56 protein-coding genes and 1 riboswitch (2 of these 57 only partly in view) are annotated in these 55,944 nt (G+C 64.0%); of the genes, 29 read left to right on the forward strand and 27 right to left on the reverse strand.

The genetic code is table 11. From position 1 onward, the window contains the following. A protein-coding gene (locus tag N805_RS09255; RefSeq protein WP_013972506.1) for a hypothetical protein crosses the window boundary here: on the forward strand, positions 1-253 show its 3' portion. 14 nt of this gene lie to the left of the window's left edge; 253 of the gene's 267 nt are visible here — the last part of the coding sequence; the start codon falls outside the window, past its left edge; its stop codon occupies positions 251-253. Positions 254-359: 106 nt separating this feature from the next. Here N805_RS09255 and N805_RS09260 read toward each other — a convergent pair whose 3' ends face one another. The 4 genes from N805_RS09260 to cobW form a co-directional block, all read right to left on the reverse strand. After that, a complete protein-coding gene (locus tag N805_RS09260) occupies positions 360-926 on the reverse strand; it encodes a vWA domain-containing protein (RefSeq protein ID WP_028613833.1) in 567 nt (188 codons plus the stop codon). A 101-nt stretch (positions 927-1,027) separates the two neighbouring features. Continuing rightward, positions 1,028-2,050, reverse strand: a complete 1,023-nt coding sequence (locus N805_RS09265; protein ID WP_028613832.1) for an ATP-binding protein — start codon at positions 2,048-2,050, stop codon at positions 1,028-1,030. Position 2,051: 1 nt separating this feature from the next. Further along, on the reverse strand, positions 2,052-5,813 hold the full coding sequence (gene cobN, locus N805_RS09270) for a cobaltochelatase subunit CobN (RefSeq protein ID WP_028613831.1): 3,762 nt from the start codon (positions 5,811-5,813) through the stop codon (positions 2,052-2,054). A 3-nt stretch (positions 5,814-5,816) separates the two neighbouring features. After that, entirely contained in the window at positions 5,817-6,884 is a 1,068-nt protein-coding gene (cobW, locus tag N805_RS09275) for a cobalamin biosynthesis protein CobW (RefSeq protein WP_028613830.1), read from the reverse strand. Between the two features lie 99 nt (positions 6,885-6,983). After that, a riboswitch (cobalamin riboswitch) is annotated at positions 6,984-7,201 on the reverse strand. A 101-nt stretch (positions 7,202-7,302) separates the two neighbouring features. Between cobW and N805_RS09280 the strand changes: the two genes are divergently transcribed. The 4 genes from N805_RS09280 (at position 7,303) to N805_RS09295 (ending at position 11,216) form a co-directional block, all read left to right on the forward strand. Further along, a complete protein-coding gene (locus N805_RS09280) occupies positions 7,303-7,680 on the forward strand; it encodes a glyoxalase superfamily protein (protein ID WP_028613829.1) in 378 nt (125 codons plus the stop codon). Then, on the forward strand, positions 7,677-8,036 hold the full coding sequence (locus N805_RS09285) for a hypothetical protein (RefSeq protein WP_028613828.1): 360 nt from the start codon (positions 7,677-7,679) through the stop codon (positions 8,034-8,036). Before N805_RS09280 ends, N805_RS09285 begins: the two co-directional genes overlap by 4 nt. 446 nt (positions 8,037-8,482) lie before the next feature. Further along, complete coding sequence (locus N805_RS09290) at positions 8,483-10,060, forward strand: ATP-binding cassette domain-containing protein (protein WP_019473780.1); 1,578 nt, start codon at positions 8,483-8,485, stop codon at positions 10,058-10,060. A 136-nt stretch (positions 10,061-10,196) separates the two neighbouring features. After that, positions 10,197-11,216, forward strand: a complete 1,020-nt coding sequence (locus N805_RS09295) for a branched-chain amino acid aminotransferase (protein ID WP_019473779.1) — start codon at positions 10,197-10,199, stop codon at positions 11,214-11,216. 196 nt (positions 11,217-11,412) lie between these two features. Here N805_RS09295 and N805_RS09300 read toward each other — a convergent pair whose 3' ends face one another. Continuing rightward, positions 11,413-11,841, reverse strand: a complete 429-nt coding sequence (locus N805_RS09300) for a multidrug/biocide efflux PACE transporter (protein ID WP_028613827.1) — start codon at positions 11,839-11,841, stop codon at positions 11,413-11,415. A 92-nt stretch (positions 11,842-11,933) separates the two neighbouring features. Here N805_RS09300 and N805_RS09305 point away from each other — a divergent pair, with 92 nt between their 5' ends. The 4 genes from N805_RS09305 to N805_RS09320 all read left to right on the forward strand — a co-directional run bounded on the left by N805_RS09305 (position 11,934) and on the right by N805_RS09320 (position 17,961). Next, a complete protein-coding gene (locus N805_RS09305) occupies positions 11,934-12,788 on the forward strand; it encodes a LysR family transcriptional regulator (RefSeq protein ID WP_028613826.1) in 855 nt (284 codons plus the stop codon). A 291-nt stretch (positions 12,789-13,079) separates the two neighbouring features. Further along, positions 13,080-14,759, forward strand: a complete 1,680-nt coding sequence (locus N805_RS09310; RefSeq protein ID WP_230685730.1) for a hydantoinase B/oxoprolinase family protein — start codon at positions 13,080-13,082, stop codon at positions 14,757-14,759. Between the two features lie 13 nt (positions 14,760-14,772). After that, entirely contained in the window at positions 14,773-16,857 is a 2,085-nt protein-coding gene (locus N805_RS09315; protein WP_028613824.1) for a hydantoinase/oxoprolinase family protein, read from the forward strand. Positions 16,858-17,004: 147 nt separating this feature from the next. Beyond that, positions 17,005-17,961 carry a helix-turn-helix domain-containing protein gene (locus N805_RS09320; protein ID WP_028613823.1) on the forward strand — a complete coding sequence of 319 codons (957 nt, stop codon included), beginning with the start codon at positions 17,005-17,007 and terminating at the stop codon, positions 17,959-17,961. A gap of 9 nt (positions 17,962-17,970) precedes the next feature. On the opposite strand, the gene N805_RS09325 is transcribed toward N805_RS09320, so the two are convergent. After that, positions 17,971-18,864, reverse strand: a complete 894-nt coding sequence (locus N805_RS09325; RefSeq protein ID WP_028613822.1) for a DUF2950 domain-containing protein — start codon at positions 18,862-18,864, stop codon at positions 17,971-17,973. Further along, a complete protein-coding gene (locus N805_RS09330; protein WP_028613821.1) occupies positions 18,861-20,240 on the reverse strand; it encodes a DUF3300 domain-containing protein in 1,380 nt (459 codons plus the stop codon). The genes N805_RS09325 and N805_RS09330 overlap by 4 nt, the downstream gene beginning before the upstream one ends. A 205-nt stretch (positions 20,241-20,445) precedes the next feature. On the opposite strand from N805_RS09330, the gene N805_RS09335 reads away from it, so the two are divergent. Together N805_RS09335 and N805_RS09340 are read left to right on the forward strand one after the other, a co-directional pair. Then, positions 20,446-20,697 carry a hypothetical protein gene (locus N805_RS09335; RefSeq protein WP_028613820.1) on the forward strand — a complete coding sequence of 84 codons (252 nt, stop codon included), beginning with the start codon at positions 20,446-20,448 and terminating at the stop codon, positions 20,695-20,697. A gap of 81 nt (positions 20,698-20,778) precedes the next feature. Next, the gene (locus N805_RS09340) at positions 20,779-21,498 is read left to right on the forward strand and encodes a TorF family putative porin (protein WP_028613819.1); all 720 of its coding nucleotides are present in this window, start codon (positions 20,779-20,781) and stop codon (positions 21,496-21,498) included. On the opposite strand, the gene N805_RS09345 is transcribed toward N805_RS09340, so the two are convergent. The 5 genes from N805_RS09345 to N805_RS09365 form a co-directional block, all read right to left on the reverse strand. Continuing rightward, positions 21,495-22,367, reverse strand: a complete 873-nt coding sequence (locus tag N805_RS09345; RefSeq protein ID WP_028613818.1) for a DMT family transporter — start codon at positions 22,365-22,367, stop codon at positions 21,495-21,497. The genes N805_RS09340 and N805_RS09345 overlap by 4 nt on opposite strands. Positions 22,368-22,467: 100 nt before the next feature. After that, positions 22,468-22,878, reverse strand: coding sequence for a RidA family protein (locus N805_RS09350; protein WP_028613817.1), 411 nt, complete (start codon positions 22,876-22,878; stop codon positions 22,468-22,470). Positions 22,879-22,977: 99 nt separating this feature from the next. Then, on the reverse strand, positions 22,978-23,190 hold the full coding sequence (locus N805_RS09355) for a PLDc N-terminal domain-containing protein (RefSeq protein WP_028613816.1): 213 nt from the start codon (positions 23,188-23,190) through the stop codon (positions 22,978-22,980). A gap of 121 nt (positions 23,191-23,311) precedes the next feature. Further along, positions 23,312-24,694, reverse strand: a complete 1,383-nt coding sequence (gene cysS / locus N805_RS09360; RefSeq protein WP_028613815.1) for a cysteine--tRNA ligase — start codon at positions 24,692-24,694, stop codon at positions 23,312-23,314. A gap of 9 nt (positions 24,695-24,703) precedes the next feature. Beyond that, a complete protein-coding gene (locus tag N805_RS09365) occupies positions 24,704-26,407 on the reverse strand; it encodes a glutamine--tRNA ligase/YqeY domain fusion protein (protein WP_028613814.1) in 1,704 nt (567 codons plus the stop codon). 248 nt (positions 26,408-26,655) lie between these two features. Between N805_RS09365 and N805_RS09370 the strand changes: the two genes are divergently transcribed. Both N805_RS09370 and N805_RS09375 read left to right on the forward strand, forming a co-directional pair. Next, positions 26,656-27,159: a peptidylprolyl isomerase gene (locus N805_RS09370; protein WP_028613813.1), complete on the forward strand. Its 504-nt coding sequence runs from the start codon at positions 26,656-26,658 to the stop codon at positions 27,157-27,159. Further along, positions 27,156-27,878 carry a UDP-2,3-diacylglucosamine diphosphatase gene (locus tag N805_RS09375; RefSeq protein WP_028613812.1) on the forward strand — a complete coding sequence of 241 codons (723 nt, stop codon included), beginning with the start codon at positions 27,156-27,158 and terminating at the stop codon, positions 27,876-27,878. Before N805_RS09370 ends, N805_RS09375 begins: the two co-directional genes overlap by 4 nt. 157 nt (positions 27,879-28,035) lie before the next feature. Here N805_RS09375 and N805_RS09380 read toward each other — a convergent pair whose 3' ends face one another. After that, complete coding sequence (locus N805_RS09380; RefSeq protein WP_028613811.1) at positions 28,036-30,342, reverse strand: acylase; 2,307 nt, start codon at positions 30,340-30,342, stop codon at positions 28,036-28,038. Positions 30,343-30,539: 197 nt separating this feature from the next. Here N805_RS09380 and N805_RS09385 point away from each other — a divergent pair, with 197 nt between their 5' ends. Further along, the gene (locus N805_RS09385) at positions 30,540-30,914 is read left to right on the forward strand and encodes a fe2+ zn2+ uptake regulation protein (RefSeq protein WP_028613810.1); all 375 of its coding nucleotides are present in this window, start codon (positions 30,540-30,542) and stop codon (positions 30,912-30,914) included. Between the two features lie 36 nt (positions 30,915-30,950). On the opposite strand, the gene N805_RS09390 is transcribed toward N805_RS09385, so the two are convergent. Further along, positions 30,951-31,139, reverse strand: a complete 189-nt coding sequence (locus tag N805_RS09390; protein ID WP_003248064.1) for a hypothetical protein — start codon at positions 31,137-31,139, stop codon at positions 30,951-30,953. Positions 31,140-31,289: 150 nt separating this feature from the next. Here N805_RS09390 and N805_RS09395 point away from each other — a divergent pair, with 150 nt between their 5' ends. The 4 genes from N805_RS09395 to N805_RS09410 all read left to right on the forward strand — a co-directional run bounded on the left by N805_RS09395 (position 31,290) and on the right by N805_RS09410 (position 33,716). Beyond that, positions 31,290-31,748: a hypothetical protein gene (locus tag N805_RS09395; protein WP_028613809.1), complete on the forward strand. Its 459-nt coding sequence runs from the start codon at positions 31,290-31,292 to the stop codon at positions 31,746-31,748. Between the two features lie 249 nt (positions 31,749-31,997). Beyond that, positions 31,998-32,378 carry a Mor transcription activator family protein gene (locus N805_RS09400; RefSeq protein ID WP_028613808.1) on the forward strand — a complete coding sequence of 127 codons (381 nt, stop codon included), beginning with the start codon at positions 31,998-32,000 and terminating at the stop codon, positions 32,376-32,378. Between the two features lie 62 nt (positions 32,379-32,440). Beyond that, positions 32,441-33,088, forward strand: coding sequence for a DUF2589 domain-containing protein (locus tag N805_RS09405; protein ID WP_028613807.1), 648 nt, complete (start codon positions 32,441-32,443; stop codon positions 33,086-33,088). 73 nt (positions 33,089-33,161) lie between these two features. Next, complete coding sequence (locus N805_RS09410) at positions 33,162-33,716, forward strand: DUF2589 domain-containing protein (protein ID WP_155412682.1); 555 nt, start codon at positions 33,162-33,164, stop codon at positions 33,714-33,716. A 19-nt stretch (positions 33,717-33,735) separates the two neighbouring features. On the opposite strand, the gene N805_RS09415 is transcribed toward N805_RS09410, so the two are convergent. The 3 genes from N805_RS09415 to N805_RS09425 are packed head-to-tail and all read right to left on the reverse strand — an operon-like array spanning position 33,736 to position 39,852. Continuing rightward, a complete protein-coding gene (locus N805_RS09415; RefSeq protein WP_028613805.1) occupies positions 33,736-37,410 on the reverse strand; it encodes a translocation/assembly module TamB domain-containing protein in 3,675 nt (1,224 codons plus the stop codon). Beyond that, on the reverse strand, positions 37,407-39,149 hold the full coding sequence (locus N805_RS09420; protein ID WP_028613804.1) for an autotransporter assembly complex protein TamA: 1,743 nt from the start codon (positions 39,147-39,149) through the stop codon (positions 37,407-37,409). The genes N805_RS09415 and N805_RS09420 overlap by 4 nt, the downstream gene beginning before the upstream one ends. A gap of 52 nt (positions 39,150-39,201) precedes the next feature. After that, on the reverse strand, positions 39,202-39,852 hold the full coding sequence (locus N805_RS09425; protein ID WP_028613803.1) for a GNAT family N-acetyltransferase: 651 nt from the start codon (positions 39,850-39,852) through the stop codon (positions 39,202-39,204). A gap of 162 nt (positions 39,853-40,014) precedes the next feature. Here N805_RS09425 and xthA point away from each other — a divergent pair, with 162 nt between their 5' ends. Next, the gene (xthA, locus tag N805_RS09430) at positions 40,015-40,827 is read left to right on the forward strand and encodes an exodeoxyribonuclease III (RefSeq protein WP_028613802.1); all 813 of its coding nucleotides are present in this window, start codon (positions 40,015-40,017) and stop codon (positions 40,825-40,827) included. A gap of 391 nt (positions 40,828-41,218) precedes the next feature. Here the strand turns inward: xthA and N805_RS09435 are convergent, their stop codons facing one another. Continuing rightward, a complete protein-coding gene (locus N805_RS09435) occupies positions 41,219-41,971 on the reverse strand; it encodes an anti-sigma factor family protein (RefSeq protein WP_028613801.1) in 753 nt (250 codons plus the stop codon). Beyond that, complete coding sequence (locus N805_RS09440; RefSeq protein ID WP_028613800.1) at positions 41,968-42,489, reverse strand: sigma-70 family RNA polymerase sigma factor; 522 nt, start codon at positions 42,487-42,489, stop codon at positions 41,968-41,970. Before N805_RS09440 ends, N805_RS09435 begins: the two co-directional genes overlap by 4 nt. 123 nt (positions 42,490-42,612) lie before the next feature. Here N805_RS09440 and N805_RS09445 point away from each other — a divergent pair, with 123 nt between their 5' ends. From N805_RS09445 to N805_RS09465, 5 genes are all read left to right on the forward strand, one after another. Further along, entirely contained in the window at positions 42,613-43,665 is a 1,053-nt protein-coding gene (locus N805_RS09445; RefSeq protein ID WP_028613799.1) for a catalase family peroxidase, read from the forward strand. Further along, a complete protein-coding gene (locus N805_RS09450; protein ID WP_028613798.1) occupies positions 43,662-44,195 on the forward strand; it encodes a cytochrome b in 534 nt (177 codons plus the stop codon). The genes N805_RS09445 and N805_RS09450 overlap by 4 nt, the downstream gene beginning before the upstream one ends. Before the next feature lie 86 nt (positions 44,196-44,281). Next, a complete protein-coding gene (locus N805_RS09455; RefSeq protein ID WP_028613797.1) occupies positions 44,282-45,487 on the forward strand; it encodes an MFS transporter in 1,206 nt (401 codons plus the stop codon). Between the two features lie 81 nt (positions 45,488-45,568). After that, on the forward strand, positions 45,569-46,114 hold the full coding sequence (locus tag N805_RS09460) for a cupin domain-containing protein (protein WP_028613796.1): 546 nt from the start codon (positions 45,569-45,571) through the stop codon (positions 46,112-46,114). 2 nt (positions 46,115-46,116) lie between these two features. Beyond that, positions 46,117-46,416 carry a DUF7693 family protein gene (locus tag N805_RS09465; protein ID WP_028613795.1) on the forward strand — a complete coding sequence of 100 codons (300 nt, stop codon included), beginning with the start codon at positions 46,117-46,119 and terminating at the stop codon, positions 46,414-46,416. Here the strand turns inward: N805_RS09465 and N805_RS09470 are convergent. Both N805_RS09470 and N805_RS09475 read right to left on the reverse strand, forming a co-directional pair. After that, positions 46,389-47,003, reverse strand: a complete 615-nt coding sequence (locus tag N805_RS09470; RefSeq protein ID WP_028613794.1) for a 2-hydroxychromene-2-carboxylate isomerase — start codon at positions 47,001-47,003, stop codon at positions 46,389-46,391. The genes N805_RS09465 and N805_RS09470 overlap by 28 nt on opposite strands. A 30-nt stretch (positions 47,004-47,033) precedes the next feature. Further along, positions 47,034-47,765 (reverse strand): SDR family oxidoreductase, encoded by a 732-nt coding sequence (locus N805_RS09475; RefSeq protein ID WP_028613793.1) that lies wholly within the window; start codon positions 47,763-47,765, stop codon positions 47,034-47,036. An 89-nt stretch (positions 47,766-47,854) separates the two neighbouring features. Here N805_RS09475 and N805_RS09480 point away from each other — a divergent pair, with 89 nt between their 5' ends. Further along, on the forward strand, positions 47,855-48,418 hold the full coding sequence (locus tag N805_RS09480; RefSeq protein ID WP_028613792.1) for a TetR/AcrR family transcriptional regulator: 564 nt from the start codon (positions 47,855-47,857) through the stop codon (positions 48,416-48,418). Beyond that, complete coding sequence (locus N805_RS09485) at positions 48,405-48,998, forward strand: DUF4157 domain-containing protein (RefSeq protein ID WP_028613791.1); 594 nt, start codon at positions 48,405-48,407, stop codon at positions 48,996-48,998. The genes N805_RS09480 and N805_RS09485 overlap by 14 nt, the downstream gene beginning before the upstream one ends. 40 nt (positions 48,999-49,038) lie before the next feature. Here the strand turns inward: N805_RS09485 and N805_RS09490 are convergent, their stop codons facing one another. Beyond that, a complete protein-coding gene (locus tag N805_RS09490) occupies positions 49,039-50,031 on the reverse strand; it encodes a bile acid:sodium symporter family protein (protein ID WP_028613790.1) in 993 nt (330 codons plus the stop codon). A gap of 119 nt (positions 50,032-50,150) precedes the next feature. On the opposite strand from N805_RS09490, the gene ampC reads away from it, so the two are divergent. Continuing rightward, positions 50,151-51,293, forward strand: coding sequence for a class C beta-lactamase (ampC, locus tag N805_RS09495; protein ID WP_028613789.1), 1,143 nt, complete (start codon positions 50,151-50,153; stop codon positions 51,291-51,293). Between the two features lie 300 nt (positions 51,294-51,593). Next, the gene (locus N805_RS09500; RefSeq protein ID WP_016486521.1) at positions 51,594-51,926 is read left to right on the forward strand and encodes a hypothetical protein; all 333 of its coding nucleotides are present in this window, start codon (positions 51,594-51,596) and stop codon (positions 51,924-51,926) included. A gap of 46 nt (positions 51,927-51,972) precedes the next feature. Here N805_RS09500 and N805_RS09505 read toward each other — a convergent pair whose 3' ends face one another. The 5 genes from N805_RS09505 to N805_RS09525 all read right to left on the reverse strand — a co-directional run bounded on the left by N805_RS09505 (position 51,973) and on the right by N805_RS09525 (position 55,253). Then, positions 51,973-52,284: a hypothetical protein gene (locus N805_RS09505; RefSeq protein WP_028613788.1), complete on the reverse strand. Its 312-nt coding sequence runs from the start codon at positions 52,282-52,284 to the stop codon at positions 51,973-51,975. A 142-nt stretch (positions 52,285-52,426) separates the two neighbouring features. After that, entirely contained in the window at positions 52,427-52,615 is a 189-nt protein-coding gene (locus tag N805_RS09510) for a hypothetical protein (protein WP_003253897.1), read from the reverse strand. Between the two features lie 138 nt (positions 52,616-52,753). After that, the gene (locus tag N805_RS09515; protein WP_016500011.1) at positions 52,754-53,074 is read right to left on the reverse strand and encodes a YbjQ family protein; all 321 of its coding nucleotides are present in this window, start codon (positions 53,072-53,074) and stop codon (positions 52,754-52,756) included. A gap of 69 nt (positions 53,075-53,143) precedes the next feature. Continuing rightward, entirely contained in the window at positions 53,144-54,028 is an 885-nt protein-coding gene (locus N805_RS09520) for an EamA family transporter (protein WP_028613787.1), read from the reverse strand. Between the two features lie 181 nt (positions 54,029-54,209). Then, on the reverse strand, positions 54,210-55,253 hold the full coding sequence (locus N805_RS09525) for an ABC transporter substrate-binding protein (RefSeq protein WP_028613786.1): 1,044 nt from the start codon (positions 55,251-55,253) through the stop codon (positions 54,210-54,212). Between the two features lie 177 nt (positions 55,254-55,430). Between N805_RS09525 and N805_RS09530 the strand changes: the two genes are divergently transcribed. Beyond that, a protein-coding gene (locus N805_RS09530) for an FAD-dependent oxidoreductase (RefSeq protein ID WP_028613785.1) crosses the window boundary here: on the forward strand, positions 55,431-55,944 show its beginning. 1,439 nt of this gene lie beyond the right edge of the window; the window shows 514 of its 1,953 coding nt (coding positions 1-514); it begins with the start codon at positions 55,431-55,433; its stop codon lies beyond the right edge, outside the window.

Here is a 55,944-nt window from a genome sequence, read left to right on the forward strand (position 1 = left end):
CCGTGTCAACGAAGCACTGCTGATTGCCGACCACGCCTTCGAACCTTTCCAGTGCGTAGCCTGGGATGCACCCAATGGCACTGGTGAGTTGAGCCTGGCAGTGATCGACCGGACCAGCACCCGCATCGGCAGCAAGCAAGTGTCTTCGCGCATCTACTCCGACCCCGCCCAGTGGGCCAGCCTGATCGAAGAGGTGCGCGCCGAACTGTGCGAAAAAGGTTACGACCTGCAACCGTGGTCGATGCCAAAGTAATATCGCCCGGCAAATCAAGTGCGTGCAGCGCCACGCACTTGTTCAACTGCAAAGTTGCTGTTCTGGCAACTTTCACGGTTGCGACACAGTGTCGCATCAATGCTGTTCAGTCCACGACTTTGAACTGTTGCAGGTGCTGGTAATCGGCTTGCAATTGTTCGGCCAGACGTTGCGCACGCCCAACCCGCACCGGTGCCAATTCCATGTCCACCAGCAACGTTGGACAGGGCATAGGCTGTACGGCGTCCCATTTCTGAAGGCGACCATCGGTAAACACCAGGCAGCGTATCTCTTCTTCCGGGTGGGCGCGTTGACGCACCTGTAGCCAATGCCGAGCCTGTTCCAGTGCTGCGATCAGCGGCGTACCGCCACCGGCGCCCAAGGCCTGTAGCCATGGCTGCAATGCAGCGGAAGCCTTCAGGCCATGGCGCTGCCACTGCGGTGTGCGCCCGCTGGCGGTCAGCAAGGCCAGGCGGGCGCGCTGGCGGTAGGCCTGGTCGAACAATGCCGCCAGCAGCCCTTTGGTTTGGGTCAGCGCCTGGTGGCGCCGGGTCGAGGCCGAGGCATCGACTATCACCAGCCACAACGCTGCCGGTTTGCCCATGCGGTGTTGCCAGCACAAGTCCTGGCGCTGCTGTGGCCGCCCTTTGAGCAAGGTCGGCAGCCAGGCCACGCGGCCGCTTGCCGCACTGCGCGCGCGACCACGGCTGGCACCGTTCTGCTTGCCTGCGCCCGCTTTGGCATCCGCCCCTTTTGCAGGTGACCGGGGGATGCTCAGGGCTTTTTTGCCCAGTTCGGTACCTCGCGGCGTGCACCGCTAGCCACCGGCTGCGCCGGCAATGCCCCCCAGTCGCCCTGCCCGCCCTGTTCACCAGCGTTGCCAGCGCTTTGCTGGCCGGGCTGCTGGTCAGGCGGCTGCGGCGCCGACGGCGGGTTGGCCTGGGGCGCAACGCGGCGGCGATGGCGCAAGGCAAACTCGGCCACCGCTTCGACATCCACTTCTTCGATGGCCGCAGCACCGCGCCAGGCGCAGTGGGCGCGTGCCGCACGCAACCACACCAGGTCGGCGCGCAACCCGTCGACGCCGGCGGCGTAGCAACGCTCGGTAATCCAGGCCAGCGCGTGGTCATCCAGGGCAATACCGGCCAGGGCATGGCGCGCTGCCTGGCAGCGCTCGCGCAACTGCGCCTGGGCCGCTGCCCATTGCGTGCAGAAAGCCTGCGGGTCGCTGTCGAAGGCCAGGCGCCGGCGAATGATCTGCTGACGGGCCTCAGGCTCAGGCAGGCCTTCCAGGGCCACGTTCAGGCCAAAACGGTCGAGCAGCTGCGGGCGCAGCTCGCCCTCTTCCGGGTTCATGGTGCCAATCAGCACGAAGCGGGCGCTGTGCCGGTGCGAGATGCCGTCGCGCTCGATGCGGTTGGTGCCACTGGCAGCCACGTCGAGCAACAGGTCGACCAGCGTGTCGGGCAGCAGGTTGACCTCATCGACATACAGCACGCCACCGTCGGCCTGGGCCAGCACGCCCGGGGAAAACTGCGCCTTGCCCTGCCCCAGCGCGGCATCCAGGTCGAGGGTGCCGACCAGCCGTTCTTCACTGGCGCCCAGTGGCAAGGTGACAAACGGGCCCTCGCCAAGCAGGTCGGCCAGGCCACGCGCCAGGGTGCTCTTGGCCATGCCACGCGGCCCTTCGATCAGCACGCCGCCAATTTTCGGGTCGATGGCGGTCAGGCACAGCGCCAGCTTCAGGTCGTCGGCACCCACAACGGCGGCCAGCGGAAATTGCACGGGTTCACTCATTTCAAGCCTGTTCCTCGCCGTCGAGCAGTTGCGCCTCAAGGGCTTCGCGGTACTCGCCAGGCGCCTGCCACAGCCCGCGCTGCTGGGCCTCCAGCAGGCGCTCGGTAAGGTCGCGCAGGGCCTCGGGGTTGTGCTCGCGCATGAAATCGCGGGTAGCCGGGTCGAGCACGTAGGCATCGGCCAGCCCCTGGTAATGATGGTCGTCGATCAGGTGCGTGGTGGCATCGAAGGCGAACAGGTTGTCGACCGTCGCCGCCATCTCGAAGGCACCCTTGTAGCCGTGGCGCTTTACCCCGTCGATCCACTTGGGGTTGAGCGCGCGGGCGCGGATCACCCGGTTCAGCTCTTCCTTGAGGGTACGGATGCGCGGTCGGTCTACCTGGCTGTGGTCGCCGTGGTAGCTGGCTACCGCCGCCCCGGACAAGGTTTCCGACGCTGCCAGCATGCCCCCCTGGAACTGGTAGTAATCGTTGGAATCGAGCAGGTCGTGCTCGTGGTTGTCCTGGTTCTGCAGCACCGCCTGCACCTTGGCCAGGCGCTGGGCGAACTGGGCGCGGGCCGGAGTGCCGTCGTCGCTGGCGCCGTAGGCGTAGCCGCCGTGGTTGAGGTAGACCTCGGCCAGGTCGTCGCGGCTGTGCCACAGCCGCCCGTCGATAGCGTTCTGCACCCCGGCACCATAAGCACCGGGTTTGGCACCGAACACCCGCCAGCCGGCCTGGCGCGTGGCCTGCTCGGCGGCAACGCCTTGCCCCAGCAGCGTGGCACGCTCGCTGCGTACCCGGGCGGCCAAGGGGTTGAGGTCGTCGGGCTCGTCCAGCGCGGCCACCGCCTGCACGGCGGCATCGAACAGACGGATAAGGTTGCCGAAGGCATCGCGGAAGAAGCCGGAAACGCGCAAGGTCACATCCACCCGCGGGCGGTCGAGCAAGCTCAGCGGCAGTATTTCAAAATCGTCAACGCGCTGGCTGCCGGTGGCCCACACCGGGCGCACGCCCATCAGCGCCATGGCCTGGGCGATGTCGTCGCCGCCAGTACGCATGGTAGCCGTGCCCCACACCGACAGGCCGAGCTGGCGCAGGTGATCGCCGTGGTCCTGCAGGTGGCGCTCGAGGATCAGGCTGGCCGAGGCGAAGCCCAGGCGCCAGGCCGTGGTGGTGGGCAGGTTGCGCACGTCCACGGTATAGAAGTTGCGGCCGGTGGGCAGCACGTCGAGGCGCCCACGGCTGGGCGCACCGCTGGGGCCGGCAGGCACGAATCGCCCGGCCAGCGCCGCCAGCAGGCCATTCATTTCAGCAGCGCCGCAGGCATCCAGGCTGGGCGCCACCGCTTCGCGCAAGGCCTGCACCACATCATGCACCGGCTGCCATTCACCCATACCGGGAAGCTGCAGGGTGCCGCCCAGCGCCTGCTCGATCACCTGCTGCGCCAGAAGCTCCAGGCGTTCGCGGGTATCGCCACAGGTGCGCCAGGGTTCACTGCTCATGGCCTGAAGCTGCTCAGGGCGTACGCCCTGCCAGGGCAGCCCAAGCTCACAATCGAGCGGGTCAAAGCCTGGCACCAATGCCTTGGCCAAGGCCCGCAACAGGCTGGCATTACCGCCACGACCGTCGCCACGCTCAACCCGCACCAGTGCCAGCAGCGTATCCAGGCGCAGCCGGCCTGCTGGCGACTGGCCAAACACATGCAGGCCATCGCGAATCTGCGATTCCTTCAGGTCGCACAGGTAGGTGTCCAGGCGCGGTAGCCAGACGGCGGCATCGTCCAACTGCCCTTCCAGCTGCAGCTCACGGTCGATGTGGTTGACCTTGACCAGCTCGAGGATGTCGCGCTGCAACTCGCGGGCACGCCGCGGGTCGAGTAGCTGCGCTTCGTAGAACTCGTCGGCCAGTTGCTCCAGGTGGCGCAACGGGCCGTAGGTTTCGGCACGGGTCAGTGGCGGCATCAGGTGATCGATGATCACCGCCTGGGTACGGCGCTTGGCTTGGGCACCCTCGCCCGGGTCGTTGACAATGAACGGGTAGATGTTCGGCAGTGGGCCAAGCAGCGCGTCCGGCCAGCACTGCGCCGACAAGCCGACGCCCTTGCCGGGCAGCCACTCAAGGTTGCCGTGCTTGCCGACATGGATCACCGCGTCGGCGGCGAACGCGTGGCGCAGCCAGAAGTGAAACGCCAGATAGCCGTGCGGCGGCACCAGGTCGGGGTCGTGATATACCGCGCTAGGGTCCACCTGGTAGCCCCGGGCGGGCTGAATACCGACGAAGGTCAGGCCAAAGCGCAAGCCGGCCACCATCAGCCGGCCGCTGCGGTACATCGGGTCCTGCTCGGGCGGCCCCCAGCGCTCCAGCACTGCCTGGCGATTGGCCTCGGGCAGGCGCTCGAAGGCGGCCTGGTAGTCGGCCAGGCTCAGGCTCTGGGCGCAAGGGCGCTGGTCAAGGTGGTCAAGGTCGTTGGTCACGCCGCCGAGCAACTGGTGAACCAGTTGCGTGCCACTGCCCGGCAAATCGGCCAGCGGATAACCTTCGGCCTGCAGCGCCTGGAGAATGTTAAGTGCGGCAGCGGGCGTGTCCAGGCCGACGCCGTTGCCAATGCGGCCATCGCGGGTCGGGTAGTTGGCCAGCACCAGGGCGACGCGTTTCTGGGCATTGGGCAGGCGCGCCAGTTCGACCCAGCGGCGGGCCAGCTCGGCGACAAAGTCCATGCGCTCGGGGTGGGCGCGGTAGCACACCACGTCGGACTGGCTGCGCTCGCTGCGCCAGGCCATGTCCTTGAAACTGACCGGGCGGGTAATGATGCGCCCGTCCAGTTCGGGCAAGGCGATGTGCATGGCCAGGTCGCGCGCGCCCAGTCCCTGTTCGCTGGCCTCCCAGCCGGGCTGGTTGTCCTGCGCGCAGATGGCCTGCAGCACCGGAATGTCGCGGCGGAACGGGCGCAGGTTAGGCCGTTCGGGACTGGACAGGGCAAACCCGGTGGTATTGACCAGCACTTCGGCACCGACCTCGTCCAGCCAGGCTTCGACCTGCTCCAGGCAGGTGCTTTCCTTGAGGCTGGCCACGGCGATCGGCAACGGGTTCAAGCCAGCGGCCTGCAGGCGCTGGCAGAACACGTCGATGAATGCGGTATTGGCCGCCTGCAAGTGCGAGCGGTAGAACAACAGCGGCGCTACCGGGTAATCCGGGTGCCAGTGCGGGTACCAGTCTTCCAGTGCCACACTACCCTTGGCCGGGTGATACACAGCGGTGCGCGGCAAGGGTTGCGGCTCGTCCCAGGCATAATCGCGGCCCAGCCACTGGTTGGCCAGGCACTTGTACAGGTTGATGGCATTGGCCTTGCCGCCTTGGCGCAAGTAGTGCCAGAGGCGCTCGGCCTGGTCGCCCGTGACGGTGCCCAGGCGAGTCAGTTCCGGGTCCGGGCGATCATCGCCCGGCACCAGAATCAGCTGCACGCCACGCGCAGCCAGCTCGACCAGTTGCTCGACGCCATAGCGCCAGTAACCGACGCCCCCGTGCAGCGACACCAGGATGACCTTGGCATGGCGCAGCACCTGGTCGACATACAGGTCGACCGAAGCGTGGTTCTGCACCTGCATCGGGTTGGCCAGGCGCAGGCTGGGGAAATCCTCAGGCAGTTGCTCGGCGGTATCGGCGAGCAACGCCAGGTGCGAATCGCCGCTGCAGAGAATCACCAGTTCGGCGGGTGTCTGGCCGAGGTCGGCAATACTGTCATCCGGCACGAAGCCGCCGGGCTGGGTCCGCAGCAGGTGCACGGGTCAGGCGCCCAAGGCCTGGCGCAGGCGCGCTTCCAGCTGGACAGCGTCGAGGTCCTGGCCGATCAGCACCAAGCGGGTGATGCGCGGCTCGTCGGCACGCCAGGCGCGGTCGAAGTGCTTGTCGAAACGCGTACCCACGCCTTGCACCAGCAGGCGCATCGGCTTGCCCGGGATGGCAGCGAAGCCTTTGGCGCGCAGGATGCCGAACTCCACCACCAGCTGGGTCAAGGCGTCGAGCAGCAGGCTTTCGTCAGCCTCTGGCAGGTCGATGGAAATGGAATCGAAAGCGTCGTGGTCATGGTCGTCATGATCATCGCCATCGTGGTGCAAATCGTGGTGGGTGCGGCGGCCATCAATGTGTGCCTCGGACTCGGCGCCCACGCCCAGCAGCACCTCCAGTGGCAGCTTGCCGCTGCTGGCCTCGACCACCTTGACTGCCGGCGGCAGTTCTTCGGCCACTTCGGCGCGGACCTTGGCCAGGCCTTCGGCGTCTATCAAGTCGGCCTTGTTCAGTACCACCAGATCGGCGCTGGCCAGCTGATCGGCGAACAGTTCGTGCAGCGGCGATTCGTGGTCCAGGTTAGGGTCGAGCTTGCGCTGGGCATCCACCTGGTCCGGGTAGGCGGCGAAGGTGCCGGCAGCCACGGCCGGGCTATCGACCACGGTGATGACCGCGTCGACGGTGCAGGCGTTGCGGATTTCTGGCCACTGGAAGGCTTGCACCAGCGGTTTGGGCAGGGCCAGGCCGCTGGTTTCGATCAGGATGTGGTCCAGGTCGCCACGGCGTGCCACCAGCTCGCGCATGACCGGGAAGAACTCTTCCTGCACGGTGCAGCACAGGCAGCCGTTGGCCAGCTCATAAACGCGGCCGCTGGCTTCTTCTTCGGTGCAACCGATGCTGCACTGCTTGAGGATTTCACCGTCGATGCCCAGTTCGCCGAATTCGTTGACGATGACCGCAATGCGGCGGCCCTGGGCGTTGTCGAGCATGTGGCGCAGCAAGGTGGTCTTGCCCGAGCCGAGGAAGCCGGTGACGATGGTAACGGGGAGCTTGGCCAGTGTTTTCATGTCGCATTGCCCTTGGCAGAGTGGCGCGGGCATGCAGGACGAGAGCCGCGGGCCAGGTTGGCCGGGCTTGTTCGCCACCGGATCACCCCGCCCGGTTGAAAGTCGAAAATGTTGCGAGGCAGGTCTCCTGGCTTGCACCGTTCCAGTTCGCCGTTCAGTTGAACAGCGGGCTGGCGGGATGACGCCTTCCCGCACGTTGGCGCAGTGGCTGTGTCGATCCGTTGTCGGTGCTTACAGTTGCGGGGGCAGCCGCGGCTTGTACCGCGTTCCCGTCTTAGCTTCGGCCTGGCCGAAGAACCTCGAAGTGGCAAGGCTACGCAGTGGCTGGCGGGTGGTCAACCATTGCTGCGGGGCTTGCCGACAACTCTTGACACCACTGCGGTACAGTGGCGACTTTGCCCACTGTCAAGGACGCCCCATGCCCCTCGCCCCCGCCATCCCGGTACTGCGCATCTTCTCGGTCGACAAGGCCAGGGAGTTCTACATGGATTTCCTCGGTTTCAGCCTGGACTGGGAGCACCGCTTCAGCCCGGACCTGCCGTTGTACATGCAGATTCACCGCGATGGCCTGATCCTGCACCTTACCGAGCACCATGGCGATGCCTGCCCCGGCTCTACAGTGTTCGCCCGCCTCGACGACTTGCGAGCGCTGGAGCATGAACTGCAAGGCAAACAGTACGGTTACGCCCGGCCCGAAGCCGAGCGCCTGGACTGGGGCCTGCAGATGCAGGTATGCGACCCGTTCGGCAACCGCCTGCGCTTCTGCCAGCAGATCGATGACGAGGCCAGCCTGTGAAGGCGCTGGGCAAACGCGAAATGGCCCGCCTGGAGCGGGAGTTGGTAGCGTGCCTGACGGACGCCTGTGAAACCGCCAAGGCAGAAATCGTCGGGTTCACCTGGCTTACCCATTGTCTCGATCCCGAGCATTTTCCGGCCAGCCTGCGTATTACTTGGGTGTTTGAACAAGAGGCCGACAAAGTCGCTGCTGTGGCGGGTGAAGCAAAGGCACGCATGCTTGCGCTGACCCGTCAGGCGTTGGACCACGCCGGCATACAACTGGATCACCCGGCCTGGCATGTACGGTTTGACAGCGAAGAGGCCTGCGAAAAGAGCCACGGGGGCGACTGGGCCAAGCGCTTGACGGGGCGCTGAGCCCAGGGCCAGACAAGCTCGGGCGCCGCTCGCGCGGCGCATCGCCGGCAAGCCAGCTCCCACCCTGACCGCGCCGGCCTGACGCCATGCGCAGTACCTGTAGCTCCACCCTGACCACGCCGACCTGACGCCATGCGCAGTACCTGTAGCTCCACCCTGACCACGCCGACCTGACGCCATGCGCAGTACCTGTAGCTCCACCCTGACCACGCCGACCTGCCGCCATGCGCAGTACCTGTGGGAGCTGGCTTGCCGGCGATGAGGCCAGTGCAGGAAACCCATACACGGCGGGCGGTACTTTACCCGCCCCCGACGGGCCGTTAGGCTACGCACTCCCCCATTACGAGGTGTTCGTCCAATGCGCCATTGATGCCGCCGTCCGTTCGACGGCCAGTCTTCAGCCTCCGGTTTGCTCCGGAGATGTCGCGGCATTTGTGGAGTTGTGCATGACGAACACGTCGATCCTGACGCTGGACAGCGTCTCCTTGGCCTTGCCTGATGGCCGGCTACTGTTTACCGACCTCAACGAAACCTTCGACCAACGGCGTACCGGCCTGGTCGGGCGCAATGGCGTGGGCAAGAGCCTGTTAGGGCAGGTTCTTGCCGGCCAGCGTGCACCGAGCAGCGGCCAGTGCAGGCGCCGGGGGCCTGTCCACCTGCTGAACCAGCAGGTAATCGAGCGCAGCACCACGCTTGCCGACCTGGCCCAGGTGGGGTCGGTGGTTGCGGCGCTGGAGCGCATCGAGCAAGGCAGCATCAACCCCCAGGATTTCGACACCGTTGGCGAGCGCTGGGATATCCGCGAGCAATTGCAGATGCACCTGCAGCGCAACGGCCTGGGTCACCTTGACTGGCGCCAGCCCGCACGCAGCCTAAGCGGCGGCCAGGCCATGCGCGTGGCGCTGGCAGGCGCATGGCTCAGCGGTGCCGACTACCTGATACTCGACGAACCGAGCAACCACCTGGACAGCAACGCCCGTGCCCAGCTGCTGAGCATGATCGAGGCCTGGGACCGAGGTTTGCTGGTAATCAGCCACGATCGCAGCCTGCTGGCGCACATGGCGCGCATTGTCGAACTGTCCAGCCTGGGGTTGCAGGCCTATGGCGGCAACTACAGCTTCTATGCAGCACAAAAAGCCAGCCAGGTGGCGCAGGCCCAGCAGCAACTTGCCCGGCTCAAGCAGCAGCAACAACGCCAAGCCCGTGAACTGCAGCGCCAGCGCGAAGACCTGGAACGCCATCAGGCCCGGGCCGGGCGTCAAGCCAGGCATGCCAACCAGGCCAAGATCCTGGTCGACCGCCAGCAGGAGCGCAGCCAGGCCACGGCGGGCAAGCAGCACCGCGACCATCGCGACGCCCGGCAAGCATTGCTGGGCAAAGTGCATGACGCCGCCCGCGAGGTCGAGCAAGCCACTGCGATTACCTTGCATGCCCCCACCCCCCAGCGTCATGCGGGCCGCGAAGTGTTGGCGTTGCAGGCACTTCGCTTGCCCCATGGCACCCGCAAACCGCTTGACCTGCGCTTGTGCCTGGGCCAGCGGCTGGGCCTGATCGGCGCCAATGGCAGTGGCAAGTCCACGCTGCTAAGGCTGCTGAACGGGGAATTACCGGCGTCGCCCGACACGTTGCGCCGCAGTGGCGAAACCGCCCTGCTCGACCAGCACTGCAGCACGCTGGCAGGCCACAGCAGCGTGCTTGAACACCTGCGCCAAGCCAACCCGGTGCTGGCCCAGGGCGAGTTGCGCAGCCGCCTGGCACAACTGGGCCTGGATGCGGCCCGTATCGAGCTGCCCAGCAGCCTGCTCAGCGGCGGCGAGCGGATGAAGGCAGCGCTGGCCGCCGTGCTGTACCGCGAGCGGCCACTCGACCTGTTGCTGCTGGACGAACCCGGCAACCACCTGGACCTGCCGTCACTGGCAGCCCTGGAGCGCATGCTCGGGCAGTTTCGCGGGGCGCTGATAGTGGGGTCCCATGATGCGGATTTGCTGGAAAACCTGGCACTGGATGAGTACCTGCGGTTGTAGGAACCGAAAAAAAAGCATCGCAGGCTATCAATTCGTGACTGGCCGTTCCCGATCCGCGACGGATGTATTATGGTGACGTGGTGCGCATATAACAGCAGCCCGAGCGATCGGGCACTTGCAAGACAATGAGGGTGTCATGAGCAACGAAAGCATTAACTGGGACAAGCTGGGTTTCGACTACATCAAAACCGACAAACGCTACCTGTCCGTATGGCGCAATGGCGAGTGGGACAAGGGCACCCTGACCGACGACAACGTGCTGCACATCAGTGAAGGCTCCACGGCCCTGCACTACGGCCAGCAATGCTTCGAAGGCCTCAAGGCCTACCGTTGCAAGGACGGCTCGATCAACCTGTTCCGCCCGGACCAGAACGCCGCCCGCATGCAGCGCAGCTGCGCGCGGCTGCTGATGCCGCATGTGCCAACCGATGTGTTCATCGAAGCGTGCAAACAAGTGGTCAAGGCCAACGAAAAGTTCGTGCCACCGCACGGCAAAGGCGCCCTTTACCTGCGCCCGTTCGTGATCGGCACCGGTGACAACATTGGCGTGCGCACCGCCCCCGAGTTCATCTTCTCGGTCTTCGCCATCCCGGTGGGCTCGTACTTCAAGGGCGGCATGAAGCCGCACAACTTCCAGATCTCCAGCTTCGACCGCGCCGCCCCACAAGGCACCGGCGCAGCCAAGGTCGGTGGCAACTACGCCGCCAGCCTGCAGCCAGGCGCTGAAGCCAAGAAGGCCAACTTCGCCGACGCCATCTACCTCGATCCGCTGACCCATACCAAGATCGAGGAAGTCGGTTCGGCCAACTTCTTCGGCATCACCGGCAACAACGAGTTCGTTACCCCGAAATCGGCCTCGGTGCTGCCAGGCATCACCCGTCTGTCGCTGATGGAACTGGCGCAATCGCGCCTGGGCCTGACCGTGATCGAAGGCGATGTCGAAATCAGCAAGCTGGACCGCTTCATCGAAGCCGGCGCTTGCGGTACCGCTGCGGTCATTACCCCGATCGGCGGTATCGAGTACAACGGCAAACTGCACGTGTTCCACGACCTGGTAAAAGTCGGCCCGGTTACCCAGAAGCTCTACAACGAGCTGACCGGCATCCAGAGCGGTGATGTTGAAGCACCGGCAGGCTGGATCGTCAAGGTCGCCTGAGGCGCATCAGCTGTATGAAAACGGGGCATGCCAGCGATGGGATGCCCCGTTTTTTGTTGGATGACTCACGGTCCCTGTGGGAGCGGGTTTACCCGCGAAGCAGGCGCCGCGGTGGTTGGCACCGGCTACGCCGGTGTTCGCGGCTAAAGCCGCTCCCACAGGGGACGCGTGAGCTTTCGGAATTGGCGCCGGCAACTTATGCCACGCGACGCTGCATCAGCAGATGCCGGGCTTTGTCGAACGCCCAGTTGTACAGCACGGTGTAAGGCAGGATGATCACGAAGAAACCCAGCTCCACCATGAACGCCTGCAGCAGCGAAATATCCAGCATCCACGCCGCCACCGGCAGGCACCACACCACCAGCCCGGCCTCGAAGCCCAGGCCGTGCACAAAGCGCGCACTGGCCTTCCAGTTGATGCGTTCAGTCTGCACCCAGCGATCAACCAGCGCGTTATAAACCATGTTCCACAGCATGGCGATCATCGACAGGGTTACCGCCAAGGCACCCGCAGTCGCCAGCGATTTGCCCATCACCCAGGACAACAGCGGTGCGCACAGCAGCACAGCGAATACTTCGTAGCCTACGGCGTGTACCAGGCGTTCGGTGAAAGAGACCGTTTTCATTGCAAATTCCATCCATTGCGTGAGTCGTGCTTCCTATTTTCTTTGATAGAACTGATACTCGCGACATAGCTACCATCGGTTTTATCAATACCATGCGCTACTCACCCGAGGCTCTGGTCGCCTTTGTCGAAGCCGCATCGCTGGGTTCGTTTTCTGCGGCGGCACGCAAATTGCGCAAAAGCCAGTCCACGATCAGCATCGCCATCGCCAATTTCGAGGCCGATATCGGCTGCTCGCTGTTTGATCGCGGTGGCCGCCACCCCACGCTGAATGAAGCGGGGCGACAGGTACTAAGCCATGTCGAAGCGATCCTGGACGCCAGCGCCCAGCTCGATGCCCTGGCGGTAAGGCTGGCGCAAAACGTCGAGGCGCTGGTCTCAGTGGTGATGTCGGACAGCTATAGCGTCACCTTCCAGGGCGCGGTGATGGCTCGCTTTGCACAGCACTACCCGCACACCGAATTGCGCTGCGGTCCGGCGGAAGACGCCGATGTGATCGAAATGGTCCAACAGGGCCTGGCCCAGGTCGGCATCCTTGCCACACAGCCCAGCTACCCCGCCGACGTTGCTGTGGCGCGCCTGCCAGAGCAGGCGGAGTTCGGTGTGTATGTGGCCAGCGAGCACCCGTTGGCGGGGCTGAAAACGGTGCAAACGCAGCACCTTGAAAACGCACGGCAGCTGTACATCAAGACCTATGCTCCCAGCCTGCACCACGGCCGCGGCCAGGCCTGGTCGGCACCGGATTACCTCACCTTGCTGGAGTTTGCCGTGCGGGGGTTTGGCTGGGCCGAACTGCCCAGGGCGCTGGTGGCGCGGTTTGGCAACGAGCTGGTGGAGTTGCAGATAGCGGGTTACCCGCGCCGGGTGGATATGGATGTGGCCTGGTCGAGCCGGCGGGCGCTTGGGCCGGCGGGGCAATGGCTGGTGCGGCAGATGCTGGGGCAGTAGGTCTCAACCTGCCAGAATTTGGGGCTGCTGCGCAGCCCATCGCGACACAAGGCCGCTCCTACACGGGGGCACGTTCTCTTGTGTGAGCGCCCCGGTAGTGCGCCATAACACAACAACCAGTACACCCAGCGACAAGCCTTCCCCCCGCCCTGCCCCGTAGCCTGTCACCACGCGCCGCCCTGCCGCGGCACGCACCCAAAGCACAAGAACAAACGTTGGTGACCTATGCAGACAGTAGATCCGATCACCCTTGCGGTTGTCCGGGGTGCGCTGGAGACAGCGCAACGCGAAATGACCCTGACCCTGGAAAAGACCGGGCGCTCCAGTGTGTTCAACCTGGCCCACGACTATTCCAACTCGCTGTTCGACCACCTGCCGGAAATGATCCTGCAAGGCCAGGACATACCCATCCATCTGGGCTCACTTATCCCGGCCATGAAATGCGTGGCCGAATTCTTTGGCGACGACATTGCCGAAGGCGACGTGATCTACCACAACGACCCCGCCTACAAGGGCAGCCATATCCTCGACTGCTGCATGTACAAGCCGGTGTACTACCAGGGCGAACTGGTGTTCTGGACGGTGTGCAAAGGCCACCTGACCGACATCGGCGGCCCGGTACCGGCCGGCTACAACCCCGATGCCAAGGAGATCTACGCCGAAGGCCTGCGCATTCCGCCGGTCAAGCTGTGGGAAAAGGGCAAGCGCCGCGAAGACGTGATCAACTTCATGCTCACCAACATGCGCGCACGCCCCTATCAGGAAGGCGACCTCAATGCCCAGTACGGCGCCTGCAAGGTCGGCGAGCGGCACTTGCTGGAGCTGCTGGACAAGTACGGCGTGGCCCAGGTGCGGGCGTGCATTGCCGAGCTGAAGCACATGGCCGACCGGCACATGCGCGCGCTGTTGCGCGACGTGCCGGACGGTGACTACAGCGGCACCGCCGTGCTCGAAGATGCAGGCCACGGCCTGGGCGAGCTGGCCATCACCGCCCATGTGCAGATCCGTGGTGACCAGGCCCACGTGCGCATCGACAGCCCGCCGCAAGTGCCCTACTTCATCAACTCTTACGAAGGCAACTCGGTCTCGGGCGTATACCTGGGGCTGATGATGTTCGCCCAGGTGGCGCCGCCCTACAACGAAGGCCTGTACCGCTGCGTCACGGTCGATGTCGGGCCCAGGGGTACCTTGTGCAACGCTGAAGAACCGGCGCCCCACGTCAACTGCACCACCACGCCAATGGAAACCTTGGCCGATGCTGTGCGCACCGCGCTGGAACAGGCCTCACCCCAGCGGGTAACGGCCTCCTGGGGGCACACCAGCGGCATCAACATCGCCGGCCACGACCCGCGCAACGGCGACAGCGAGTACGTGACGATGGTACTGGCCTCGATCATTTCCGGCGCCGGTGCCAACCAGGTGATGGATGGCTGGCACGCCTGCGGCCCGCTGTGCTGCTTCGGGGCGCTGATGAGCGGTGATATCGAGCTGCTCGAACACGCCTACCCGGTGCTGATCCACCGCTACAGCCTGATGGCCGACAGTGGTGGCGCCGGTGAATTGCGCGGTGGTTCGGGCACCCGCCTGGAGATCGAGCCGCTGGACCACGCCATGACCGTGGTCGGTTTCGGCGAGGGCCGCCAGTTGCCCACTGCCGGCGCGGCCGGGGCACGCAACGCCCTGCTCGATCCCAAACTGGGCCGGCTGATCCATCGCCACGCCGACGGTAGCGAAGACCACTACACGCAGAACCCGATGCTTACCCTGCAACCCGGCGAACGCATCATCAACATCAACCCCGGTGGTGGTGGCTACGGTGACCCGCTGCGCCGTCCGGTCGCAGCAGTGCTGGAGGATGTGCGCAACGGCCTGGTCTCGCCACAAGGGGCAGCCCTGGAATACGGCGTCGTCGTCAATGACGATGGCCGCCTCGACGAAACCGCAACCCGCCTTGCCCGCGCCCAGCGCTGACCGGAGAACCATCATGCGTAATCAATATCGCCTGGGCATCGATGCCGGCGGCACCTTCACCGATTTCATCCTGGCCGACCGCGACGGCGGCGTGCAGCTGTTCAAGGCCCCGTCCACGCCGCAGGACGGCACCTTGGCCATCCGCGCCGGCCTGGCGCAGATCGCCGACGCCACCGGGCGCAGCCCAGCCGAGCTGATCGCCAACTGCGACTTGTGCATCAACGGCACCACAGTGGCCCTCAATGCGCTGATCGAGCGCACCGGGGTCAAGGTGGGCCTGCTGTGCACCGAAGGCCATGAGGACAGCCTGGAAATCCGCCTCGGCCACAAGGAAGAAGGCCACCGCTACGACGCCCATTACCCGCCGGCGCACATGCTTGCCCCACGCCATCTGCGCCGCCCAGTAGGTGGGCGCATCCTCGGCGATGGCCGTGAGCACAGCCCGCTGGACGAGCGCGCCATTCACGACGCCATCGACTACTTCCGGGCCGAAGGCGTGCAGGCCGTGGCCATTTCCTTCCTGTGGTCGGTACGCAACCCCAGCCATGAGCAACGGGCCGCCGAGCTGGTACGGGCCGCCCTGCCCGGGGTGTTCGTCTGCACCGGCTGCGAGGTGTTTCCACAGATTCGCGAGTACACCCGCACCTCCACCACCGTGGTCAACGCCTACCTAAGCCCCGTGATGGCGCGCTATGTGGCGCGCATCGACAGCCTGTTCCAGGAGCTTGGCGCGCAGCAGCCAGTGCGCTATTTCCAGTCCAACGGTGGCCTGGCGCCCGGGCACCTGATGCGCGAGCGCGCCGTCAATGCGATCAACTCCGGCCCCGCCTCGGCGCCACAGGCGGGGCTGGCGGTGGCGAGGCCGTTCGGTATCGATAACGTCATCACCGTAGACATGGGCGGCACCTCGTTCGACATCACCCTGACCAACGCCGGCCGTACCAACTTCAGCAAGGACGTCGACTTTCTGCGCCAGCGCATCGGCGTGCCGATGATCCAGGTGGAAACCCTGGGTGCTGGCGGCGGGTCTATCGCCCACCTGGACGAGTTGGGCATGCTTCAGGTGGGCCCACGCAGCGCCGGTGCCATGCCTGGCCCGGTGTGCTATGGCAAAGGCGGTAGCGAACCCACGGTAACCGACGCCAACCTGGCCCTGGGCTACCTGCCCGACGGCGCACTACTGGGCGGCAGCATCCGCCTGAACCGCCAAGCCGCACTGGACGCTATCCGCAGCAAGATCGCCGAACCGTTAGGTATCAGCGTGGAACGCGCAGCATTCGGCATCACCACCCTGGTCAACCTGAACATGGTCAACGGCATTCGACGCGTGTCCATCGAACGCGGCCACGACCCGCGCGACTTCGCCCTGATCGGCGCTGGGGGTGCGGCGGGCATGCACGTGGTGCGCCTAGCCGAGGAAATCGGCATGCAGACCGTGTTGATCCCCAAGGTGGCCTCAGGCCTGTGCGCGTTCGGCCAGATCCTGTCCGACGTCCGCTACGACCAGCTCACCAGCCTGTCCATGCGACTGGACGGCGGGCACGTCAACCTGGCGCAGCTCAACCAGGCCCTTGCCGAGCTGCGTCAACAAGGCCTGGCAAACTTGCGTGAAGACGGCTTTGGCGACCAGGCCAGCAGCTGCCACTACACCCTGGAAATGCGCTATCTGGGGCAGATCCATGAATGCAGCGTGGAGCTGCAGCAGCATGCACTGGATGACGCGGGCCTGGCCGCACTGATCAGCCGCTTCCACAGCCGCCACCAGACCCTGTACTCGTACAGCGAGCCTGACAGCCCGGTGGAGCTGGTGAACCTGGAGTGTTCGGTGATTGGTCACCTGCCGCGTCCGCCACAGCCCGAGTTGCAGGGCCCGGCCCAACCACCTGCGCCTGCCCCGGAAGGTGTCCGCCCGATGCTGTTCAGTGCCGAGGGCGAATGGCAACCCACACCGGTGTTCAACGGCAACCGCCTGTTACCTGGGCAGACCGTGCATGGCCCCTGCGTGATCGAGGAAGACACCACCAACATCGTCCTGCCACCCGGCTGGCAGGCGCGCCTGGAGCCTTCGGCCACCTACAGGGTGACACGCGGGGCTTGATCAAAGGGTCGGCGTGCGCCGATCATGGGCCTGAAGCCGCCCGGCAACCTTGCGCTGCCGGGCGGCTTGCACAATAACAAGAGCTGCTTGAGTAGCTTGCCTGCAGTTCCTTTTTTCAATGCTGCCCTCTTTGAAAAAGGACCCACCATGCCCACAGAAATCTCGACCCACGGCTGGGCACAGCCGGAGCGCCAGGCGCGCTGGGCCGAAGCCATCAGTGACACCTATTTCCCGTTGAGCCTGGAGTTTGCCAGCGAGCAGCCATTCGATGGCCACCTGCAGCGCTGGAGCACGCCCAGCACGCCACTCAGCCTTTCACGCCTGCGCTCCAGCCCGCTGGGCTACTCGCGCAGCAAGGCGCACGTTGGCCAGGACCATGAGGCGTTCTACCTGGTCACGGTGCCGCGCAGCAGCGAAGTACACTTCGAACAGGACGGCCATCCGCTCAGTTGCAGCCCGGGCGGGTTCATCGTCGAGCGCGGCGATGCGCCTTACCGCTTCCATTACGGCACGCAGAACGACCTGTGGGTGCTCAAGCTGCCCGAGCGGGCACTCAAGGCCAACCTGCTCGGGCACAAGCGCTATACCCGGCATTGCTTCGATGCCAGCCAGGGCCTGGGGCGCATCTTTGTAGAGCAACTGGACCTGTGCGCCCGCCATTTCGACGCCAGCCCGGCCGCTGCCCGGCACCTACTGCTGGAACAGGCTTCGGCCACGCTGCTGCTGGCCCTGCAACAGGATGAGCGAGTACTGGGCAGCGAAGGCAATAACCTCAGCACCCTTCACCTGACACGGGTCGAGCAGTATGTGCAGCAACATCTGGGCGACCCCGAACTGTCGCCACAAACCATCGCCAGCGCCTGCGGGCTGTCATTGCGCTACCTGCACAAGCTGTTCGCGATCACGCCCTATACCCTTGGCGAGTGGGTACGCCAACAGCGCCTGGAAGCCGTGCACCGACAACTGCGCGACCCGCATTGCCACCTGGCCATCGGCGAGTTGGCGTTCCGTTGGGGTTTTACCGACCAGGCGCAATTCACCCGGGCGTTTCGCCAGCACTACGGGTGCACGGCGCGAGAAGTCAGGGCGGCGCGATTGCAGTGATTGTCGGGCTCAATCCCCTGCCGCCACATCCACTACCTTCCAGCTGTCATCCGGATCAAAGCGTTTCATCTCCTTGGCCAGCCTGTCGCCATGTGGCCCGAGGTCTTTCTCGAACACCTGGCCGTCATGGCTGATCATGAAACTCATCACACCGGTGTCGTTGTACCTGGCCGGCCAGGCGACCATGGCGAAACCACGGCTCATCTGGCTGCCGATCAGGTAGCTGTAGGCGCCACCGGGGGCGGATGGGCCTTGTCCGTCAAGGATGCGGAAATGGTAGCCATACCAGTCATCGCCAACCACATCTTGGCCGAACAGCGGCCCCAGCGGGCTGACCTGGCCATCGCCGTCGTCATCCCAATACAGCCCGTCATGCTTGCCGGGCTCGCTGAAAATCTTCTGCGCGTACTCCAGCGCACCGTTGCCGTTGTGGTCCTGGGTGGCGTATTCCATTTGCGCATCGTGATAGGCCAGTAGCGACTGCAGCACGCCCAGCTCGTTGCGCCCGATGCGCCGGGCGCGGATTTCGGCGCTGCCGGCCTTGAGGTCGAAGCGCCAGCCCTGGCTGCTTTGGGTCAACGGTATGGGCAAGGTCCAGTGGGCGTTGCCCACCGCCAGGATAGCCTTGCCCTCGCCTGCCCTGTCGATACTGTGCTGCGCGTGATACTGCTGCAAAAAGGTGTCCACGTCGCTGCGTTGCACACCGCCACGCGGTATGTAGGTGCGCCAGTCATCACCCAGCAACTGGGCCAGGCGGGTTTCATCGGCCTTTTCCGTGCCCAGCGCCGCAATGAAGGACTCCACGGCCTTCTCCGGCGTCGGGAATGCCTCCTGTGCAGCCGCCAGGGAAGCCCATGCCAAGCCTGTAGCAAGCAGCATTGCTGCAAATACTGGACGTTTCATCGACGGCCTCCTCCGCCACGGCGCACTGGCGCACTGGGCCGGGAGATCGGGTGGCCGGCGGCACGTGATGCATTGGGCCGCTGGGCAAACGACTGGCTGGTACGACCGCGGTTGGCCTGCAGGTTGGTGCGTGACGGCGAACGTACGCCATCAAAGGCATTGTTACGCGCCCGGCCGGCGCTGTTGGCCGGCCGGTTCTGTGCCACCTGCCGGCCTTGGGTATTGCGTGTTTCCTGGCGACGGTCGGTTGCTCTGGCAGTGTCGCCACGGGATTGCATGCGGTTGCCCACCGAATTACCCGCCTGCGCCTCGCGCATTTGCTGGCGTGCCTGGCGGTTGTCGGTGGCCGGCCGTTCCATACCCGCGCGGTCCATCGAGGCCCGGGCCTTGTCCCGAGCCTGCGCCCGCTGGGCGTCGTCGCCACGGAAAGCAGTGCGTTGGGTGGCGCCGTCCAGTTGGCGGCCATACTGCTGGCGGCTGCGGGCATCGCGGTAAGGCACCCCTTCGCGGTTGGCGGCATTGTGCTGCCATTTGTTCTGGTTGTTGGTGATGCGGTTGTTGGCGTTGATGTTGTTGTATCGGTTGACGTCGATGTCGATGTCGTTGTGGCCCCAGTCGCAGTCGCCCCACAACGAGGCGACGACCGCCACGCCGGTACCGAAGGCCAGGCCGGCCACCAGCGCGGAACCGGCGTAGTACATCGGCGGCGGTGGGTAGTAAACGGGCGGCGAGGCCGGGTAGGCCCAAGTACCATAGGTGGTGGTGGGGTTGTAACTGGGCACGTACACCACTTGCGGCTCGGCAGGCTGGATGATGATGGTGGATGGGGCACTGCTGGAAGCCTGTGTTGCCGGGGCGGCCTGCACGGTCACGTTCTGGTACTGGTTGCTTTGCAGGTTGCCGGCAGCCTGTGCCTGGTGACGCAAGCGCTGTACCGCGCCCATGACATCGTCGGGCTGCGCCAGGAACGCATCACCCAGGCGCTGCACCCACGCCGGGTCCTGGCCCAAGGTCGCCAGCAGCTGTGGGAAGGCTACCAGCGCTTGTACGCTCGGGTCCCACGGCTGCTTCGCGACCTGTTTGACTGCATCATCGCCCGACGCCTTGGGGTTGGCCTTGGACCAGGTGACAGCTTCGCTCACCTGTCCCGGGTAAGTGGCGGCCATCAATACCTGAGCCAGCAGCGGGTCGGGGTACAAGGCAACCGGCGCCAGCATCTGGTCCAGCTGCTCTTGCGTGAACACCGGGGTCTTGGCCGCGACCGTGTCGGCTTGCGGGGCTGGGTCGGGGGCTGGTACGTCTTGCGCCAGCGCCAGGCCGGGCGCCGCGTTCAGGCACATCAGCGCCGACAGCAAAGCAAACAATGGCATGCGCATCGGTTATCCCCAACAGGTCAGATGGCGTGGGTTAAGGGTAGCAATGGCGATGCGTTTGGCCAGATGCGGGAGCGCAAACTCTTAGCACTGATGCTTGCGTCAATAGTGACTATCGAACAAGGCAATTTCTACTGATCGCGCAGGCTTAATAACCTAGCTCCATCGATTCGAACCTGGCGAATCCCCTGCATTCCGGAGCTGCTCGATGAACACCAAGGCCCGCCTTTTCCTCACTGCCCTGGCCGCTACCAGCATTGCCGTACTGGCTGGCTGTGCCAACCACCCTGAACTGCGCACCTACAGCGCTGAAGAAACCCGCCAACTGCAACTGGAAGCGTTGCAGCGCCGCGGCCTGTCGCTGGACGACTACGAGCAGCAACGCCGGGTGATACAACGGGCCGGCAACCTGCCCGTGGTGACCGAAACCGCCGACGCAGACCGTTCCACCAAAGGCTGAGTGGGGCAGGTAACGGTTCCCTCCTTGCACCTGCGCAGGTATGCTCTACCGCTCAACCGCAAGCCTTCCAGGACGGAGACCATGACCAGGCCCCTTCTGTTGCTGAGTGCTGCATTGCTATTCAGCCCGGTGCTGCTGGCCCAGCAGATAAAACGCGAACTGGGCGACTTCGACTTCACCCTCGGCACCACACCCTCGCGCAGCATGGCCCAAGGCCTTATCTCACCCAGTGCCGTCGGCGCATTCCACGGTGGCCTCGACTTCAGCCACCCCAGCGGCTGGTACCTGGGCCAGTACGCCCCAAGCATGGGCGTCACCCCCAACTCGACCCTGCGCCTGGACAGCTACCTGGGCTACAAGCACCAATTCGACCGCAGCCTGGGCTATGAAGTGGGGTTGATCCATTACAGCCAGCCGACTATCGCAGGCCCCGACAGCTATGCCCTGTACGGTGGCATCTCGCTGTTGGGCAACCGCTTCGGCGGCGCGCTGCGCGACAACCCCGGCAACCGCACCGGCACCCTGTTCGCCGACTTTGGCCAATTGCCCCTGTTCGATGTCGACCTCACCGTCAAGCTTGCCCACCATCGCCTGGGCACGCCGTTCACCATTGGCGACGGCAGCCAGGTGAATGCCTTTTCCGACTGGTCGCTGGAGCTGTCACGGCCCTGGCTTGGCATCGACTTGAACCTGATCTACAGCAACTCCAGCCTCGCTGGCGGCGGTTGCGATGCGTATTCGGGGATCAACACCTATTGCGACAGCGTGGTCACGCTAAAGGCGCAGCGCAGTTTCTTCTAGCGCCGTGGCGCCAGTGCCAGTGCAATACCGCCCAGCACCACTACGCACGCGATCAGCAAGCGCAACGACAATGGCTCGCCAATCAGGACAACGCCGCCCAGTGCGGCGATTACCGGCACACTTAGCTGCAGGGTTGCTGCCTGTTGCGCACTTACCTGCCTGACCACGCCATACCACACGGCGTAGCCCGCGCCAGAGGCCAGCACGCCGGAGCCCAAGGCATATAGCAAGCCCAGCGGTGTGAGGTGCGGGCCAGCGCCCAGCAACAGAATCGGTAGCAGCAGCGCCAGGCAAGGCAGGCTACGGGCAAAATTGCCGGCAGTATCGGCCAGCGGCCTGGGCGAGCCTCTGCCCAGCAACGTGTACACGCCCCAGGCCACACCAGACAGGGCCATCAGCAAGGCACTGGCCAAGGGTGGCGCCGCTGCACCCGGCAACAACAGTACCAGCAGGCCGGCAAAGGCGATCAACATGCCCAGCAGCGTGCGTGCAGTGATGCGTTCACCTTTGTACCAGGCAAACCCGAACATGGTGATCTGCACTGCACCGAACAGCAGCAATGCTCCCGCACCTGCGCCCAGCTGCAGGTATGCAGCAGAGAACAAAAAGGCGTAGAGGAACAGGGCCAGGCCGCCACGCCAACTGCCACCCATGGCCAGCACCGGTTTGCGCAGGCGGATCAACAACAGCAGAAATAAAGCACCACTGGCCAGGCGCACCACAGTGAACGAAGCCGGGTCGATGGCCCCGTCCTTCAGCGCCAGCCGACAGAACACCGAGTTGGCGGCGAAGGCTATCAGGCTGAAGAGTGCAGGCCAGACCCAGGCCTTGGCATTGCGGTCGGCAAGCGTGGTGGTGCCGGTGCTCATGGTGTGGTCACCTCTGAGGGAATATTGTTGTTATCGCGGCCATGCCGGTACCGATATACAACAAAGTGCTTCCAAGACGCCACCACAGCATCATCAAGCGCTAAAGCGCTGCCACAGCATCGATTTCCACCAGCATGCCATCCAGCGCCAGGCGGGGTACCGGGATCAGCGTGCAAGTAGGTTTCATGTGCGGGCCCCATGCCCTGTCGGCTTCGGCCACCCATTGGCGCAGCCGCGCTTCGGAATGCTCCACAATCAGCAGGGTCAGCTTGAACACCTGGGCCAGGCTGGCGCCTTTGGACGCCAGCGCCAGCTCAAGGTTTGCCAGTGCCTGACGGGCCTGTTCGGCAAATAATGGCGACAACTGCCCGGTGCTGTCCTCCCCGCCCTGGCCAGCGATGAACAGCAGGCGGCTGCCCGCGCGCACTTCGGCGATATGAGAATAGGCATTGCCGCTGGGGTCGTACAGGCCCTCAGGGTTGCCAAGCTGGAATGCGGTTGATTGGGTCATGACAAGCCCTCGCTCGGTTGGAAGAGCGGGGCAGTATCAGACCTGAAGTTAACTCGAGGTCAAGCGCAGGGGCGCGCCCCACGCCTGACGCTGGCGCGGTCATTTCTCCTGCAGTACTGCCCTGCCCTTCACCGCCCGCGGCCCGCGCCAGGCCCAGAACAACAACCCCGGGAATGGTGCGTAGACGACGAATACGACCCACAGCATCTTGCGCTCGGCGCGCCGATCGCTGCCGATGATGTGCCAGATGGCCCAGATTTCCAGCAGGATGACCAAGGCTGCGATGATGATCCAGATCGTTCCGATTTCCATGAGCGCTCTCCCATTTGGCATGTAATGGGTTGGGTCACGAATGGCGCTAAGGGTTCAGATTGATTTGATTGCGACCACCGTTTGCTGCGAATGGGCTGCAAAGCAGCCCAATTTGCACTGATTAGTCAGCCAGACGCCAGGTAGTCGCGCCCTTGCTGTCTTCCAGCACCACACCCATTGCAGTCAACTGGTCGCGAATGCGGTCCGACTCGGCCCAGTTCTTGTCCGCACGCGCCTGCAGGCGTGCCTGAATCAGGCCTTCCACCTCGGCAGCATCGACCTTGCCTTCGGCACCGGCACGCAGGAACTCATCGGCCTCCAGCTGCAGTACACCCAGCACCTCACCCAGCTCACGCAGGCGGCCAGCCAGGCCGGCAGCAGCTTGCGGGTCGCTGTCGCGCAGGCGGTTGATCTCACGCACCAGGTCAAACAATACGGCGCAGGCTTCGGGGGTACCGAAGTCGTCGTTCATCGCCACGCTGAACCGCTCGACAAACGCTTCGCCGCCCTTGGCCGCCACCCGTGGCAAGCCGCGCAGGGCATGGTAGAAGCGCTCAAGCGCGCCCTTGGCGTCGCGCAGGCTGTCTTCGGAGTAGTTGATCGCGCTGCGGTAGTGGCTGGCCACCAGCAGGTAGCGCACCACTTCTGGGTGGTACTTCTCGAGCACATCGCGGATGGTGAAGAAGTTGTTCAACGACTTCGACATCTTCTCGCCGTTGATCCGGATCATGCCGCAGTGCATCCAGGCGTTGGCGTACTGCTTGCCAGTGGCAGCCTCGCTCTGGGCAATCTCGTTCTCGTGGTGCGGGAACTCCAGGTCGCTGCCGCCGCCGTGAATATCGAAGCTCTCACCCAGGCAGCAGGTGGACATCACCGAGCACTCGATGTGCCAGCCCGGACGGCCCGGGCCCCATGGCGATTCCCAGCTCGGCTCGCCCGGCTTGACGCCTTTCCACAGCACGAAGTCCAGCGGATCCTGCTTGGCTTCATCGACCTCGATGCGCGCACCGATGCGCAAGTCTTCGATCTTCTTGCGCGACAGCTTGCCGTAGCCGACGAACTTGCCGACGCGGTAGTACACGTCGCCATTGCCCGGGGCGTAGGCGTACCCCTTGTCGATCAGCGTCTGGATCATCGCGTGCATGCCGGCGATATGGTCGGTGGCACGCGGCTCCTGGTCTGGCGGCAGGATGTTCAGGCGGCGCTCGTCTTCGTGCATCGCGTCGATCATGCGGGCGGTCAAGGCCTCGAAGCTTTCGCCGTTCTCGTTGGCCCGGTTGATGATCTTGTCATCGATGTCGGTGATGTTGCGCACATACGTCAGCTCGTAGCCGCTCTTGCGCAGCCAGCGGGTGACCAGGTCGAAGGCCACCATGCTGCGGCCATGGCCCAGGTGGCAGTAGTCGTACACGGTCATGCCGCACACGTACATGCGCACCTTGTTGCCATCCAGCGGCTTGAAGGTTTCCTTCGCTTTGCTCAGGGTGTTGTAAATGGTAAGCACGGCGTTTCCTCAGCTGCCCCAGGAGTCACGCAGGGTGACAGTGCGGTTGAACACCGGGCGGCCCGGCTGGCTGTCTTTCAGGTCGGCGCAGAAGTAGCCTTCGCGCTCGAACTGGAAGCGGTCCTCGGGCTGCGCCTGGGCCAGCGACGGCTCGGCTCGGCAACCGCTTAGCACTTGCAGCGAGCCAGGGTTGATGTTGTCCAGGAAGCTGCCGCCCTCTTCGGTCTTTTCCGGGTTCGGCGAGCGGAACAGGCGGTCGTACAGGCGCACTTCGCACTCGACGCTGCCCTCGGCCGGTACCCAATGGATCACGCCCTTGACCTTGCGGCCTTCAGGGTTCTTGCCCAGGGTGTCCGGGTCGTACGAGCAACGCAGTTCGACGATATTGCCGTCGGCGTCCTTGATAGCCTCGTCGGCGCGAATCACGTAGCTGCCACGCAGGCGCACTTCACCGGCCGGCTCCAGGCGCTTGTAGCCCTTGGGCGGTTCTTCCATGAAGTCATCGCGGTCGATGTACAGCTCGCGTGCGAATGGCAGCACACGCACGCCCATGTCTTCCTTAGGGTGGCGCGGCAGCTCAAGCTGCTCCACCTGGCCTTCCGGGTAGTTGGTGATGACCACTTTCAGCGGGCGCAGCACGCACATGGCGCGCGGTGCGGTGCGGTCCAGGTCGTCACGGATGCTGAACTCGAGCATCGACATGTCGACCACTCCATCGGAGCGGTTGGTGCCGATCATCTCGCAGAAGTTGCGGATCGACGCCGGGGTGTAGCCACGGCGACGGAAACCGGACAGGGTCGACATGCGCGGGTCGTCCCAGGCGTCGACGTGCTTTTCGTCAACCAGCTGCTTGAGTTTGCGCTTGGACGTGATGGTGTAGTTCAGGTTCAGGCGGCTGAACTCGTACTGGCGCGGGTGTGCAGGCACCGGCAGGTTGTCGAGGAACCACTCGTACAGCGGACGATGCCCTTCGAACTCCAGGGTGCAGATCGAGTGGGTGATGCCCTCGATAGCGTCCGACTGGCCGTGGGTAAAGTCATAGTTGGGGTAGATGCACCATTTGTCACCGGTCTGGTGATGGTGGGCATGGCGGATGCGGTACAGGATCGGGTCGCGCAGGTTCATGTTTGGCGAGGCCATGTCGATCTTGGCCCGCAGCACGCACTCGCCGTCCTTGAACTCGCCGGCCTTCATGCGGGCGAACAGGTCGAGGTTTTCTTCCACGCTACGCTCGCGGAACGGGCTGTTCTTGCCCGGCTCCTTGAGGTTGCCGCGGTATTCCTTGGCTTGATCAGGGGTCAGGTCGCAGACATAGGCCTTGCCACGCTTGATCAGTTCGACCGCCCAGTCGTGCAACTGGTCGAAGTAGCTGGACGCATAACGCACGTCGCCGGCCCAGTCGAAGCCCAGCCATTTGACGTCGCTTTGAATGGCGTCGATGTATTCCTGGTCTTCCTTGGCCGGGTTGGTGTCATCGAAACGCAGGTGGCAGACGCCCCCGAATTCCTTGGCCAGGCCGAAGTTGACGCAGATCGACTTGGCATGGCCGATGTGCAGGTAGCCGTTAGGCTCCGGCGGGAAGCGGGTAACGATGCTGCTGTGCTTGCCCGAGTCCAGGTCGGCCTGGATGATCGGCCGCAGGAAGTTCGCAGGGACAGCGGGGGCGCCTTTGGCAGCGGCGTTGGGCGCGTTGTCGGCAGTGGGCTTGCTCATAGGATCCTTGAATGCACGTGTCCGGCCTGGGTAGGCCGATTGAATCAAAGGGCCTATCATAGCCGAAGCAGTCAAGCTGCTGACAGTCGGGCCCGGACAAACTGGCGTGATTTATCACGGCTTTTTGCCCAAGCCTGGCAAAATGGCCAGTGCGCGCCATGTGTCGTGATCGCCTGAACATGCGTCAGGTGATAACCGGCGCCCTGCGCACCCTAATTCCCGATTGCCTTGAAAAAGCGAGTTTCAGCATGTCCAAAGTCAAACTGACCACCAACCACGGCGACATCGTCATTGAACTGAACGCTGAAAAAGCCCCGATTACCGTGGCCAACTTCATCGAATACGTCAACGCAGGCCACTACACCAACACCGTGTTCCACCGCGTGATCAAGGGCTTCATGATTCAGGGCGGCGGTTTCGAGCCAGGCATGAACGAAAAGCGTGACAAGCGTGCCAGCATCCAGAACGAAGCTGACAACGGCCTGAAAAACGCCAAGTACACCATCGCCATGGCCCGCACCATGGAGCCGCACTCTGCTTCGGCGCAGTTCTTCATCAATGCCTCGGACAACGACTTCCTCAACCACAGCGGCAAGAACGTACAAGGCTGGGGCTACGCAGTATTCGGCGAAGTGATCGAAGGCCGTGAAGTGGTTGATGCCATCGAGAAGGTCGCCACCGGTTCCAAGTCCGGCCACCAGGACGTCCCAAAAGAAGACGTGATCATCGTGAAAGCCGAGATCATTGGGTGATACTGCTGATCTCCGATCTGCATTTGCAAGAGGAGCGCCCGGACATTTCCCGGGCGTTTCTTGATCTGCTCGACGGCCGTGCCCGCCACGCCAATGCGCTGTACATCCTGGGCGACTTTTTCGAAGCCTGGATCGGCGATGATGCCATGACCCCTTTCCAGCAGTCGATCTGCCAGGCCATGCGCCGGCTGAGCGACAGCGGTACGGCCATCTTCCTGATGCATGGCAACCGTGACTTTCTCATTGGCCAAGCGTTTTGCGACGCTGCAGGTTGCACGCTGTTGAGCGACCCCAGCGTGATCGAACTGGGCGGTGAGCAGGTGCTGCTGATGCATGGCGACACCTTGTGCACCCGTGACCTGGGCTACATGAAGATGCGCCGTTTGCTGCGCAACCCGCTGAGCCTGTGGGTGTTGCGGCACCTGCCGCTGTCGGCCCGCTACAAGCTGGCGCGCAAGCTGCGCAGCGAAAGCCGCACACAAACGCGGATGAAGTCCACCGAGATTGTCGACGTCACGCCTGAAGAAGTACCCAAGGTGATGGCGGCGCATGGCGTGCGCACGCTGGTGCATGGCCATACCCACCGACCGGCGATACACAAGCTGGTGGTCGATGGGCAGCCGGCACGGCGCATCGTGCTGGGTGACTGGGACCGCCGCGGCTGGGCCTTGCAGGTAGATGAGCAAGGGTTTCAGCTGGCGCCTTTCGAGTTTTCCTGACGGGCATTGCCTGCCCCATGCAGGAGCGGCCTTGCGCCGCGAAAGGGCCGCACAGCGGCCCCAGATCTCAGCATAAGCACCGAAATGCTGGGGCTGCTCCGCAGCCCTTTCGCGGCACAAGGCCGCTCCTGCAAGATTGCAGCCGCAGCAGAAAGCCCTACTGTTGCGCCACTGCCCCTTTGTCCCGCTCACTGATTACCACTTCCCGATACGCCGGGTCTGCCTTGATCTGTGCCTCTGTAAACGGAATCACCGCAAGTTGCTTGGCAGCAAACGCTTTGGTCTGGTCACTGGCATGCGCTGAAGCCGCTTCGCTCGACTGGGAGGACGCCAACAACCCACGAGCCTCTGGCCCCTTGTCGGTGAAGCTGACCAGTTGCAGGTAGCTGGTACCGCTGACCACCAGCCGCTTACCCTGCCCGTGCGGCACACTGTACATCGCGTTGTACACCCCCAGCGCCTGCGGGCCACCCGGTACCGGTGTGCCGTCGAGCGCCTGCTGCACCTGCCCCCAAAGCGCCTCCCCGGCTACGCCGCTGTCGTTCACCTGCTTGAGCGACGCCAGTGCCGCAGCATGAACCAGCTTGCGCACGGCCGCCTGCTCCACCGCCAAACCACGCGGCGTGTGCTGCGGGTCGGCCGGGTCAAAGGCCACCCGCCAGCTTTCCGGGTGCTCGGCCAGGGCATCGAACAGGTTCTGGAAATGCACCAGGCCAATACCACTGTCGAGGTCGGCCTTGCCATTCCAGGCAGCCAGGCTGCTGCACACGGCCTGTACATCTGCGCCTGCGCCCTCGCACCATTGCAGCAGGTCTGGCAGCACCAGGCTGGCCAGGTAGACCTCGTCGTCGGTCACCATGCGCTGCAGGTCATCAACGCCCAGCCTTGCCGTGCCCTGCAGACGCTGCAGGGCAAAGCGGCCGCGCATGCCCAGCGGCTGGTCAGTGCGGCTGACCAGGGGTGAGTATCCGGTCAGCGGCTGCGCCGGGTTGGCCATCCAGGCCGGGTCGTTGGAGTTCTGCACGAAATCCTGGCGCTCAAGGCTCGGCAGCAGTCGCGCCGGGAAGATACCCGGTTGCGCAGCTTGCGCGTCAACCTTCCACTGACACGCGCTACGCGACCCATCCAGCACCACCAAGCGCCCTTGTGCCTGCGGGTTGCTGCAAGCGGCCAGCAGTTGCTTGTCGACATACGGCACCACCGATTGGTTAAGGTACAAAGCACGACCACCCTGGTCCACGGCCAGGGTGTTGACCCAGGGGATGCCTTGCAACTGTTCGACCGAGCCTTTCAACGCTGCCAGGCTGTCGGCACGGTTGATCTGGTACCACTGCTGCAACACCCGGGTGTTGTCCAGGTTGGCGTCACGCAAGCTGTAGGCCGCATGCGCATCCCAATCCAGGCGCCCGGGCCATTGCACCACCGGGCCGAATTGCGAACTGTAGACCTGCCGCTCCACATGGCTGAGGCTGCCATCCTCGGCCTTGACGGCGACGCTGATGGTTTGCCGGGCCAATGGCAGCGACTTGCCATCCAGCAGGTAACGGGTCGGGTCCTTGGGGTCTAGCTGAAGGCGGTACAGGGTGAAGTGCTTGGAGGTATCAACGGTGTGCGTCCAGGCCAGATGCCTGTTGAAACCGATATTGACCACTGGCAGGCCCGGCAATGCCGCGCCCATCACATCGAGCTGACCGGGGATGGTCAGCTGCATCTGATAGAAACGCATGCCGCCCATCCACGGGAAGTGCGGGTTGGCCAGCAACAAGCCGCGGCCATTGAACGAACGCTGCGCCCCTACGGCCACCGCATTGCTGCCGCGCTCCGTGGCAAAGCGCTCTTGCCGCGCCAGCGCTGTGGCGAAGCCTGCCGAGGTCTGCCGGCTGGCCTGCGCCGGTGGTTGCGCACCCGCCAGCGCCTCGACGAACTGCCCGACGCCACCCTCGGCCAATAGCCGGCGGGTCAGCTTGACCAGGTCCTGGCTGGTGATCGGCCGCAGCCACTCACCGTTGCCACATTCGGCGGGCAAGCCTACGCGCCGACGCTCGGCCAGCGCCCGGTTGTAGCCGCTGGCATAACCCGCCAGCAGTGCCTGCACCTGCGCCGGTTGCGCCTGCAGGAACGCATCGACCGCCCCTGGGCTGTTGAGCCAAGTAAAGAACACGTCGCTGGCGAGGTTGTCACGCTGCTCCAGGGTCTTGCCCTTGGCACCGAAATGGCGTGAGCGCTCACCGCTCACCGTCAACACCTCGTTGGCCAGCAGGCACAGGTTGTCCTGGGCGTAGGCATAGCCGACGCCATAGCCCAGGCCGCGCTCATCCTTGGCCACGATATGCGGCACCCCGTAACTGGTTCGACGGATCTGCGCACTGGCATCGGCGGCGGGCTGCGCTTGTACGGCAACGCTGAAGGCCACCAGTGCAGCGGCCAGGCCTGCGCAAGTCATGGGACGAGAAACTGGAAACACGGGCACTCCTGGGATTCGGGGTCTATCCCGATCAGACGAATGTGCAGATGAAAATTTTACGTATTACAAGGCGATGGAACGTCTTGAAGAGGTACAGGCATATTTTTTCAAGAGTGGGTTGCAGTTTTTGCGTTCTCATTCGTCCTAGTTAGTGAGGCAACCACATTTCGGGTTAGTCCACGAAAAGGAGCATTCACATGTACAACCCGCAACCCTCGACCCAGGCTGGGCGCGTCCCAGGCAAAGCGCCCAACGGACAGGACGCTTTTTCTGAAGAACGCATCGGCAACGAACAGATCCGCGAGCTGCTGCGCACTTTCGGCCTGCGCACCAGCCTGATCAGGCTCAAGGTGATCGACGCCCTGCACGCTGCCGACCGCAATGGCCGCAGCATTGGCGTACGCGGCGTGCACGCGCAACTGGCACAGCTGGATATTCCGCTTTCGTTCCTCAGCGTGCGTGAAGTGCTCAAGCGGCTGTGCACCGAAGGGGTCATCGAATTGGGCAATGACAAGTGCTACAGCCTCAACCCCCAGGCGCGCGCCGTACTGGAGCAGGCATCTTCGCGCTGAGCGCATGGCCGGCCACACCTGGCCGGCCGGCAGGCATCAGGGTTTGACCTTGCGCCGCAAAATGCCGTTGATTACCACGACCACCACGGCGATGGCGATGGCCAGCATCTGGAAGGTCTGCTCACTGATCGTGCCCTGCTTCTGCAGGTGGGACAGGCCCAGCATCAGGCCCAGTACCACCAGGATGATCAAAAGGGAATATTTGAGGCGCTGCACGTGTGTCATCGAAAGTTCCTTGCAACATCAGGGGCAAATGGCTCGCAACGAGCCGTGGCAATGATACAACGCCCATAGGGCCCGGCGCTGCATTTCCTGCTGGGTAGGGTGGCGACTGCCTGAAAGCATGGGGCTCCAAGCACCCATGCCGGAGGCATCATGTACAAACCCCTGCTGTTCGCGTCCCTGATTCTGACCCCGTTTTCCCTTCACGCGCTGGACACCCGCGAGGTGACCACGGCGCAACTGCTTGAGCTTGGCCGTGACCTGGAGCGCCATGCCGGCGCCAGCCAGTGGCAACAACTGTGGCAACGCGTGCGTCAGGCCGGCTACCTGCAGGCACACGGTGCGCCGGTGTATTTCAGTGCTCCCATGGCCCAGTTGCCCGAACTGGCCCGGCAGACCTTGGCCCAAGCCGATCATGTGCAGGCGCTGCACCAGACCCAGGCGCTGTACCGTCGCAGCTTTTCCGGCACGGTGATCGGGCAGCGCGGCGGGCAGCCATTGCATGCCTTGTGCCTGCTGGTCGACTGGCGGACGCTGCCACAAGGCATGCTCGACGCCCCTCAGGCCTACCTGCGCAGCGCCAGCCTGCTGAGCAGCTACCCCTGTAACTGAGGGTACCCCGCCCCATCACTGGACGAGCGGAGCGCCCTGATGGGAAATCAACAGCCACAGCCACATCGTGAAGACATGTCCTACAACGCAGGACATCGCTGCCTGCAACCCCTGTTCACCGAGGCTACAAACTGCAACCCATATGTCGCCTAGCGACGCGCCGGGGCTGTCACACAGAATTTGCTCACACCGTCGACATAACGCCGCTGGTGATCGGGTCGCACATTCCCCATCCCGAAGGAGCGCCATATGGAATTACCAGACTTGAGCCTCATCGATATCAGCCAACTGCCCCACTCGCTGCAGGCCCTGGTCGACTGTATCGGCATCGACAACGCCTACCAGTTGACCTGCGCCTACGGCGGCAGGCCCAAGTACATCCCCAAGTACCGCGAGCGGACCAAGCTGGCCGACGTGCTGCCGGCCGACGCGCTCGACGCACTGATCAAGCGCTTTGCCGGAGTAGCCCTGGAGATCCCCAAGGCTGACCACTTCCTGCGCCAGCTGCGCAACCAGCAGATCCAGAAGGAAAGCGCCAATGGCCTTTCACGCAGCCTGCTGGCCAACAAGTACGGCCTGAGCCTGCGCCAGATCGGCAACATCCGTCGCCAGGAAACTTGCGCTCGCTGACGGCCAGTACCTAGGCCGCCAAGGGTGGCCACCTTTCCCCTCAACACAAAGAGCAAACAGACATGTCGATAGACAACAGCCTCATCGGGTCCGTGATCAACGCCTTGCCCATGGATCGCATGATCGCAGGCCCCCTGCAGGCCATGGTCCAGGCACAGGTTACCGCCAGCAAGTCGTACGCCGACTTCCTGATGCAGGTGTGTGTGCAGGACGGCAAGGCCGTGGCCATCCAGTTCGACTACGACGAGACCATCGTCGACGAACAGGGTGAATACAAGGGTGTGGTCAGCAAGACCATGAAGGTGCCGCTGCTGGCGGCCATCACACACCCGAACATCTCCATCGATGAAGGCAATGTCGAATTCGAGCTGATCATCAATCAGATGTCGGAAGACACCTCTAGCACGGAAATGGGTGCAGAGGTGACCGGCTCACTGGGCTGGGGCCCATTCAAACTGAACGTGAAGGGCAGCGTCAGCCACAAATCCGCCCAGACACGCAAGACCGATACCCGCGCCCGCTACGCCTTCAATACGACGATGAAGCGCCAGGAGCCACCTGAAGCCATGATGAGGGTGATCGAGTTCCTGACCGATGCGGCGACCAAACCGACCGTGACCAAGACCGCCACCCTGGAAAGCCCGGACGAAATCTCCCAGGCCGACACCTTAAAAGACCCTGCTGCCAATGCCGGCACACCTGCCCCTTGAAACGCCCCCTGCGCCGTAAAACAGCCCCCTGGCCAGCATCAGGGGGCACCACCTGGCCTGAGGAGGCGAGCCCTTGAACACCCCCCCTGCCCCGATGACCTCCATCGACCTGCGTGAGATCACCCGCGGCCTGCAAGAAGCCGCCAGCGCCACCAACAGCCTGATTGCACAACAGTACATCAACCTGTTCGACCAGTTCTTCGAGTGCGACAGCGACGCCCTGGGCGCCCCCATGAAAGCCAAGATGGTCGAGGTGGCCATGGATGGGAAGCACATCATGCGCGTCCCCCTGTTTGCACTGGTGTCGCCCAAGGGCCTGGCCCTGGAGCGCATGCAGGTCGACCTGTCGGTACGGGTCAAAGGGACCGAAGCGCAACAGGCTCTGCGGACAGCGAGCGAGAGCAAGACTGCGAGCTTCAAGGTCACCATCGGTGGCCAAGGCCGTCAGGGCGAAAGCCGTGACCCTGACGAAGTGCAGATCCGCATGCAGTTCCAGGCCAGCGAGCCACCGGAAGCCCTGAACCGGCTGATAGACGAATACACCAACCTGATCGTCCCGGTACGCGCCCTTGATCCGCAGCCCTCGCCCGAGACCAATGAATTCATCGAGGCGGCGACCGTCCGTTGACGGCCGCCCCGGCACCGCTTCAGAAATCGCGCTTGTAGAAGATGTCCAGTGAGCTGGCCAGCCCACTGGCGGCTTCCAGGTACACCTTCTTGCTCAGCTTGTAACGCAACGCGATGGTGTTGGCAGGCTCGAACACACCCACGCCGTAACGCAGGCTCAGCTTCTCGGTGATGTTGCCGCTGGCGACCACGCTGGTGGTGTTGCCCGAGCCTTCGGTGTCCAGCTGGAAGTCGTCGATCCCCAGGCTCGAGGCCAGGCTGCCGGTAATACCGGCGCTGCCAGCCAGCCCCAGGCCCAACGCTGCTTCGGCAAGCATGTTGTTGTCCTCACCAGAGTTGCCCAGAGGCCGCCCCAGCACAAGGTACGACAGCGCCTGCTCCTGGCTCATGGCCGGCTCCGAAAACACCTTGGTTGTGGGTTGCTCGGCACTGCCGCTCAGGCGGATACCGGCAATCACGTCATCGACTGTGCGGATGGCTTCGATGTCCAGGTAGGGCTGGTCGATCGGGCCGGCAAACAGCAAGCGCGCGCGGCGGATGGTGAGGCGCTGGCCGTAGGCACGGTAGCGGCCGTCGGCCAGGCTCAACTCGCCACGGGTATCGAGGTTGTCGCCGATATGCACGTGACCGAGCAGGTTGGCGGTAAGGCCAAAGCCACTGAACGACAACTTGTCCTGGCCCACTTCAACATCGATGTCCATGGCCATCGCCATGGGCGGCTTGCCCTCTTCGGTCTGGTGACCGACGATCACGGTGTCATCCGATACCTTCACGGTCGACGGCGGCAGTTCGCGCACGGTGATCTTGCCTTTGGGTACAAGCACCTTGCCGGTAACCGCCAGCTTGTCGTCGACCAGGCGCAAGGCCAGGTCCGGGGCTACCTCCAGCGTTGCATAGGGCTCGACCGTGACCGGCAGCTGCTGGCCTTGCAGGCGCAGGTCCATGCCCAGCGCCTGACCCCATGTGAGGTTGCCACTCAACTGGCCGCGCCCTGCATCGCCGCTGCGCCAGCTGCCATCGAGTTGCACCTGTTCGCCAGCGATCAGCGCCTGCAATGACAAGTCCTCAAGACTGGCCGGCAATTCGGCGCCACTGACTTCACCACCGCTGAGCATCAGGCTGCCATTAACCTGTGGTGCCAACAAGGTGCCTGAAAGCCGGCCACTGCCGTTGAGCTGCCCGGTAAGGCGTTCGACCATCGGCACGAACGGACGGGCCACCGCCAGGTCCAGCCCGGCCAAGCGGAAATCGCCCGACAGGGGTTTGTTCTTGCCCAGCGGGTCGAGACGCGTGTTGACGCTCAGCTCGCCCAGGCGCTCACCACGGAAGGCCAGGCGGGTATCGATACGCCGAGGCGCCAACGTGCTGTCGACACGCAGCGCCTGGTAAGGGAAATCGACCCAACGGCCTTTGTCGCGCACGCGCAGCGTGCCGCCACTGGCATCAATGACAATATTGCCTTTGGGGCCGCTGGCCGGGATGTCCAGGTTGATTTCAGCATTGAGCAAGCCCTGCCAGGCGAAGTCCTTCGGCAACCACTGGGCAAGGCTGTCAAGCGGGAACTGTTTGAGGTGGTAACGCAGGCGCGGTTCGGGTGCCAGGCGCTGGTCGTCACCACACAGGCTGGCCTGGCCGGAGCGCCAGCAATGGGCACCGAAATCCAGCTGGCCGCTGGCCAAACGCTGCAGCCGCGCCGGCGCTTGCAACTGCCAGTCCTGGCCACCGGCCTGGATACGCCCGCTGGCCAGGCGGCCACGCCAGTCACCCTTGCTCAACTGGCCATCCAGGCCGAGGTCAAGCTTGAGTTGCGGGCCATCCAGCGCCAGGGTCAAGGCTTGCTGGCGAATGTCGCCTTTGCCGTTGGCCTGCAGCGTGCCCAATGCCGTGTCGCCCAGGTGAATACCCGTTGCCTTCAGCTCGATCACGCCGCGCTGGGCGTTGTCCAGGCGGGCATCCAGGTCCAGCTGTTGCAGCCGGTTTTCGGCCTGGGCCAAGCGCTGGCCCTGCAAGGTCAGCGTGCCTTGCGGAGCCTGCAAGGTGCCGGCAACATCCAGCCGGCCCTTGACCTGGCCTTGCAGTCTTGGCCACAGCTGGCCCAGGCGCGGTAGGTCAAGGTCGATTCGCCCGGCCAGGCGCTGCTGCAAGCTGCCACTGCCGTTGATACGGTTGTCACCCAGCTGGATCGCCAGGGCGCCGAGTGTCCAGTTCTGCCCCGCCCCCTGGGCCTCGGCCTTGAACACTGCCGGCTGGCCGCGCAGGCGGCCTTTCAGATCAAGCTGGGCATCAAGGGTGAGCACCTCGCCCTTCATCTCGCCTTTGCTGCGCAGCGGCCCTGCCAAGGTGCCCGGCAGCTCCGCCAGCCAATAGGCCGGGTCGAGCGCCGAAAGCTGCAAGTCGACATCCCAGGCCAAGGTGTCGGCAAAACGCACGGCCACACTGCCGGCGGCCTTGCCTTGCCCGGCGGTCAGCGCCAGTTGCGGCAGTTTCACCTGGGTCAGGTCACCTTCGAACGGGCTGGCCAGGCTGAACGCCCCTGCCGGGCCATCCAGGTCGCCGTTGAAGGTGCCCTGGTAATTGCCATCGCGATAATGCACCTGGGTGTTGAAGCGCTTGAGGGTGACCTCGGGCGGCGCCTCCAGCGGGTACAGGCGCAACCACGGGAAGTCCTGCCAGTCCAGTTGCGCGTCGGCGGTCAGGCCTTGCTGCCAGTCGGCCGTGGCCTGCAGTTTCACGCGCTGGGTGTCGCTGGCGGTCAGGTCAAGGGCATCGAGCCTGGCGCCTTTGCTGTCGACCAACCCGGACAGCGCCAACGCGATTGGCGACTGTTCAGCCGGCAGGCTGGCCGTTCCCGACAGTTGATAACCCTTGAGCAAATCGCCCTTGGCATCAAGCTTGAGCTGATTCAACTGCAAGGTATCGGGCAGCGAGCCCGCCGGTTTGAACGCCTCTGAACGAATCTGCAGGGTCGCCGGCAGGTGCTCGGCCAACGCCTGCAACTGCCCGCTCAGCGTAGCGTCGAGGTAACCGCTGCTGGTGCCGGCAAGCTTCAGGGTCTTTTGCAACTCGCCGGTTGCGGTCAGCGCCAGCTGCCAGGGTTTGCCGTCTATGGCGGGCAATTGCAGCTGCGCCTGAAGTTGCAATGGCCAGTCACCTTCGGGCTGCAGGTCGCCCTGCAAGTTCAATTGCAGGTCATCGCGCTGCAGGTGCAGGCTGTCGATGCGCATCCCGTTGCCGGTCCAGTGCGCCGCCAGTTGCAGGTCACCGAGCAGGTCGCTGCCATCCAGCCGCAGCTGGCCGACCTTGACCTCACCCAGCTCGATGGCCAGCGGCAAGCGCAGCGATGGCAACTGCAGCGGGCCGCTCTCGGCTGGCTCGGCACTTGGCGCAAAGGCCATGTCGATGCGTTGGGCCTGCAACTGGTCAATGCAAAGGGTGGCGCGCATCAGGCAGGCAGGCGACCAGGCCAGTAGCGGCGCCTGCACCTCTACCGTACTGCCACCATCGGCCCAACGCAGCATGCTGGCCTGCCAGCTGCCCGCCAAGCGGCCCTGGAAGTCGGCCACCTCAAGCCCGGGCACCTTGCCCAGCGCCCAGCGGCTGCCAGCCTCGGTACCCAGCAACAGGCCCAGTGCCAGGCCCAGGCTCGCAACGACCCCGAACAGGCCCAGCAGAATGTACTTGATCACGCGTTTCACAGCTCAGGCCCCATGGAAAAGTGCAGGCGAATGCCCCCTTCGTCATCCAGCGCCTTGGCCAGGTCCAGGCGCAACGGCCCGACCGGCGATACCCAGCGCACACCAAAACCGACACCGGTCTTGAGGCTGGGCAGCTCAAGGTTGTTGAACGAGTTGCCCTGGTCGACAAACGTCGCGATCCGCCACTTTTCGGTCAGCGAATACTGATACTCGACACTGCCAGCCACCAGGTAGCGCCCGCCGATACGGTCGCCATCGCTGTTCTTGGGCGACAGGGTCTGGTAGTCGTAGCCACGCACGCTCTGGTCGCCACCGGCGAAAAAGCGCAGCGACGGCGGAATGTTGTTCTTGAAGCCATTGGTCGCGCTGCCACCGAACTGGACGCGACCGAGAAGGCGGTGGTTGTGGCCAAGGGTGGTCAAGCCTTTGAGCAGTACGTTGCCGTGCAACAGGTTGGTGTCGGAAACCAGCCCTTCCTTGGCCACCTGTGCATCGAACTGCAGGCGGTAGCCGTTGTGCGGGTCGATGCGGTTGTCGCTGCGCAGGAAGGAATAGCTCACGCCAGGCATCAACAGGTTGCTCAAACCGGAATCGTCACCCAGGCGATACTCTTCGCGCTGGTACTTGAGCGAAATGACCCGCTGCCAGCCGCTGGGCAGCTTGCTGTGCCACTCGGGGCCGACTGTCAGCAGTTTGCTGAGGGTATCGGTACCGGCTAGTTCCTCGTTCTGGTAACCGCCGGCGAAGCGCAGCTTGTCGGTCAGTGGCGGGTCCAGGGGGATGTCGTACCACAGGCCAACGTTCTGCCTGGGTGCGGACAGCTCGGTTTCCCAACCGTAACTGTGGCCCTGCGGGTTGACCCAATGGCGGGTCCAGTTGGCCTTGCCACGCGGCCCGACGTCGGTCGAGAAGCCAAGGCCCAACCCCATGGTGCGTGGCTTGCGGGTTTCCAGGCGGACATCCACCGGGATTTCTTCACCCACGGCGGCGGTGGGCGCAGCATCCACCCGCACGCCTTCGAAATAGCCGCTCGATTGCAGGTCATTGTTCAGTTCGGCGATCAGTTCCGAATCGTAGGGGGTGCCCGGCTTGAACGAAACCATGCGCTGCAGCAGGTCGTCGTCCAGCGGCGTGTCACCGCCGAAAGTGACGGCGCCCAGGCGATAGCGCGGGCCACTCTGGTAGACCAGTTCGATATCGGCCACACCGGCCTGCGGGTCGACCGCCAGGCGCTGACGGCTGAAGCGGCCACTGAAAAAGCCGTAGCGCGACGCCTGGTTCTGGATCAGCCTCTTGGCATCCTCGTAATTGCCGTGGTTGAGTTGCTCGCCTGCGCGCAGCGCCTTGCTGTCGGGCACGCGAAAGGCCTTCATTTCGCTGGCCGGGCCTTCGATGCGCACGGTCACGTTGCGCAGGCGAATCGCCTCACCTGGGTTGATGTTGATGATCAGTTGCGGGGAATGGTCTGCATCGCTGGGAGGCTTGACCTCGGTATCGATCTGCGCCTGGTAGTAGCCAAGTGCCTGCGCGGCTTTGCGCGCCTGCTCCTCTGCCCCGCGACTGAAGCGTAACAATGCTTCTTCATCGCGGTCACCAAGGGTGCCTATATAGCCTTCGACATTGGCCTTGAGCGCCTTGTTGGCTGGTTTTACCTTCACCAGCAACTCGCTCTGGCCCCATGCGGCGAAACTGGCGGCCCAGAAAACCAGGCCCCAGGTGAATCTTCCTGAATACGTCATGCGGCGAATGCTACCAGAGCCAGGCGCTCAAGGGAGCCGCCTGGCGGGATGTTCAGGCAAAAGTGGAAGTTGAAGAGACTGGATTTGGATGGAAGAACACGCGTTCCCGGATCGGTCCTACGGCGACCTCACCAATCTCTTCATAGCCCTGGCGCTGGTAGAAGGCCAGGTAGTGCTCGTTGCCGGTGTCCAGCACCACGCCGTGTGTGCCGGGGTCGTCCGCGCACCAGTCGTGCACGGCCTGTAACAGTTGCTCACCGTAGTGCTTGCCCTGAAATTGCGGGTGTACCCCCAGCAATGGCAACACATGCACCTGATCGGTTGGCAGGCAGGTGGCCAGGGCGGCCTGGTAGTCCATGTAGCGCCGCGTGCAGCGCAGGCCGGTGCCCAGGATCATGCGCAGGCGCCAGGCCCAGCTGTCGGCCACGCCCAAGCGGCGCAGCGGCGGCACGATCAGGGCCAGGGCAATCAGGCGGTCGTCCACCAGCAAGCCGATGGCAGGTAATTGCAGGTAGAAATGCTGGCGTACCCATTCGCGCACCATTACCCGCAAGCGTTGCTCATACCCCGGGCGCTGGGCTTCGAAGATATAGGCAAAGGTAGGTTCGTGGCGGTAGGCGTTGTACAGCAGCGAACGCGCCTCGCGGCTGTAGCCGTCATCGAGCAGGCAGACTTGAGCCGGAGCGGCAGTGGTTTCGGGCATTGCGGGCAGACCTCCTGGAATGGGCGTACATTGCCTTGGAGGTGCACCACCGCGCTTCGTTCACCCCCTACAGCACGTTAGCAGCAGGCTCCCGAAGCCGCCACGCTGGTGATGTGGGGCGATGTCGGCTAGCATCCCGCCTTTTACCGGGATCGTCTTTCCATGAAGATCGTCTGTTTCAACATCAACGGCCTGCGAGCCCGCCCGCACCAGCTGGCAGCGCTGATCGAAAAGCACCAGCCAGACGTGATCGGCCTGCAGGAAACCAAGGTCAGCGACGATCAGTTCCCGCTGGCCGACGTGCAAGCGCTGGGTTACCACGTGCACTACCACGGCCAGAAAGGCCACTACGGCGTAGCGCTGCTGTCGCGCCAGGCCCCGTTGAGCCTGCACAAAGGCTTTGCCACCGATGAAGAAGAGGCCCAGCGCCGCTTCATCTGGGGCACCTTCGCCGATGCCGATGGCAACCCGATCACCATCATGAACGGCTATTTCCCCCAGGGCGAAAGCCGCGACCACCCCACCAAGTTCCCGGCCAAGCAGCGTTTCTACAGCGACCTGCAGGCACTGCTGGAAGGCCAGTTCCGCAACGACCAGCCACTGCTGGTCATGGGCGACATGAACATCTCGCCGCAGGACTGCGACATCGGTATCGGCCCGGACAACGCCAAGCGCTGGTTGAAGACCGGCAAGTGCAGCTTCCTGCCAGAAGAGCGTGAGTGGATGGAGCGCTTGAAAGGCTGGGGCCTGGTTGACAGCTTCCGCCACCTGCATCCGGACGTGAACGACCGTTTCAGCTGGTTCGACTACCGCAGCCGTGGTTTCGAGGACGATCCCAAGCGTGGCCTGCGCATCGACCTGATCATGGCCTCGCAGCACCTGGTGCCGCGGATCAAGGCTGCGGGCGTGGACTATGAGTTGCGTGGCATGGAAAAGCCGTCGGACCATGCGCCGATCTGGCTGGAGTTGAGCTGATCGCCGGGGGGCCAAGGTGCACGCCTTGGGATTTGCAGTGCCGGATAGACCGAGCGCCGCCCGCGCGGCGCATCGCGGTGGGCCTGGCTCAAGAGGTGTGGGGCTGCTGACATCGAGCGCCGCCCGCGCGGCGCTTCGCGGGGCAAGCCCGCTCCCACATTTGTTGCAACGTGGCCATGCCTATGGAAGCGGCGTGGTCAGCCTTGGTGCATGTCTTGAGATGGGTGGGGGCGGCAGCGCCAGCCAAGAAATTGCGTCAAGCCAACAAGGCTGACAACCATGGCCTGACAGGTTCGGTACGTTGCAACAAATGTGGGAGCGGGCTTGCCCCGCGAAGCGCCGCGCGGGCGGCGCTCGATCGCACAGGCGCTGAAATTGTTATGGCGAGCACTCACAACCCCAACCGCAACGCCTCCCCCACCCCGGCCCCACGCACATCGTCTGCCGCGCTGACCAAGGCAAAGTTGTAAGCCCCATGCGACCAGTACCGCGCTTCCAGCTGGCCATCGACCCTCTGCCCGTCTGGCATGCGCCGATAAAGCTCGCCCGGTGAGCGCAGGAACAGGCTGATGCGCTGGCCCTTGCCATCTTCAAACACCAGCAGCGCCGCCGGCCCCTGCTCGTTGCTAAGCAAGCGCGCCCCCACCGGTTTGAAGCCATAGCCTGCCAGGTCCGGCAATTGCCCCACGCGGCTGAAATGCCGCCCCAACCAGTCGCGCAACTGCCCCGCATCACTGGCCTGGACATCCAGCGCCTCGCTGCCGGCAAACAAACGGTGCGCCTGGACGGCGTCGGCCATGGGCAGCTCGGCGCGTGCCAGGGACGCATCGCGCACCTGCCAACCGCCCAGCCCTCCCACGCCCAATGCCAGCATCACCACCGCCGCTGCTGCCCAGCGCCGCTGCCGACGCTGGCGCAATTGCCGACGCAACTGCCCAAGGTCCAGCTGCGTCGCCCCGGGCAGTTCGCCAAACCCGGCCAGCGCGGTGCGCAACCGGCGGGCATCGGCGCGCCAGCCCTCCACGCGCGCCGCAGCCTGCGGGTTGGCCGCCAGCCAGGCCTGCACCTCGGCCCGGCGCACAGGCGTCAGGCGCTCATCAACGTAAGCGTGCAATTCGTCTTCGCTGGGGATCAGACGGGTCATTTCAGTCTCCGCAAGGCCGGGGGCTGGGGGTTGCCCTCGGTCAGTTCGCGCAAGGCACTGCGGGCGCGCGACAGGCGCGACATCACAGTGCCGATGGGGATGCCCAAGGCCTGGGCGGCTTCCTTGTAACTCAAGCCTTCAATGCTGATAAGCAGTAGCAAGGCGCGCTGTTCGGCCGTCAGCCGGGCAAACGCCTGCAAGTCGGCTTGGGCCAGAACACTGGCCTCAAGGTTGCCCCCGAGCGGCTCCTCCTCGTACTCGGCACGCCCAAACCAAGACAGCCAGCGGGCATGCAGGCGGTCGCGGCGCTTACCATCAAGAAAAAGCCGATAGAGGATGGTAAACAGCCAGGCCCGCAGCGCCTCGGCGTCGCGTTGCTGGTCGCGTCGGCTCAGGGCCCGCTCGACCGTGGCCTGCACCAGGTCATCGGCGCTGCCCGGCTCGCGGGTCAGCCACACGGCAAAGCGGCGCAGGCGGGCCAGCAGCTCGCGCCACTGGTGGTCGTCCAGATCATGCATGGCAAAGTCCCGGCCTTTGAAGTCGTCATTGTAAAGGCAGACGCCTGCCAGGAAATTCTATTCCCGTCGATGGAATAAGTTTTTGCCTGCCCCGTCGTACTTGCACATTTACCAAACCGGACGATGACCATGAACTCACCTTTGCACGGGCCAGCGAAAGCCTGGCGCCTGGCTGCCATCGGCGCCGTGATGCTGGCCGCAGGCGCCGGCTTTGCCTATACCGCCGGCTGGCTCGGCGAAACCCGGCTGACGCCACAGCGCATCATTGACACCTTCGAGGCACAGGCAGGGCACTACCCAGGCTATCGCAAGAACCACGCAAAAGGCCTGTGTGTCAGCGGCTACTTCCAGGCCAGCGGGCAGGCCGCCAACCTCTCTACTGCGCGCGTATTCAGCCAGGCGCACGTACCGGTGATCGGCCGTTTCGCCATTGGCGGTGCCAACCCGTTTGCACCGGACACCGGCATACCCGTGCGCAGCCTGGCCATTCAGCTGAGCACCGACGATGGGCAGGTCTGGCGCACCGGCATGAACAACCCGCCAGTGCTGGCAATCAGCACACCGCAAGGGTTCTACGAGCAAGTGCTGGCGAACACGCCAGACCCGGCCACCGGCAAACCGAACCCTGCCAGCCTGCAGGCGTTTTTCGCAGCCCACCCGGAGAGCGCGGCGTTTCGCCAATGGGCGGCGGGCTATAAGCCCAGCAACAGCTTCGCCAGCACCCAGTACCACAGCATCAACGCCTTTCACCTGATCGACGCAGGCGGCGTGCGCCACCCGGTGCGCTGGCAGCTTGAGCCGCAAACCGCGTTTGCCGCGCTGCCTACCCAGATCGATGACAAACAGTTCCTGCAGCACGACCTGCAGCAACGCCTGGCCCAAGGCCCGCTGCGCTGGACGCTTCGCCTGGTGCTGGCCGAACCCGACGATGCGGTGGACGACCCTGCCCGGCCCTGGCCTGCCGAGCGGCGCAGCGTAGACGCCGGCACCCTGGTGCTGGAACAGGTCGACGCCCCTGAGCAGGGAGCATGCCGCGACCTCAACTTCGACCCGTTGATCCTGCCCCGTGGCATAGAGGCATCTGCCGACCCGATCCTCGCCGCCCGTTCGGCTGCCTACTCGGAATCGTTCAACCGCCGCAGCCGTGAATCGCTCAGCATCGGAGCCCGCCCATGAAACCCGAAGCCTTCCACCCTTTCGCCCGCCTGCTGCACTGGCTGATGGCCGTGCTGATCCTGGCCATGCTGTTCATTGGTGTGAGCATGGTTGCAGACCTGTCACTACGCCACCCTGTACTGATCGGGTTGCACAAGGCCACAGGCCTGGCACTGCTGGTGCTGGTAGTGCTGCGTATCGGCGTGCGCCTGGCCGTGCCTCACCCACCCTTGCCGCAAGACCTGCCAACCCTGCAGCGCTGGGCCGCCGGCGCCTCGCACTTGCTGCTCTATGGCCTGATGCTGGCCATGCCGCTACTGGGCTGGGCCATGCTGTCGGCTGGTGACTACCCTCGCCCGCTGGGCTTGCCCGCCATCGCCCCGCACAACCTGCAACTGTATGCCGTGCTGCGCATGGCGCACAGCTGGGCCGGCTACCTGCTGTTCGCCACGGTGCTGGTGCATGTGGGTGCAGCCTTGATGCACGCGTGGGTGCGCCGCGACGGCGTGTTGCGTAGCATGCGGCCTGGCCCCCTGCGCCGCAGCGAATGACCTGCAGCAGCCCGGGGCATTCGACAATCAATAATGATTCTTAATAAGATCGGCATTCTTTTTGCCTTATTGCCCTGGACTGCCCTATGAACGTCGCAAAGGATCCTGCAACCCTTAAACCTGCCAGCACCCTGGACTTGCGTCCGCTGCTGCTGGCCAACATGGCCTGTACCATGTCGATGATGGCCTTCGTCGCCCTGATCGGCCCGATTGCCCGCCAACTCGGCATGGCCACCTGGCAGGCCGGCGCTGCCGTGACGGTGGCCGGCGTGGTCTGGGTGCTCCTGGCCCGGCCCTGGGGCCGTGCGGCAGATCGCCTGGGCCGGCGACGTATCCTGTTGCTGGGGACCGCCGGCTTCACCCTGGCTTACTGGCTGTTATGCCTGTTTGTCGAGGGCGCGCTGCGCTGGCTGCCGGGCGCGACCGCAGCGTTCATCGGCCTGATGGTCGCACGCGGCTGCATCGGCGCCTTCTATGCGGCTATCCCGGTAGGCTGCAATGCGCTGATCGCCGACCATGTCGAGCCGCAGCGTCGTGCTCGGGCCATGGCCTCGCTGGGGGCGGCCAACGCGGTCGGCCTGGTGGTGGGGCCGGCGCTGGCGGCGCTACTGGCTCGGCATAGCCTGAGCCTGCCTTTCCATATCATGTCGCTGCTGCCCGCCAGTGCCTTTCTCGTGCTGTTGTTCACCCTCAAGCCGCAGGCGCTGCCCCACAACTATGCCCCGAGCCCGGTGCGCTTGAACGACCCACGCCTGCGCCGGCCCTTGCTGGTAGCGTTCAGCGCCATGCTCAGCGTAACCGTGTCGCAGATCATTGTCGGCTTCTTCGCCCTTGACCGCCTGCACCTGGGCCCTGCTGAAGCTGCCCAGGCGGCCGGCATCGCGCTGACCACGGTGGGCGTGGCACTGATGCTGTCACAGGTGCTGCTGCGCAAGCTGGAATGGCCGCCACTGAAAATGATCCGGGTAGGGGCCACGGTTTCGGCCCTGGGCTTTGCCTGCGGCTCGCTCGCGACCAGCGCACCTTGGCTGTGGGGCTGCTACTTCGTCGCGGCAGCGGGCATGGGCTTTGTGTTCCCGTCGTTTTCAGCGCTGGCGGCCAATGCCATGCACGCCTCCGAACAAGGTGCCACAGCCGGTTCCATTGGTGCGGCCCAGGGCATGGGGGCGGTGATCGGCCCACTGGCTGGCACCCTGGTGTATGCCCTCGATCCGCGCCTGCCATTCCTGGCCGTGGCCGCGCTGTTGCTGCTGGTCGGGCTATGGCCGATGCCGCGCGACCAGCGTGCCTGAGAAGCACAGCGCGCAAGCGTGCAGAGTGTGTTTTAATGCGCGTCGCTCATTATTTTTTACACCTCTGATTACAAGGCGGCTATGGACACGGGGACGCGACTCAAACTGGTGCGTGAACGCAACAACCTCTCCCAACGGGAACTGGCCCGCCGCAGCGGGCTGACCAATTCGACGATCTCGCAGATCGAGCAGAATCGCGTCAGCCCTTCGGTCAGCTCCCTGAAAAAACTGCTCGAAGGCATTCCCATGAGCCTGGCGGAGTTCTTCAGCTTCGACGAGCCGGTGCGTGAAGAACGCTTTGTGTTCCGCGGCGGCGAGCAGCCAGATCTGGGCCGTAACGGCCTGCGCATGCTGCTGGTCGGTGCCAGTGTCGAGGGCCGCCAGATGCGCATGCTGCGCGAACTGTACGCACCGGGGGCGGATTCCGGCGAGCCGATCGTGCATGCCGAGGGCGAAGAGTGTGGCCTGGTCACCCGCGGCACCGTGGAGCTGTGGGTCGATGGCCAGGTTAGCGTGCTCAACTCGGGCGACGGCTACTACATCCCCACTACCCTGCCACACAGCTTCAAGAACATCGGCCAGGACGAGGCCGAGATCATCAGCGCCAATACGCCGGCGAATTTCTGATCTTGACGCGCAGCGCTTCGCTGAACACCCGGGCCATCTATCAGAGCCTGCGCAACGCGGCCCTTGGCGTATATCACCTTAAGGTGAGTGCACGGCGCGAAGGCGGCTTGGTCGATGTCGACATCCAGGGCTGGCATTTGACGCTGGCCCTCGATGCCGAAGGCATGGCGCATTGCATCAGTTGCCAATCCCCTGACGGCCAGCAGGCCGGGACCGAGGACTGGCAACGCTACGGCACCAACCCGGTCGACCTGCTCAGCCTGTGGGAACGCACTCAGCTCGAGAAGCTGCTGGCCCCCTGACTTAACGCCTCCTCGACAAAGTCCAGGCGGTCCTGCCCAAAGAACATTGCCTCACCGACAAAGCAGGTCGGCGCGCCAAATACCCCGCGTTCGACGGCCACCTCGGTGGCCTGCTTGAGCGCTGCTTTCACTTCAGGGTCAGCCGCCAGCGCGTGAAACGCCTGCGGGTCGAACCCTGCCTGGCTCAGTGTTTCGTCCAGAATGGCGCTGTCGCTCAGGTTGCGGCGCTGCACCCACAGCCCATTGAACAGCACCTTCAGCAACGCCTCCAACCGCTCCGGCGAGCGCAACTGGGTACCCATTACCCCGCGCATCAAGGTCAAGGTATTGACCGGAAACCCCGGTGGCAGCCCGAATGGCACCCCATAGCGCGCGGCAAAGCGTGCCAGGTCCGTGAACATGTAGCGCCCCTTGGCCGGGACCATGGCCGGCGAAGCATTGCCGGTAGCCTGGAACACCCCGCCCAGCAGCATGGGCCGCATATGCAGCGTGGCACCCTGGCGGGCACACAGGCCCGGGAGTTGAGTCCAGGCCAGGTAGCTGGCCGGGCTGCCCAGGTCAAAATAGAAATCGACAGTCTTGTGCATGGTTACGGTCCTTTGCTTGGTGACAGGGGCTTACCAGCGTTCCATCCAGGGACGCAGGTCCAGCTCGAACGTCCAGGCGTCTCGCGGCTGGGCGTGCAGGAACCAGTAGCTGTCGGCAATGTGCGCCGGGGCCAGGATGCCATCCTGGTCCTTGAGGGCATAGCGCTCGGGGAAGCTGTCGCGGATGAAGGCAGTATCGATGGCCCCGTCCACCACCACATGCGCGACATGGATATTCCGTGGCCCCAACTCTCGCGCCATGCTCTGGGCCAGGGCGCGTAAGCCGTGCTTGGCCCCGGCGAAAGCCGCGAAACCTGCCGCACCCCGGGTGCCAGCGGTGGCGCCGGTGAACAGGATCGTGCCGCGCTCACGCTGGACCATGCGCCGGGCAACCGCCTGAGCGCTAAGAAAGCCGGCGAAGCAGGCCATTTCCCAGATCTTGAAGTACTTGCGCGGGGTTTCCTCAAGGATGCTGCAGGGCACATTGGCGCCGATATTGAAAACAAACGCCTCAATAGGGCCGATATCGCGCTCGATAGTCTCGACCAGCGCTGCCACCTCCTCCTCCTTGCGCGCATCGGAGCCAAAACCATGGGCCTGGCCGCCAGCGGCGCGTATTTCCTCTAGCAGCGGTTGCAGCTTTTCTGCCTGCCGCCGCGTCACGCAGGCAATGTAGCCCTCCCGGGCAAAGCGCTTGGCAATCTCGCCGCCGGTGGCGTCGCCCGCACCGATCACCAGCACTACTTTTTGTTGTTCTGACATGCCTGCCTCCATTGGTGAATGATCGTTTAGTAAACGAACGCTATGTTATGATCCCCGTCATCGTCAAGCCCGCCTGCAGAGGCAAGTGAATGCGTTATTCCAACGAACACAAGCAGCAGACCCGCGAACGTTTGCTAAGCAGCAGTGGCGCGCTGGCCAAGCGTGGGGGCTTTTCCAGCACTGGCGTCGCCGGGCTGATGAAGGCAATCGGCCTGACCGGCGGCGCCTTTTACAACCACTTCCCTTCCAAGGACGACCTGTTTACCGAGGTGGTACGCCAGGAGCTGCACAACAGCCCGCTGGCCCGCCTGGCCACTCAGGGCGCCAGCCGCGAACGCCTGGGCCGCTGCCTGCAGCAGTACCTGAGCCTGGCTCACCTGCACAATGCCGAAAGCGGCTGCCCGCTGCCGCCGCTGGGCGTGGAAATCGCCCGGGCCGCAGCGCCGGTGCGCGAAGAGGCCGAGCACTGGCTGGTCGAATTGCACCAGGCCTGGAGCGCAACACTGGAGGATGATCAACTGGCCTGGGTGCTGATCAGCCAGTGCGTAGGTGCGTTGATGGTCGGGCGCATGCTGGCCACTGAGCGCGTGCAGTCGCAGGTGCTGGACGCAAGCCGCCAGTTTGTCGAAAAGGCCTTGCATGAAGCGGATTAGCCTGCTGCTGGGCCTGACCCTGGCGCTGCCCGCGCTTGCCGAACAAGCGTGCCCACCGGGGCAATACCAGGTATGCCTGATGGGCTGTTTTTGTGCGCCGATAGACCCGGGGCAAGCGGGCCAGATTCTCAAGGATGTGGAGGTCATGGCCTCGTCCAGCCTGACGTTTGCTTTACGCCAGGCCCGGGATGAGGCCACCGCCAGCGGCGTCGAACCGATCCCGCTGCATATCCGTGCGCAACTCGAACCCTGGTACGACTTTGCCGTGCTCGATGCGGTGCGCTTCCGGGTGGGTGACGAACAGCAGATGAGCGCAGCCAACGCGCTGCTGCAGAACCCCGACGTAAACGCCGTGACGCTGATCGACACGATCATCTTCCGCCGGGCCGGCGATGCCGAGGACAACGTGGCCCTGTGGGCCCACGAGCTCAAGCATGTGCAGCAGTACCAGGAGCTGGGCGTGGAGGAATTTGCCCGACGCTATACGCGCAACTATGACGACCTGGAGGGGCCGGCCTACAAGATCGAGGCCGAAGTCGGCAAGGCGCTGCGCGAACGCGCTTCGGGGCAGGCCCACTGATATCAGTTACTACGCGATCCCTGTGCAGGAGCGCATGCGCTCAGGACGCCGCCGAAGCCTCTTCAGCGTCCTGCTCACGGCTGGCATAACGCTGCGCCAGCACCGCGCAGACCATCAGCTGGATCTGATGGAACAGCATCAGCGGCAGGATCATCGCGCCAATACCACTGCCCACGAACAACACCTGGGCCATGGGCACACCCGTCGCCAGGCTTTTCTTGGAGCCGGCAAACAGGATGGTGATGCGGTCCTCAAGGTCGAAGCCCAATGCCTTGCCAAGCACACGGGTGCCAAACAGCACCACCGCCAGCAGAATCCCGCACACGGCGAACAAACCGGCCAGGTGCTGCGGCGATACCGTGTGCCACAACCCAGTGACCACGGCTTCGCTGAAGGCGGTATACACCACCAGCAGGATCGAGCCCTGGTCCACCACCTTGAGCCAGCGCGCATTGCGCTTGACCCAGGCGCCGATCCACCGCCGCGCAATCTGCCCGGCAACGAACGGCACCAGCAGTTGCAGGGTGATCTTCAGCACGGCATCCAGACCCGAACCGGTGTCACCACTGGCGCCCAGCAACATCATCACCAGCAAAGGGGTCAGGAAGATGCCCAGCAGGCTGGACGCCGCCGCGCTGCAAATGGCTGCTGGCACGTTACCGCGGGCCAGCGAGGTGAAGGCGATGGCCGACTGCACCGTGGCCGGCAAGGCGCACAGGTAGAGCACGCCCAGGTACAACTCGTTGCCTACCAGCGGCACGAACAGCGGCTTGAACGCCAGGCCAAGCAGCGGGAACATCACGAACGTGCAAGAGAACACCAGCAGGTGCAGGCGCCAGTGCCCGGCGCCGGCAATGATCGCCTCACGCGACAGCTTGGCGCCATGCAGGAAGAACAGCAGGCCGATGGCCAGGTTGGTCAGCCAGCCGAAATACACCGCACCATCGCCCGAGCAAGGCAGCACGGTGGCGATCAGAACCACCCCGAGCAAAGCCAGGGTGAAATTATCGAATAACATGCGCAAATACTTCATCACAGTGTCCGTCTTGTCATTGTGCAAGGGCAGACGATAAGGTCTACGGCTTTTCGCCGCTAACGCCGGAACCCCCATCGGTATCGCTCAACGGACACGTTCCGCACAAGGACCCGCTCATGCCCCTCTCCCGCCCGGCCGCGCTAGCGGCTGTCATCGCACTGGCTCTGGGCCACACCGGCGCCCAGGCCAACGACCAATTACAGGCCAAGGTCGACCAGATCATCCGCCCGTTGATGCAGGAGCAAGGTATCAGCGGGATGGCCGTGGCGATCTACGCCCGCGACCACGCGCACTATTTCAGCTATGGCGTGGCCAGCAAGGCCGACAAGGTGCCCGTCAGCCGAGACACGCTGTTCGAGATCGGTTCGCTGAGCAAGACCTACACCGCCACCCTGGTCGCGCTGGCCAGCGCCGAAGGCAAGCTGGACCTTGAAGCCCCGGCCAAGCGCTATCATCCTGCACTTGCCGGGGCGCCCATAGGCGACGCGACGGTGATGGAACTGGGCGCCTACAGTGCCGACTGCCTGCCCTTGCAGTTCCCCGATGCGGTGCAGACACCGCAGCAGGTCGTCGATTTCTTCCGCCACTGGCAACCCCGCGCCAAGCCCGGCACCCGGCGCTGCTATTCAAACCCCAGCCTTGGCCTGTTCGGTGACCTGGCCGCCCGCGCCCAGCATCAACCGTTTTCTACGCTGATGACCGAGGGCCTGCTGGCGAAAATGGGCCTGAAAAACACCTACCTGCACGTTCCGGCCAGTGCTCAGGGGCTTTACGCCCAAGGATACGACGCCGCCGACAAACCGGTGCGCGTCTCCCCCGGCCCCTACGCCGACGAGGCCTACGGCATCAAGACCAGCGCCAGCGACCTGCTGCAGTACGTGCGGCTGCACATGCAGCCACAGGGCCTGCCACCGGCAGTGGCGACAGCAACCGCCATCACCCAGCAGGGCTACTTCCAGGTCGGCGCCATGACTCAGGGCCTGGGCTGGGAGCGCTACCCCTACCCCGTCACGCTGGGCACATTGGTAGATGGCAACAGCGCGCGGTTGATCCGTGAACCCCAAGTAACCACGCGCTTGCAACCGGCCCTGCCGCCGCTGCCGGCAGCCTGGTACAACAAGACCGGCGCAACCAACGGGTTCGGTGCATACGCCGCCTTTGTGCCCAGTGAACAGCTGGCAGTGGTGCTGCTGGCCAATCGAAATTACCCGAACGAAGCACGGGTTCGTGCAGCCTTCGAGATACTGTCCGGGCTGTAGTGTGAGCAGCGATTGTCGAACAAAAAGACAGAAATGTAGTGAGTAGAAATATTCACTACAAAATGATTGACGCCACTCATCGCCCTTGTGCATGATGAAGCCGTCTCCCTGATCGGGAGCGGTGGCAAGGGTGTTCCAGACGGCTTGCGCGGTAACGCAGGCCGTCCGTGGAGAGGGAACTGTCCAAAAGGCAGCGTGAGAAAGCCCCTGTTGCGATGCTGCTGTAGCAGCGTTGGTAGTGCGCTACACCGTGTTAGCGCCAACTGTGAAAATCACCTACGAATGGGTAATGGGGGCTTTATGATGAACTTGAACAACAATCCGACTATCGATCAACTGGCGCAGCTGTTCGCCGTACGCAAGGACAGCCTTGACGACCACTTGCTGTGGGTCAGCCAAACCGGTGAGGTGCGGCTCGACCGCCTGCCACCGAACACGATCGAAGATGAATTTGAAGAGCACCTGCCCAGCATGCGTGCCCGCTTCAAGGTCTACCGCCGTGGCCAGGGCTACGTCGGCAAGAAGGCCGCCGCCGACACCGAGTTCGTTGGCCGCGTCTTGCAGACCCTGCAACAAGAATGGCCCGCCGCCCGTGAGCGGCAGGCAGTCAAGGTGATCGAACCGCTCAACTGAGGGTTCTCACCCTTAACCAAGCCCGGCCCGCATAGGCCGGGCTTTTTCATGCCTGGCGCCGCTGGCGGCGGGTTTGCGGCAATGGCAAGGCCCCGGTAGCCATCGCACGGGCCCGGTCGACACCCCACACCAGGGCGCGGGTCATGGTCTCCCCTGGCCGCGCAGGGTAGTACTCCTCCAGCAATGCCCGCCCATCCCCGGCATACAACCCTAGAAACAGCTGGGTCGCCCCCAAACGTGACAAGCGCACCTGCACATCCAGCGTGGTGCCGTCACTGAGGACTTCGTCGTGGCTGCGGCTGTGCAAATGGGCGTCGGCCCACTGCCAATAAGTCTGTTCCCTGACTCGCATGAGCATTCAATCCTCCGTCGCTGGAATGCCACGACAGAAAACCACAACCACAGCCAGCCGGCGAGCGCTACCCGGCATTGCCATGAGGCGGATCAACAAAGCGCAATAAAAACCCCGCCATTGGGCGGGGTTATGTACTGGGGCGGGATCACTTCTTCAGCGGAACCCGCGGCATGAAGCGGCCTTTTTTACTGCGCTGCAGGTGTGCAGGCTGGAGCTGTTCGGAATCATCCAGCGTCATGTGGGCGAACCCCAGGCGGAAGGCCGCCTGGCCGCAGCGCACTTGGCTGTTGATGGGGAACGCATCGTTCAGGTCTTCGAAAAAGGATTCGCTCATGCCCTGTCTCCCTCCAGTGGCAGTCGCGCCGGCAACCAGAAGAGTCGCCCAGAAAACGCGGCCTGTGAAAAAGAGACTAGCCGGTCATTTGCGGACCGCCCGGACAAGAGCCATGCAGCCGACCAGTGGCAGATCGCTCTACTTCAGACGCACCGCCGTGCCGGTGGCAAATACCACCACCATGCCACCCTGCACCGACGGCATGCTGATCTCGAAATCCACACCCACTACCGCGTCGGCGCGCAACTGGAGTGCCCGCGCCTTGAGTTCTTCGGTGGCCTGCTCGCGTGCTTCACGCAGGGCGCTTTCCAAGGTTTGCGAGCGGCCGCCGAAAAAGTCGCGAAAACGCGCAAAGAAATCGCGTACGAAGTTGATGCCCTGCACCGATTCGGAGCTGACCACGCCCAGGTATTCGGCAATCGGGCGCCCTTCGAGCTGGCTGGTGGTGGAAATGATCATGAAAGCGCTCCGTTGGCCTGGATAAAGAGGCCGATTCTAACAGAGCGCCGAGCGGCCTATTTGCGCGGTTTACGCGCTGACTGCCCGCAACCTTTGCCCGATACGCGCGCCGAACACGTTCACCAGCAACCCCGCCATCACCAGCAAGGCACCCCAGCCCTGGATGGCGGTCAGGCGTTCGCCTAGCAACAGCGCCGACGAACTCAAGCCAATCACGGGTACCAGCAGCGAGAACGGCGCCACCTTGCCGGCCGGGTGGCGCGACAGCAGCTTGCTCCACAGGCTGTAGCCGAGCATGGTGGCGACAAAGGCCAGGTACACCAGGGCCAGCACCGAGCTCCAGCTGATGTTGGCCAGGGCATGGGCAATGCGCTCCGGCCCTTCCAGCCACCAGGACAACGCCAGGAACGGCAGTGGCGGTATCAACCCGCCCCAGATCACCAACGCCACCAGGTCAACCGAGCCAAAACGCCGCGTGATGATGTTGCCCATGCCCCACATGGCACCGCCGCACAAGGTCAGCACCAGCGCCAGCAGGGGTACATGGCCGCCATCTTCGCTACCAATCAACGCCAGGCCGCTGGCCGCTACCAGCAGCCCCAGCACACTGGCCAGGCGCAGCCGTTCACCGAGGAACAGTGCAGCGAACCCCAGCGTGAAGAACGCCTGCGACTGCAGGATCAGCGAGGCCAGCCCGGGCGGCATGCCGCTGTACATGGCCTGGAACAGGAAGGCGAACTGCCCCAGCGAAATCGTCGCGCCGTAGGCAATCAACCAGCGCCAGGGCAGTTTCGGCCGCTTGACCAGCAAGATTGCCGGAAACGCCACCAACAAGAAGCGCAGCGCCCCCAGCAACATCGGCGGCAAGCCATCGAGGCCTACCTTGATGACCACGAAGTTGACTCCCCAGGCGACGATCACCACCAGGGCGATGAGCAGGTCCTTGAGCGGCATTGCGACTTCCTTCTACAGGCTTTTTGGACATATTTCGTTACAGCATAAGGCTATTCCTCAAAAGCGGACCAGCACAGTTATCCCCCAGGGTTGCACAACAGTGACTGTTACTGACCTGCAGTACGGGCTCAACTACAGGAGAACATATGTACTCCCTATGTTTAGACGAAGTGCCCTGAAGCTACTTGCTCGCCCAGGCATTGAAGCGTTGTTCCAGCTCTTCGCCATGGTCGACCCAGAATTCCACATTCATCGCCAGCGCCCCTTGCAGGTTCTGCGGCGAAGTCGGCACCCAACTGGCCAAGGCCGGGTCAAGTTTGGCAGCGGCCTGGGTATTGGTCGGCCCATACGGAATCTGCTGTACATACCGCACCTGGGTATCCGGCTGGTTGGCATAGGCAATCAGCCGCTTGGCCTGGTCGACATGCCGCGAGCCTTTGATGATGGCCCAGTAGTCCATGCCATACAGGCTTCCAGGCCATACCACGGCCAGCGGGCTGCCCTGCTGCGCCGCCACGGCGATGCGCCCGCTGTAGGTCGAAGTCATTACCACATCACCCGCAGCCAGCCACTGTGCAGGTTGGGCACCGGCGTCCCACCACTGGACATAGGGTTTGAGTTCGCTGAGCTTGGCGAAAGCACGTTCAACCCCGGCCGGCGTCGACAGCACCTTGTAGACGTCCTCCACCTTGACCCCATCGGCAAGCAGGGCGAACTCCAGGTTATACACCGCACGCTTGCGCAAGCCGCGCTTGCCCGGGTACTTGTTCACGTCCCAGAAGTCGGCCCACGAGGCCGGTGCCTGCGCCAACTTGTTGCGGTCGTAAGCGATGGCCACGCTCCACACCAGCGCAGCCGAGCCGCAGTCCTGCGCCGCGTCGGGTATCAGCTCGGCGCCGTGGCCCAGGCGCTGCCAGTCGAGGTGTTCGTAGACACCCTCATCACAGCCGCGCATCAAGTCCGGCCCCTCGATCTGTACCACGTCCCAGTCGACGTTGCCGGTGTCGGCCATCACCTGGATCCGCGCCATCTCGCCGTTGTATTCGCTCTGGATCAGCTTGCTGCCATCCTGGGCACTGAAGGGCTTGAAGATTGCCTCGTCCTGGGCCTTCTGGCCGGCGCCGCCATAGCCCACCACGACCATCTGCGGCGCGGCTTGCGCACTGCCCAGGCCAATGGCCAGCAACGTTGCGCAGAGGCCAGGAACACGTGGTAATACCTGCATCGAAGTTTCCTCCTGCCGGTGCCCGAAGGGCCCGTTTTCTTGTTGTTGTGAGGTCACGCCCTCGCGCTGAGGGTGATGAGAACCTAGTCGCGCCATAGTAAAAAAACAAGTTGATTTTTTACTGACGCTACACTTTCATAAACAAAACAAGAACAACACCGCACCGGAGCCGCCTGTATGCAAACCGCCTTCCCTCACCTGTTCGAAGCTTTGCAGATCCGCGGCAAGCGCTTGAAGAACCGCATCATGTCCACCGGCCACGACACCTGCCTGCCCACCGACAACCTGGTCAACGACAAGCTGATTGCCTACCAGCGCGACCGCGCAGCCGGTGGCGTCGGCTTGATCGTGCTGCAGGTTGCGGGTGTGCATGACAGCGCCCGCTACACCTCGCATGTGCTCATGGCCACCGACGATGCCTGCATCGACGGCTACCGGCAGCTTGCCGAGGCCTGCCATGCACACGGCACCGTGGTGCTGTCGCAACTGTTTCACCCCGGCCGGGAGATCATGGAATCGGCGGACGGCCTGCTGGCGGTTGCCTACTCCGCGTCTTCAGTACCCAACGAACGCTTCCGGGTGATGCCACGCGCACTGGACCAGCCGATGATCGACGACATTGTCCAGGGCTACGCCAGTGCGGCCCGCCGCCTGCACCAGGCCGGGCTGGATGGCGTCGAAGTGGTGGCCA

It is taken from the genome of Pseudomonas putida S13.1.2 (assembly GCF_000498395.2).
Taxonomy (GTDB): domain Bacteria; phylum Pseudomonadota; class Gammaproteobacteria; order Pseudomonadales; family Pseudomonadaceae; genus Aquipseudomonas; species Aquipseudomonas putida_Q.

Excerpts from the sequence above, each read along its gene's own strand:
- N805_RS09265 (WP_028613832.1), bottom strand. The coding sequence starts at position 2,050 with ATGAGTGAACCCGTGCAATTTCCGCTGGCCGCCGTTGTGGGTGCCGAC.
- cobW (WP_028613830.1), bottom strand. The coding sequence starts at position 6,884 with ATGAAAACACTGGCCAAGCTCCCCGTTACCATCGTCACCGGCTTCCTC.
- N805_RS09280 (WP_028613829.1), top strand. The coding sequence starts at position 7,303 with ATGCCCCTCGCCCCCGCCATCCCGGTACTGCGCATCTTCTCGGTCGAC.
- N805_RS09290 (WP_019473780.1), top strand. The coding sequence starts at position 8,483 with ATGACGAACACGTCGATCCTGACGCTGGACAGCGTCTCCTTGGCCTTG.
- N805_RS09295 (WP_019473779.1), top strand. The coding sequence starts at position 10,197 with ATGAGCAACGAAAGCATTAACTGGGACAAGCTGGGTTTCGACTACATC.
- N805_RS09300 (WP_028613827.1), bottom strand. The coding sequence starts at position 11,841 with ATGAAAACGGTCTCTTTCACCGAACGCCTGGTACACGCCGTAGGCTAC.
- N805_RS09305 (WP_028613826.1), top strand. The coding sequence starts at position 11,934 with ATGCGCTACTCACCCGAGGCTCTGGTCGCCTTTGTCGAAGCCGCATCG.
- N805_RS09310 (WP_230685730.1), top strand. The coding sequence starts at position 13,080 with ATGACCCTGACCCTGGAAAAGACCGGGCGCTCCAGTGTGTTCAACCTG.
- N805_RS09315 (WP_028613824.1), top strand. The coding sequence starts at position 14,773 with ATGCGTAATCAATATCGCCTGGGCATCGATGCCGGCGGCACCTTCACC.
- N805_RS09320 (WP_028613823.1), top strand. The coding sequence starts at position 17,005 with ATGCCCACAGAAATCTCGACCCACGGCTGGGCACAGCCGGAGCGCCAG.
- N805_RS09325 (WP_028613822.1), bottom strand. The coding sequence starts at position 18,864 with ATGAAACGTCCAGTATTTGCAGCAATGCTGCTTGCTACAGGCTTGGCA.
- N805_RS09330 (WP_028613821.1), bottom strand. The coding sequence starts at position 20,240 with ATGCGCATGCCATTGTTTGCTTTGCTGTCGGCGCTGATGTGCCTGAAC.
- N805_RS09335 (WP_028613820.1), top strand. The coding sequence starts at position 20,446 with ATGAACACCAAGGCCCGCCTTTTCCTCACTGCCCTGGCCGCTACCAGC.
- N805_RS09340 (WP_028613819.1), top strand. The coding sequence starts at position 20,779 with ATGACCAGGCCCCTTCTGTTGCTGAGTGCTGCATTGCTATTCAGCCCG.
- N805_RS09345 (WP_028613818.1), bottom strand. The coding sequence starts at position 22,367 with ATGAGCACCGGCACCACCACGCTTGCCGACCGCAATGCCAAGGCCTGG.
- N805_RS09350 (WP_028613817.1), bottom strand. The coding sequence starts at position 22,878 with ATGACCCAATCAACCGCATTCCAGCTTGGCAACCCTGAGGGCCTGTAC.
- N805_RS09355 (WP_028613816.1), bottom strand. The coding sequence starts at position 23,190 with ATGGAAATCGGAACGATCTGGATCATCATCGCAGCCTTGGTCATCCTG.
- N805_RS09365 (WP_028613814.1), bottom strand. The coding sequence starts at position 26,407 with ATGAGCAAGCCCACTGCCGACAACGCGCCCAACGCCGCTGCCAAAGGC.
- N805_RS09370 (WP_028613813.1), top strand. The coding sequence starts at position 26,656 with ATGTCCAAAGTCAAACTGACCACCAACCACGGCGACATCGTCATTGAA.
- N805_RS09385 (WP_028613810.1), top strand. The coding sequence starts at position 30,540 with ATGTACAACCCGCAACCCTCGACCCAGGCTGGGCGCGTCCCAGGCAAA.
- N805_RS09390 (WP_003248064.1), bottom strand. The coding sequence starts at position 31,139 with ATGACACACGTGCAGCGCCTCAAATATTCCCTTTTGATCATCCTGGTG.
- N805_RS09395 (WP_028613809.1), top strand. The coding sequence starts at position 31,290 with ATGTACAAACCCCTGCTGTTCGCGTCCCTGATTCTGACCCCGTTTTCC.
- N805_RS09400 (WP_028613808.1), top strand. The coding sequence starts at position 31,998 with ATGGAATTACCAGACTTGAGCCTCATCGATATCAGCCAACTGCCCCAC.
- N805_RS09405 (WP_028613807.1), top strand. The coding sequence starts at position 32,441 with ATGTCGATAGACAACAGCCTCATCGGGTCCGTGATCAACGCCTTGCCC.
- N805_RS09420 (WP_028613804.1), bottom strand. The coding sequence starts at position 39,149 with ATGACGTATTCAGGAAGATTCACCTGGGGCCTGGTTTTCTGGGCCGCC.
- N805_RS09425 (WP_028613803.1), bottom strand. The coding sequence starts at position 39,852 with ATGCCCGAAACCACTGCCGCTCCGGCTCAAGTCTGCCTGCTCGATGAC.
- xthA (WP_028613802.1), top strand. The coding sequence starts at position 40,015 with ATGAAGATCGTCTGTTTCAACATCAACGGCCTGCGAGCCCGCCCGCAC.
- N805_RS09435 (WP_028613801.1), bottom strand. The coding sequence starts at position 41,971 with ATGACCCGTCTGATCCCCAGCGAAGACGAATTGCACGCTTACGTTGAT.
- N805_RS09440 (WP_028613800.1), bottom strand. The coding sequence starts at position 42,489 with ATGCATGATCTGGACGACCACCAGTGGCGCGAGCTGCTGGCCCGCCTG.
- N805_RS09445 (WP_028613799.1), top strand. The coding sequence starts at position 42,613 with ATGACCATGAACTCACCTTTGCACGGGCCAGCGAAAGCCTGGCGCCTG.
- N805_RS09450 (WP_028613798.1), top strand. The coding sequence starts at position 43,662 with ATGAAACCCGAAGCCTTCCACCCTTTCGCCCGCCTGCTGCACTGGCTG.
- N805_RS09455 (WP_028613797.1), top strand. The coding sequence starts at position 44,282 with ATGAACGTCGCAAAGGATCCTGCAACCCTTAAACCTGCCAGCACCCTG.
- N805_RS09460 (WP_028613796.1), top strand. The coding sequence starts at position 45,569 with ATGGACACGGGGACGCGACTCAAACTGGTGCGTGAACGCAACAACCTC.
- N805_RS09470 (WP_028613794.1), bottom strand. The coding sequence starts at position 47,003 with ATGCACAAGACTGTCGATTTCTATTTTGACCTGGGCAGCCCGGCCAGC.
- N805_RS09475 (WP_028613793.1), bottom strand. The coding sequence starts at position 47,765 with ATGTCAGAACAACAAAAAGTAGTGCTGGTGATCGGTGCGGGCGACGCC.
- N805_RS09480 (WP_028613792.1), top strand. The coding sequence starts at position 47,855 with ATGCGTTATTCCAACGAACACAAGCAGCAGACCCGCGAACGTTTGCTA.
- N805_RS09485 (WP_028613791.1), top strand. The coding sequence starts at position 48,405 with ATGAAGCGGATTAGCCTGCTGCTGGGCCTGACCCTGGCGCTGCCCGCG.
- N805_RS09490 (WP_028613790.1), bottom strand. The coding sequence starts at position 50,031 with ATGAAGTATTTGCGCATGTTATTCGATAATTTCACCCTGGCTTTGCTC.
- ampC (WP_028613789.1), top strand. The coding sequence starts at position 50,151 with ATGCCCCTCTCCCGCCCGGCCGCGCTAGCGGCTGTCATCGCACTGGCT.
- N805_RS09500 (WP_016486521.1), top strand. The coding sequence starts at position 51,594 with ATGATGAACTTGAACAACAATCCGACTATCGATCAACTGGCGCAGCTG.
- N805_RS09505 (WP_028613788.1), bottom strand. The coding sequence starts at position 52,284 with ATGCTCATGCGAGTCAGGGAACAGACTTATTGGCAGTGGGCCGACGCC.
- N805_RS09510 (WP_003253897.1), bottom strand. The coding sequence starts at position 52,615 with ATGAGCGAATCCTTTTTCGAAGACCTGAACGATGCGTTCCCCATCAAC.
- N805_RS09515 (WP_016500011.1), bottom strand. The coding sequence starts at position 53,074 with ATGATCATTTCCACCACCAGCCAGCTCGAAGGGCGCCCGATTGCCGAA.
- N805_RS09520 (WP_028613787.1), bottom strand. The coding sequence starts at position 54,028 with ATGCCGCTCAAGGACCTGCTCATCGCCCTGGTGGTGATCGTCGCCTGG.
- N805_RS09525 (WP_028613786.1), bottom strand. The coding sequence starts at position 55,253 with ATGCAGGTATTACCACGTGTTCCTGGCCTCTGCGCAACGTTGCTGGCC.